This window comes from Rothia endophytica (genome assembly GCF_928381505.1).
Classification (GTDB): domain Bacteria; phylum Actinomycetota; class Actinomycetes; order Actinomycetales; family Micrococcaceae; genus Rothia; species Rothia endophytica_A.
This window is the reverse complement of sequence record NZ_CAKMSJ010000003.1, coordinates 1-57671: the sequence shown is the minus strand read 5'-3', so window position 1 is coordinate 57671 and position 57671 is coordinate 1. Positions and strand designations below refer to the sequence as shown.

Below are 57671 nucleotides of genomic sequence, written 5' to 3'. Positions count from 1 at the left end.
CTGATCGCTCACGAGCAGGGCAAGACCCTGCCCGACTGCCTGGTGCAAGCGGTTGCACATGGTTCGGCCGCAGCGTCCCTGCCGGGTACGCAGGTGCCCACCCTAGAATCCACCACTCCCGACGCGGTTACCCTGCGTCAGTTGGATTTCTAAACTATAAGTTTTAACCTATCAACCACTCACATGCCCTCAACCCGTGATAGGTGCCCGCAGCTGCGGGGAGCGGGAGGTCGGCGCTTTGAGTATCTTTAGACTCCCAAGGAGGAGCACATGTCTGCTCTTATCACCGCGGATCTCATCAGCCTGGATGAGAACCTAGGCGATTCCCGCTTTGATGTTATTAAGCATCTGACTCAGGCGGTTGTAAACGCTGGTCGGGCCACCGACTTTGAAACTCTCTACGCCGCGGCCCGTGCGCGTGAAGAAAAGACCGACACCGGTATTCCCGGCGGTATTGCGATTCCGCACTGCCGCAGTGAGTCCGTTACCGAACCGACCCTAGCTATGGCTCGCCCTGCACCCGGTGTTGACTTCGGTGCTAAGGACGGCGCGGCCGACCTGATTTTCTTCATTGCAGCTCCCGCTGATGGTGATGAGGCGCATCTGAAGATTCTTTCAAAGATGGCTCGCTCTCTCATGAAGAAGAGCTTTACGACCGCCCTGCGCGAAGCTAAGACTCGCGATGAGGTAGTTGTGCTGGTTGAAGAAGCACTGGGTCTGCGCGAGAAGGCTGAGCCTGCTGCTGCAGCTCCTGCCGCTTCAGTCGCAGCTCCTGCTGCCGGAGAGCCCGCCCGCAAGAAGATTGTGGCTGTGACCAACTGCCCCACCGGCATCGCTCACACCTACATGGCAGCTGACGGCCTCAAGTACGCTGCTGAAGAGATGGGTTACGACTTCAAGGTTGAGCCCCAGGGCTCATCCGGTGGCGAGAAGCTCACTCAGGCTGAAATTGATGAAGCCGATGCTGTGGTCTTCGCCGTTGCCCTGCCCGTGCGTGGACGCGAGCGTTTCGCCGGCAAACCCTACGTCGAGTCATCCGTCAAGCGCGGTATTGACGAGCCCAAGGTCATGATTGAAGAAGCCCTGCGCGAGGCAGAGAACCCCTCAGGTAAGCGAGTAGTTGCCGGCACTGCCGATGCAGAAGAGACCGCTTCAACTGACGGCTCCTGGGGCTCACGCATCTACAAGGCACTGATGACCGGTGTCTCCTACATGATTCCCTTCGTGGCAGCTGGCGGTATTATTCTTGCCATTGGCTTCATGCTTGAAGCAATCACTATGCCCAACCTGGGTGACGTCGATCCCGCCGCCATCCTTGAAGGTGCCTCACTGACCAACCTGGGCGATACCCCGCTCAGCCTCTACCTGGGTGCAGCCCTGCACACCATCGGTGGGTTCGGTCTGGGCGCTATGGTTCCCATCCTTGCTGCCTTCATTGCTTACGGTCTAGCATCCCGCCCCGGTATTGCTCCCGGCTTTATCGCCGGTTCAGTCGCTGTTCTGGTCGGTGGCGGCTTCCTGGGCGGCATCGTTGCCGGCCTGCTCGCCGGTCTGTGTGCCTACTGGCTCTCACTGCTCAAGCTGCCCCGCTGGTTGGCATCCATGATGCCCGTGGTGGTTACTCCTCTAGTGGCTACCCTCTTTGCCGGTGGCCTCATGTTCTTCCTGCTCGGCGGCCCCCTGGCCTGGGTTACCTCATCCCTGGAGAACTGGCTCAACGGCATGACCGGCACCTCAGCTATCGTCCTGGGCCTCATTCTGGGCGCCATGATGGGCTTTGACCTTGGCGGCCCCGTTAACAAGGCAGCCTACCTCTTTGCTACCGCAGGCCTTGCAGCCGGTACCCAGGCAAGCCAGGAAATCATGGCAGCAGTCATCATCTCAGGTATGGTGCCCCCGCTCGCTATGGCACTGGCAACCGCCCTGCGCCCCAAGCTCTTCACCGCCCCCGAACGCGAAAACGGTAAGGCAGCCTGGCTGCTGGGTGCATCCTTCATCTCAGAAGGCGCTATCCCCTTTGCTACCGCTGACCCGCTGCGCGTTATCCCCTCTTCTATGGTGGGTGCCGCGGTTGCCGGTGCTATCGCTATGGGCAGTGGCGTGGCTTCGCCCGCACCGCACGGTGGCGTCTGGATTATCGCCCTGGTTGACAACCCCGTAATGTTCCTTGTGGCAGCGCTTGCAGGTACGGTAGTGTCAGCTCTCATGTACATCATTCTGAAGTCTCTTTCATCAAAGAAGACCGAAGAAACCGTCGCCGCATAAACACACAATCATTCTCTTTTGAGGTCTAACAAAGGAAATCGTATGACCACCTATAACGGTGTTGGCGTTTACGCCGGACGCGTCATCGGCAAAGTTCTCCAGATGCCCGATCCCATCAAGGCACCTTCAACCTCTTTGAAGCTCTCAGCTGATGAGACTCCTGAGGCAGCAGCTGAGCGTATCAAGGCAGCAGCAGAAGCCGTTAAGAACGGTTTGTTGGAGCGTGCCGAGCACGCCGGCCGCGACGGCAAGGCAGTGCTCAAGTCAACCTCTCAGATGGCAACCGACCGCGCCCTGCTCAAGAGCGCTATCAAGCTCGTTGAGACCCAGAACAAGGCACCTGAGCTGGCAGTGTGGGAAGCCGCCTCCTCATTTGCAGATCAGATGGCAGCCCTGGGTGGCTACATGGCAGAGCGCGTCACCGATATTCATGACGTCCGCGCCCGCATCGTTGCTGAGCTGACCGGCCAGCAGGCACCCGGCATTCCGGTTTCTGCTGAGCCCTTCATCCTGGCAGCTATTGACCTGGCACCGGCCGACACCGCTACCCTGGACCCCAAGCAGGTTATCGCTCTGATTACCTCAGATGGCGGCCCCCAGGCACACACCGCTATTCTGGCGCGCGGCCTTGGTCTGCCCGCTATCGTTGCGGCTAAGGGCGTGACCGAGATTCCAGCTGGCACCGAGGTCTACATCGACTCCAATGAGGGTCTTGTCGAAACCGAGGTCACCGACGCGCACCGCGAGTTGGCTGAAAAGTATGCCAACCGCAAGGAACTGCCCGACTTCGACGGTCACGGTGTGATGGCTGACGGCAGCGCCGTTCACCTCTACGCCAACGTCGGCGACGGCAAGAGCGCAGAAAAGGCAGCCGGCCTTAAGGCAGAGGGCGTTGGCCTGCTGCGCACCGAGTTCGGCTTCCTGGGCCACGACACCGAACCTTCCGTCGAAACCCAGACCGCCAGCTACAAGGCAGTCTTTGACGCCTTCCCCGGCCAGCACATCGTCGTCCGCACCCTGGACGCCGGCGCAGATAAGCCCCTTCCCTTCCTCAACACCAAAGAAGAAGAGAACCCCGCTCTGGGCGTCCGCGGCTTCCGTACCGACTGGACCGTTCCCGGCGTCCTCACCCGCCAGCTTGAAGCCATCAAGGCAGCAGCTGACGATTCAGACGCTGACATCTGGGTCATGGCTCCCATGATCTCAACCACCAGCGAAGCGCGTAACTTCAAGAACATGCTGGACGAGGTAGGCCTGAAGCCTCGCGGCGTCATGGTCGAGACCCCCGCAGCAGCCGTCAACGCTGAAGCAATCCTGGGTGAAGTTGACTTCGTCTCCATCGGTACCAACGATCTCACCCAGTACACCATGGCAGCAGATCGCCTCCTGGGCGACCTGGCGCACTTGAACAACCCCTGGCAGCCCGCCGTGCTCAAGATGATCAAGCTGACCGTTGAAGGCGCTCAGCGCGCATCAACCACCGCTGGAACCAAGAAGTACGTCTCGGTCTGTGGTGAAGCTGCAGCTGATCCGGCCCTGGCAGTTGTTCTGGTCGGTCTGGGCGTTGACACCCTCTCCATGAACGCTGGCGCGATGGCCGCTGTATCAGCAGTCCTCAAGTCAGTAACCCGCGAGAAGGCCCAGCAGATTGCTGTCAAGGCACTGTCAGAGATTTCCTCTGCAGAAGCCAAGGCTGCAGCCCGCTCCGAACTGCCCATCCTTGATGAGCTAGGCCTCTAAGAGCTACTGCTTGCTCTTTGATAAATCACGCTGAAACAAGCGGTAAACACGCGAAAACGTGTTTACCCTGTTTTAGACTCAATAGTGGAGAACAATCCACCTTCTTTCCCGTCTAAGGAGAACACCATGGCAGAACGTATTGCCACCATTGCAAGCCGCGTAGGCCTGCACGCACGTCCCGCAGCAATCTTCGCTGAAGCAGCAGGCGACCTCCCCGTTGAGGTCACCATCGCAGCTGAGGGTGAACCCGCAGACGAGGCAATGGACGCAGCGTCAATCCTCTCACTGATGTCACTGGGCGCCAAGCACGGCGACAAGGTCGTTCTGCGTGCAGAGGGCGAAGGGGCTGAAGAAGCACTCGAAACCCTGGTTAAGATCCTTGAGACTGACCACGACGCCGAGTAGGTAGAGGTTTAGTCGCGCGTCGTCGTGGTCAGTAGCGGAGTTCGCTCTGCTCACCGCACCACATTCGTTAGCTCTTAAGTCACCGCGCACGGTGACCCGCTGACTCATCACGACGCCGAGTAAATAAGGATTGAGTCTTACATGGCTCCCACCGTTTAGCGCGGTGGGAGCTATTTTTATGCCCTTTCTGGCGGAGCCGAGCACCGGCCCGTCCAAGGATGCCGGGCGTGCCGGTGTATCTCACGTAGAGATGGGGTGCATAGGTGGGGGCTAAGTCGATAGACTGTAAAGCTGAAACCCAATTCACGCGCTACCGCGCACCACAGAAACAGAGGGACCTTGCGAGAATTCACAGCACGTTTCGCCACCGAAGCAGAAATCGCAGCCTGGGACGAGCACGTTACCGCTAGCCCCGGTGGCGGTAACCTGTTGCAGTCTGCCTCCTTTGCCTCCGTCAAAGCCAAGCACGGCTGGAAGCCGCTCTACCTCGTCCACGAAGGAACCACCGTCATCAACGGTGAGCCTGCCCCCTTCGCCAGCTACAACCTGGTGCTGGAGAAGGCTGTGCCCGCCCTGGGCAAGATCTGGTACATGATTAAGGGCCCCGGCGTGAACAGCGTTGAAGAGATCCCCGCAATCCTTGAAGCTAACGAAGAATTCATCAAGCGCGAAAAGCTGGGTGTTTTTGCCGTCAAAATCGAGCCAGACATCATCGCTAACGATGAAATCAACGCCTACCTGGCAAAGAGCGACCTGGTGAAGTCTTGGAACATCCAGCCCAACGACTCCACCGCAATCCTCGCCACTGACAAGAGTGAAGAAGATGTTCTTAAGTCCCTCTCATCCCGCGGACGAAACGCCGTGCGTCGCTCCCTACGCGAAGGATGCGAAGTCGAGCGCGTAGAGCTGACCGACGAGAACATGAAGAAGATGTACGCCCTCATGGACACCGTGGGGCAGGGTAACGCCAAGGTTCATCTGCGCTCCTACGATTACTACCGTGACTTCTGGACCAGCTTTGAAAAGGCCGGCCAGGGCCGTCTCTACTTCACTTACGAAGATGGCGAGCCCTCCGTAGGCGCCTATGTCATCAACTATGGCAACAAGGGCACCTACAAGGACGGTGGATCCAAGCCCCGCCGCAAGCAGTACGGTGACTCCCACCAGGTGCAGTGGACCGCTCTGACCGACCTCATGAAGGAACACGGCATCGTCAGCTACGACTTCTGCGGCACCCCGCCCAAGGATCAGCTGAAGAACAAGGAGCACCACCACTACGGTCTGGGCCTCTTCAAGACTTCCTTCACCAAGGACGTCATTGACTACGTTGGTGTCTGGGACCAGGTGATTTCACCGGTCAAGTACAAAGCCTGGAACACCTCGGTTGAGAAGGTTATGCGTCAGCTCTGGGTTCGCAAGACTGGTCAGCCTTTCTACTAAAGAGCGATTTAGCAGGGTTTGGGCTGAGCCAAGCTCGTAGCTCGCCTGCTGGCTCGGCATGAGCGACAATTTCCGCTAAGCGAATCAGCAATTATTGCGAATCAGCTGAGCCTGCGAAGCTGCATGAATTGCCCGTGCGAGCTTGGCTCAGCCCACTGTGACCCTCTACACACCTCTTTACCCCCTGCCACTGCGGCGGACCTGTAACCAGCGAATCAGCGCAGAGACGGAAGGAGTAACCTCACTGTGAACCCCACAAACACTGTTTTGCAGCAAAAGGCATACCCTTCTGCCTCTGCTTTTGATGTTAAAGCGGAGCCGGCTGCTCCCGAGGAGAGCGCTTTTGGCGCTACCGGGCTGCTGCCCCGCGTCCCACTGCAGGAGGAGCCCGCTGGTACTAGCCCTCAGGGGGGAGGTGCGGGCAACTGGGGCGGGGGAATCCCCGTGGTTTCCCTTTCTGAGGTGCGTGATCCTAAACTGCGCGATGCACTCACCCACCTGGCTCCACCGGCTACTGAGGCGGCGGCTCCTAGCGGGAGCCCTTTTTCCCCATCCCAGCCAGTAGGCCAACAGCCAGCGGCGCCTACCGCTGAGGCAGTGAAGAAGGCCCCCTCAGCTTTCGAAGTAGCTGCTCCAACCGAGCAGCAAACCCATGATTCAGCCTTTGGCCCGGCCACAACGCTGATCCCCGTGCAAAAACCGGCTGCTCAGCCTGATTCTTCTGAGGCAGAGGCACCGGCTTCTGCCACCGGGCTACAGCACGCGAGCTACCCATCGGTTGCGGGTACCGCCACCGGTCAGCTTCCCCTGACCGGCACCACACCTAAGCGTCCGAGCCGGGTGCGTTCTACGCTGAGATCTTTTGTCAGCACTGATCAGTCGCTCACTAAGCCCATGCGCGGGGTGGCACGCCTTGCCCAGCGTCCCTTCGCTCTGGCTACCACCGCTTCTCGTCGAGCTGAATTTGTGCGCGAAAAAGAAGAAGCCCGTGAGGTACTGAACTTTTCGCTGCGGTTGGCGGAAACCATGTTCCACTATGGCGCTGACACCATAGATGTCGACTCTGCGATAGTCGCTGTCTGTGCCGCCTATGGCCTGGACGATGTCGAAATCGATATCACCAACCAGTCGGTCATCATCAATTACGTCTCTGACATTGATGAAATTGATGATCAGACGCGGGCTTTGAGCCTTGACGACCTTGCTGAGGAACGGTCTGCGCCGAGTAAAGAGCGCTTCAGTCACACCGTGATGCGCGTAGTTCGCTCCTGGTCAGAGAACTATGCCTCCCTTGATGATATTTATAAACTGATTCACGATATAACTGCTGGTGGACTTCCTCGTCACAAGGCTGAACGTCGACTGCACTCTATCAATACAGCTAAAAAACCCTATTCACCGCTGGTTATTATGTTGGCGAATGTTGCAGCGGCTTTCAGCCTGGTTCTTGCCCTGGGCGGGTCCTGGGAAGCTGGCACCGTAGGTGGGCTGGTCTTTTTGGTCATTCACCTGGTGAGCAGCCTCATCTCTAAGCTAAAGATGCCAGGTTTCTTCAACATGGCAGTGGGCGCCGGCACGGTAACCTTTGCGTCCATCTATATTTCTGATGACACTTCGATTTTCTCCCAGCTAGGTTTTCACCTGAATGCCCCCCATATCGTGGCGGCAGGTCTCATCATGTTACTGCCTACGGCGCGTTTGGTCTCTACCGTGCAGGACGCCCTCAACGGCTTCCCGCTCACCGCTGCGGGTAAGTTTGTGTCGACTGGTATGAGCTTTTTGGGTATCGTGGTGGGCCTTGCTTCGGCGGTTGCGGTTCTCTCGGCTCTAGGGGTTGAGGAACTTGATATTTCTCAGACCCGGTTTGAACCAGCTCCAATCATGATTAGTTACGTCTTCTTCATGGTGGCGTCCCTGGCCTTTGCGGTGACCACACACGCTCGGTGGGATAACTTGCTCTGGGTTTTGGCTATAGCTACAGCCGGGTTCTGGATCTATCAGGGCTATAGTTACACCTTTGGCGCAGGCGCAGGGCGAGCTAATACGGCTATTGCTGCCCTAGTCATTGGCTTGTTGAGCACCTACCTCGCCTACCGTTTACATGCCCCAGCAGCTATATTCTATGTGCCTGCTCTTACCTTCCTTTTGCCGGGTCTGTCGGTCTTCCGAGGGCTCTACCTCTTCACGGTTGAAGCTAACTCCGATACCGGGCTACCTGGCATGGTGGCAGCCATTGCAATTATCTTGTCCATGGCATCGGGCGTGGTCTTGGGGAGTTACCTGATGCAGTACTTCATCCAGCAAAACCTCTCCAATGATGCTCTTGATACCAGTGAGAAACGTGATCGCTAGTTGGCCCACGAGAGGGTGCCCCCACAGGCTGTGACTGAGAATTCCCAGGCTCCGCGCTCCGAGCTACCGCAGGCGTCCTACCCCGCTACCACGGCACTCAGCGGCCCGACGCTACCAGCACGCCCCAACCCCGCCAGCAAGGCGCGTGCTGGTCTCAAAACCCTGGTGAGCTCGCAGCAGGCGATGACCGTGCCCATGCGCGGTGTTGCTCGCGTTGCGCAGAGGCAGTTCGCTCAAGCCGCTTTCAACCGTCAGCGACAGCGAATACAGCTTCAAGAAGAAACCCGCAGTGTGCTCAACTTCGCGTTACGTCTGGCAGAAACCATGTTTCGTTTTGGAGCAGACTCAGCTGACGTGGATGCCGCGGTGGTGGCGGTCTGCGGCACCTACGGCATTCACGATGTAGAAGTTGATATCTCCTATCAGTCCATCAGAATCAACTATGTTTCTGAGTTTGATGAGGCTGCTAGCCGTGGCGACTACCTGGCTACCGCCGGGTCGGGTGCCGAGAAGTTCAGCCACAACCTGGTGCGCGTTATCCGCTCTAGCGCCGAGAATTACGCTGCCTTGGAAGCTACCTATCGGCTGATTCACCGCATCACCGATGGTCAGGTAACCCGCACCCGCGCTGAACGTCAGCTCGCTGAGATTAGTGCGGTGAAAAAGCCTTACTCGCCGGCCGTGCTGCTGGTATGGAATCTTCTGATGGCCGTTGCTTTCACCCTGGGTGTGGGCGGCTCATGGAGAGCCGCTCTTGTCTCTTTTTTCGTTTTCATTGCCGTAAATTTTTCTATGGTCTGGGCAGGAAAGTTTGGTCTACCCAGCTTTTTCACCATGGCACTGGGATCAGGGGTGGTGACCTTTTTTGCCCTGTGGGTCAGTAGCACGGATTCCTGGTTCTTCCAGCAGGGATTTGTGGTGTCTGCGCCTCACATTGTGGCTGCCGGGCTCATGATGCTGTTGCCCACCTTCCGCCTGGTATCGGCTATGCAGGACGCCCTACACGGCTTCCCTTTGACGGCTGCCGGTAAGTTCGTGGTCACGGGTGCTAACTTCACCGGGATCATTGCCGGTATTGGTACCGCACTGACCCTGATTAATCTTTTTGACTATGCTTCCCTTGAGGTTGACCGAACGGTCTTCAACCCGCCGCCGCTCTGGCTGAACGTGGCCGGTATGGTGGTCGGTTCGGTGATGGTAGCAGCTGCTTGGCAGGGCAGGGGCGCCAACCTGTTACTGAGCGCGGTGGTCTCCTTGGCGGGGCAGGGCGCCTACTACGGTCTGGCTGTTGTTACCGGTGCCGAGGCAGGGCGCGTTAATGTACTGCTAGGGGCTCTTACAGTGGGGGCCTTGGGTGCCTTTCTAGGGCACCGGTTACATACCCCTGCGGCTATATATTACATCCCGGGCATGATGTTTATGTTGCCCGGTCTCACTATTTTCCGTTCTGCCTATACGCTACAAGCCGGTGAGAATATCACTACAGGCCTCCACGGCCTAGCTAACGCCAGCACTACGGTGCTGATGCTAGCTACTGGAATCGTATTTGGCACTTATCTGGTGGACTACCTCATTAGTCGTTTTGGGGCCTCGACCGCGCAGAAGAATCCTAATCAGGCACATTAGACAGATTCCAGTCCACAGGTTTAGCACCCTGTTCAACGAGTAAAGCGTTGACCTTGCTAAAAGGCTTAGAACCAAAGAACCCTCTGGATGCCGATAGAGGGGATGGATGCGGGGACTCAACGGTAGGGTAGCCGCCCAATAAGGGGACGCAGCGGCGGGCGTCCGCACCCCAGAGCAAACCAACCAGGGGAGTGCCCCGCTGGGCAAGTACCTCAATGGCGCGCGTGGTGATGGTTTCCCAGCCCAGATTGCGGTGAGAACCAGCGTTGCCCGCTCCCACAGAGAGCACCCTGTTGAGTAGCATGACGCCCTGGGCGCTCCAGGCTGAAAGATCCCCGTGTGCAGGCGGCGTTACGCCTAAATCACTGCTCAGTTCCTTGTAAATGTTCTGCAGGGAACGGGGGATGGGGCGTACATCAGGGTGCACTGAAAAGCTCAAGCCCATGGCGTGACCGGGGGTGGGGTAGGGGTCCTGCCCAATAATTAGAACCTTGACGTCAGCAAGGGGATAGGTGAAAGCCTTAAAAATATCGTCACCGGCGGGTAGCGTCTTCCTGCCCGCTGCGTGCTCTTCGCGCAGAAAGTTACCCATAGCCCTGATGTTGCTCTCCACCGGGGCTAGCGCCTCGGCCCAATCAGCAGCCATGATCTCGGTCAGCGGTTTAACAGGCATAGAGGCCCCCTTGGTCCGTTAGCGCAGGTTTAGGTGCCTTAAGATTAGTACAGTTATCCATCAGTCCCGAAAAGAAGGGCGCCGCGTGCCTGCTGCTCAGAACAACTCCGCCGGTCAGACTGACCCTCTCGACGAGTCTGTTGCCGATCAGGCAACGTCCCCTGACCCGCTCACGCCGTTAGAACGAGCTGTGATAGAGCTGGAGAAGCGGCGTTTCCGTTACCAGGGCAGCAAGGAACAGGCCATTCAGAAACGGCTGGGCCTCAGCCCCGTGGCCTACTACCAGCAACTCAACTCCATGCTTGATAACCCCAGAGTGGTGGCTGCAGAACCCCTGTTAATGAACCGTCTGCGCCGCCACCGAGATGCCCTGAGCTGACCTGCTGTACCCTAGAAACGTCAGGCCTAACCGCTGCTGCCCCGAAAGAGATGCTGTGTCCCACTACCCCCGCGATGAATTCGATGACATTGATGAAGCAACAGCACGCCGAGGTGCCTACCGGGCGCGTCCCAAAGTCAACGCCACCTCAGCTCGTGGGCTAGTGCTTATGGTGCTCAGCGGTGTCTTGGCGCTCCTTGTGGGTGGGTTCATGTACGTGTTTTCTCCCCGCACCGATTCACCGGAGGCTGCAGCGGAAGCCAGCGCCTCTGCCAGTGCCACTGCTTCACCCAGCGAAAAGGCTCCGCCTGCTCTTAACATCGAGGGCACCACCGTTGAAATCTATAATTCAAGTGCCCCCGCCGGGTCCGCTGCTGTAGCTGAGCGTCTTATTGAGAGCAAGGGGTACACTGTGCGTACCACCGGCAACTGGGCTGGCACTTACACCACCGAGTCGACGGTCAACTTTGCCACGGGCACGTCCAGTGAAGCCAACGACATAGCAGACACCCTCTCACTACCCTTCATCGTGCAGGACTACCAGGCCGAGAAGGGGCTGGTCTATGTGGTGCTGGGCGCTGATTTTGACCCCGCATCTTTTGAAGATGCTGCCGAGCCCGCTGAGGCTGCCGAGCCCACCGAACCGGCAGAGGAGCAGGGCGGGGACGAGGCTAGCCAAGCCCCCGAGGGCACACCGGCCGCTCCCAGCCAGGCAGATGGGCAGGGCCTCTATGTCCTTGACCCGTCCACCGGTACTTTCGTAGAAGCAAATGAATCGACTGCTAGCGGCTTAACCCGTTACAGCTATGACCCAACGACCGGCACCTACCAGGAATACAACCCTCAGCAGGGGCATACCCCTAACAGTGCACCGGTCATCACATACTCTTATCAGCCCGACACGGGCACCTTCGTTCAAGACCCCGCAGGAACTTACATCTTCGACGCGGCTACGGGCACTTACGTCCACCGCTAAAGTTTGTGCGCTGTCGGCGATTAAACAGGGGCCGGTCGTAGTAGGGGTTTGCACACCTTTCGCACTAGTGCCAAGATTGTATTTAGCACTCGACGGCTCTGACTGCTAAATCATGTGCTAGATTCAGTCAGCTGTTCTTCGGGTAAAACTCTGAAGCGTACCTTGGGTGAGGTGCACCGGCCGGTTCACACCGTGCCGCACCGTCCGTCGCGGGCACTAGAGAGTACGCGCTCAAACCAATGTTCCAGGAGGAGCGAAGCTACATGGCAAAGCTGATTGCTTTTGATGAAGAAGCACGCCGCGGTCTTGAAAAGGGTCTGAATACCCTGGCAGACGCAGTGAAGGTAACCCTCGGCCCCCGTGGCCGCAACGTCGTGCTTGAAAAGGCATGGGGTGCCCCCACTATCACCAACGACGGTGTATCCATCGCCAAGGAAATCGAACTCGAGGACCCCTACGAGAAGATTGGCGCTGAGCTGGTCAAGGAGGTCGCAAAGAAGACCGACGACATTGCAGGCGACGGTACCACCACTGCAACCGTTCTGGCCCAGGCTCTGGTGCGCGAAGGTCTGCGCAACGTTGCAGCTGGCGCTGACCCCCTCTCCCTCAAGCGCGGCATTGAAAAGGCTGTAGAAGCTGTTACCGCCGAGCTGCTGGAGTCAGCTAAGGAAGTTGAAACCGAAGAAGAGATCGCTGCAACCGCGTCCATCTCAGCCGGTGACCCTGAAATCGGCAAGCTCATTGCACAGGCAATGGAGAAGGTCGGCAAGGAAGGCGTTATCACCGTTGAAGAGTCCAACACCTTTGGTCTCTCCCTCGAATTGACCGAAGGTATGCGCTTTGACAAGGGCTTCCTCTCCGGTTACTTCGTGACCGACGCTGATCGCCAGGAAGCCGTCCTGGAGGATCCCTACATCCTGATCGTCAGCTCCAAGATTTCAAACGTCAAGGATCTCGTCCCTGTACTCGAGAAGGTTATGCAGGCTGGCAAGCCCCTGCTGATTGTTGCTGAGGACGTCGAGGGTGAAGCCCTGGCTCTGCTAGTGCTCAACAAGATGCGCGGCTCCATCAAGTCCGTTGCTGTTAAGGCACCCGGCTTCGGTGACCGCCGTAAGGCACAGCTGGCTGACATTGCCATCCTGACCGGCGGCCAGGTTATCACCGAAGAGGTTGGTCTTTCCCTGGACCAGGCAACCATCGACCTGCTGGGTACCGCCCGCAAGGTAGTTGTCACCAAGGACGAAACCACCATCATCGAGGGTGCAGGCGACGCAGAGGCTATCGAAGGCCGCGTAGCTCAGATCCGCGGCGAAATCGCTAACTCAGATTCAGACTACGACCGCGAGAAGCTGCAGGAGCGCCTGGCTAAGCTTGCCGGCGGTGTTGCAGTGCTCAAGGCAGGTGCAGCAACCGAGGTTGAACTCAAGGAACGCAAGCACCGCATCGAGGACGCCGTGCGTAACGCTAAGGCAGCCGTTGAAGAAGGCATCGTTGCCGGTGGCGGCGTTGCCCTCATTCAGGCTGGCACCAAGGCTTTCGAGAAGCTGGAACTGACCGGCGACGAAGCAACCGGTGCGAACATCGTCCGCGTAGCTATCGATGCGCCCCTGAAGCAGATCGCCTTCAACGCTGGCATGGAGCCCGGCGTCGTTGTTGATAAGGTCCGCAACCTGCCCGCAGGTACTGGCCTGAACGCCGCAACCGGTGAGTACGAAGACCTTATGGCAGCAGGCATCAATGACCCCGTGAAGGTTACTCGTTCAGCTCTGCAGAACGCAGCTTCCATTGCAGGTCTCTTCCTGACCACCGAAGCCGTTGTTGCTGACAAGCCTGAGCCTGCTGGTGCAGCTCCCGCCCCCGACATGGGTGGCATGGGCGGCATGATGTAAGACCGGTTCACCGGTTTTCCAGCCTCAGGCTCTAACCCCGCCCCGGTACCGTTTTGGTACCGGGGCGGGGTTTTTATTAGAGATACCTTATCCGCATTTATTGTCTGAAAACCCTTGTTCACTGAGGCCGTACAAGAGTATGCTTTAAGTCACTTAAGAGATTGTTCTAAGTACTCAGTATCAATGGCGACAACTGAAAGCTGTGAGACATATGTTCACTATCGTAGACCTAGTCCTATACGCAATTATTGTTGCTTTGCTAGCTATGCTGCTGGTGGCCTACGCAGCGGACGGTTGGTCAAAGCTTGAGAAGAAGAGCACCGAGGCTCTTCAGCAAGATATTGCCTTTGGCCCGGGCCACTAAAAGCCTTCTGGTGATTGTGTTTTTCTAAGGTTGGCGCCCCCATACGGGGGCGCCAACCTTTTTCTACCCACGGCTTGAGCGGCGGGTAGACTGGTGGGGCTATGAACTGCGATTACTTTGATGCCGGCACCTGCCGCTCCTGCACCCTCCTTGAAACTCCCTACTCTGTGCAGCTTGCTCAGAAACAGGAAGAAGCGCGCAGCCTGTTCGCACCTTTTGGCGGGGTGCAGTGGCTCCAGCCGCTGGCTAGCAATGAAGAAAGTTTCCGCAACAAAGCAAAAATTGTGGTCGGAGGTAACGCCGATCAGCCTACCCTGGGCATCATTGACCGGGCGGGGCAGGGCGTTGATTTGCGGCACTGTAACCTCTATGACCCTGCCATCACAGCCGCCTTACCTGTTCTGGATGAGCTCATTCGCGCGGCGTCCCTCACCCCCTACGACATACCCAAGCGCAAGGGGGAGCTCAAGAATATTCTGGTGACGGTGTCAGCTAACGGTGAGCTGATGATTCGGTTTGTGTTGCGCTCTAAGAAGCTGATTGTGCCTATCCGTTCACGCCTGCACTGGTTGCAGGAGCGCTTGCCTAATGTTGCCGTGGTAAGTGTCAACCTTCTCCGCGAGCACGTTGCTCTGGTGGAGGGCCCCGAAGAAATTATTCTCTCTGAACGCACTACCTTGCCCATGCAGGTTAATGACTTGACCCTGCATTTGCGGCCCCAAAGCTTCTTTCAAACGAACACCGAGATAGCCGCTGGGCTCTACCGACAGGGGCAGGAATGGGTACGTCAGGCATCCCCGGCTAGCCTTTGGGATCTCTACTGCGGAGTGGGTGGCTTCGCCCTGCACGCAGCGCAGGTGCTACCTGCATCGTCAGAAGTTACGGGTATTGAGCTGAGTAGCGAGGCGATCGAGTCTGCCCGCCGCACCGTGGCAGAGTACGGGCTGACCAATCTGGAATTTTTTGCTGGGGACGCCACCGAGTTCGCCCTGCAACAGGGTACTGTGCCCGAGATGTTAGTGGTTAATCCACCGCGCCGCGGCATTGGGAATGAGCTAGCTACTTGGATTGAGGAATCAGGGATTGATCAGGTTATATACTCCAGCTGTAATGCTAAATCGTTGGCAAAAGACCTGGAATCTATGCCCTCTCTAAAGCCTGTGACCGCCCGCCTGGTGGATATGTTCCCCCATACCACCCACTACGAGACGATCGTGCTACTTCAGCGAAACTAGTGGGAGGAACTGAAGCTCTCTCACGGAAAATAGTAGAGAGCGCCTCGGTGGAGGTCTCCAGGATGGCTAGGCTGTCTTTATTCAGCCCTGAAAGCCCAGTTTGCCCCGCCCCAGTTTTGGAGTACCGTAAATAGGTGTTGCTCCCGACCCTAGCGAAAGAACAGACTATGACCGCACCCGCCTTGCTCGCGCCCTTCACCCTGGCGCGCGGCCGCAGCGTGCTGAGTGCTTCAGGGGCGATGACCCCGGTCAGCGAAAGTTCAGCGCTTGAGGTGGCAGCACAGAAAAAATCATGTGTAGTGGGCCTTATACCCTTCTCTCCAGAAGAACCCGCCTACCTCGCCGTCCCCGACTCTCTGGTGCCTACAGAGACCACAAACCTCACGACTTATCAGCAGCCGGAACCGGCACGGGTCAGCGGACTGGATAACCCCGGCTACCGGCAGGCTGTTGCCCAGGCTGTTGAGTCAATGAACCGCGGTGACTACGACAAGGTCGTGCTGGCCCGCCTCCTTACCGCTGACTACAGCAGTGACCTAAACCTACCCGGTTTGCTAGAAACCCTGCGCGCCCAGCAACAGCGCGCCACTGTCTTTAGCGTGAAACTCCTCGGCGAGGAATACTTGATGGGCGCGTCACCTGAACTGGTCTTCAAATCGGGCGCAGACGGCTTTAACACCGGCCCTCTGGCCGGATCTGCCTCCCGTACTGCTCCCATCGGTAGCACCGAGGACGCCCAAATCGGTGAGGCTCTCATGCGATCTGCCAAGGATCGCGCAGAACACGCCACCGTAGTCCAAGACATCAAACAGCGCCTTTCTCCGCTGACTTTAGATATGAACATCCCCGCCACTCCCAGCCTTAAAATGACCCCTCAGCTATGGCACCTGGGGACCGATATCGCTGGAACCCTCAAGCCGGGTCTAAGTTCACTGGACGGCGCTCGCGCCATCCACCCCACACCGGCAATTTGCGGTACCCCCACAGAGCTAGCTCGCCGCGTCATCGAAGAGCTAGAACCCTTCGATCGCGGTTTCTTTGGCGGGCTGGTGGGCTATATGGATGCTGAGGGCAACGGGGAATGGCACCTGGTATTGAGATGCGCCCGGGTGAGCGCTCGCCGCGCTACCTTATTCGCCGGCGCAGGCATCGTTAAGGACTCTGCCCCGGTGAACGAACATGCAGAAACTGCCAGCAAATTCGATACCTTTGCCCGAGCTCTGGGCTGGGACACCGCCAGCTGGGCTGAAAAAACATCCCTGCTAGCAGGGGGAGGTGCCCTCAATGACGCATGAAATAGTAGCCGCAGCCGATGGGTCAGCGCTGGGTAACCCAGGCCCAGCAGGCTGGGCTTGGTATATCGATGCTGACACGTGGGCAGCCGGCGGCTGGGAGCACGGCACCAACAATATGGGTGAGCTCAAAGCGGTGCTGGATCTCTTTGAAGCAACAGCTCATGTACCCGAGCGCCCTCTCAAAGTACTGTGCGATAGTCAGTACGTCATCAACTCCCTGACGAAGTGGATGCCCGGTTGGAAGAAGAAGGGCTGGAAGAAGTCTGACGGTAAGCCGGTGCTTAACGTCGACGTCATGAAAGAGCTGGACGCTGCCCTAGAAGGGCGCACGTATACCTTTGAGTGGGTCAAGGGACATTCCGGGCATCCCCTCAACGAGGCTGCCGACTCCCTGGCTAACGCAGCAGCTCAGGCCTTTTCAAAGGGGCAAGCCCCCAAGACTGGTCCTGGATTTGGCAAGACTAAGAACCTGACCGCCCCTCATGCTTCTAGCGGCGAAAGTGCAGCAACAGCAAAGCTAGAAAAACCTGTAACAGATGGCGTAGAGCTGGACGCCGACCTGCAACTGGCTGCGGTCCGGCAACTCGAACATCAGCTAGCATCGCCCTCAACCTACGGTTCGCGCAGTTTACTCAGCGGTTTGCTGAGTGAAGACCTTACCTGGGTGACCCCTGCCGGTCGTGTTCTAGACCGAACAACCGTCCTAGAGCACCGCGAACGTGCCTTTGCCTTGACAGGGCAGGGAACACCTGTTAAAGCTACGTTGCTGGGTGAGGGGGCGGCACTGCTGGTCAGGCGGGTTGAAACTGCTCGCGGTACTGTGCTGCGTTCTAGTGTCTGGCATGTGAACAAAGCTGGTCACTGGAAGCTGCGCTATCGGCAGGAAACCGCCGCCTCATCAGCTACTAGCCCACAAACATAGAGGCATTGGCCATTTCTGTTTCTGAGTAGTTAACACCGGCACGTGCGAGAGCCTCGTTAATCTGGGCAATCGACTCCTCTACCTGCCGCTGAGTATTACGCCAGTTGGTCAGCACACCCTGAAAGTTGGTGGAGGCTGAGCCGGTCCAGGAGCCCTGCAGGTCCTGCAGGGAGGCGGTCAGACCGTTGACCTCAGAAATAATGGTGTCCACCTGTGCGCGTGCCTGAGCTGATTTGGTTGAGATGAGATCTGCATCGACGTTGAACTGTGCCACGGGAATCTCCCTAAGAATAGTAGTAACTCATCAGAGCTGCTTGCTCTGTGCCTCCAACCTTAGGGCGGCAGGGGGCTACAGTGCGGTGCACTGGCAGACTGTGGATACAGTACCGCCCCCGCACTAGCGTGAATACGGGGGCGATGCTGGTTTAAAGGGAATTTTGGTGAACCGGTGAGCAATATGAAGACGTCTAGCGCCCCTATCCACAGGGTTGATTCCCGGTTAGACCGTGGGCATGCCTGCTGTTGTAGGCCTGCTCTGCACCTGGTCTCTGTAGACGGGCAACTGGATAACGAAGGTGGCTCCGCCGCCTTCGGTCTGCTGAACCTCTACCGTGCCGTCATGCTGACCCACGATGGCAGCAACAATAGCGAGCCCCAAACCGGTGCCACCGGTCTCTCTGGTGCGGGAGGTATCGGCTCGGTAGAACCGCTCGAACACCCGCTGGGCGTCCTCACCTTCAATGCCGGGGCCATGATCACGCACTTCAAGGGTAGACAGTAAGGTCGTCCCATCAGGGGCGGTTTCTGTGCCCACAGCAAGTTCTATGGGTGTCCCCTCGGGGGTATAGCGCAGGGCATTGGTCATGAGGTTAGCCAGAACCTGGCGCAGACGCTGCTCATCGCCGCATACAGGGGCAGAAACAGCCTCAGCCCCCTCTAGACCGATGACATCGATATCGCGGTCTGGCGCAGTGGCGAAAGCATCGTTAGCGGCGTCCTGGGCTAGACTCAGCAGATCAATGCGCGCATTCTCAGCGACTCTCCGCTCGTCCAACCGTGCCAGGGTGAGCAGGTCCTCAACCAACTGCCCCATACGCTTAGACTCAGATTCGATACGGCTCATCGCCATACCGATCGCTTCATTATTGGGAAGGCCCCCCATGCGGTAGAGCTCTGAATAGCCACGAATAGAGACCAGGGGCGTGCGGAGCTCATGGGAAGCATCGCCCACAAAACGCCGCATCTTCACCTCGGAACGTTTCTGCGCGTCAAAAGCCTCTTCAATATGAGAAAGCATGGTGTTGAGCGAGGTGGTCAGGTGCCCCAGTTCGTTATAGGGGCTGTAGTTCTCGATGCGCTGAGAGAGGTCTCCGGCAGCGATTTGAGCGGCGGTTTGCTCTACACGGGCTAGAGGCTCAAAGGCTCTGGTAACAATCACCCAGGTGAGCGCTATAGACGCCAGTAGTAGGGCCCCGCCAAAGAAAACGGTCAGTAACCCCACAATGGCTACCGTCTCGTTGATTTGGGTGAGCGGAGCAGCAATCACTAGAGTTTGCTCGGTTTCCTCTACTGGAAAGGCAATGAGACGCCATTCGCTAGGGCCGTTGGACGAGCGGACCGTCAAGGCGGTCTGGTCGTAGCGTTTTACTACATCTGCTGTTAGCCCTGAAATAACGGGTGAGGACGAACCTTCAGCTAGCGTTGCCACCGGGCGTATGGTGTTGCCCTGATCATCGAGCAGATAAGCCTCATAGGGAATAAAAGTGCCCTGGGTGCGAGAAATCTGCTGATCAGAGTACACAGCGGTTACCAGATAGCTGTAGCTGGCAGTGATTTCATCATCCAGCTGATCCAGCATCTGGGCACGGATAGAGGAGATTGCCACCAGAGACATGACCGAAATAGCCAAAGCAATCAGCATGGACGTTAAAAGAACCAACTGGGTGCGCAAGGACAGCGAACCCAGTCGGGATAGTGAGAGACGAGATTTCAACCCGCAATCACCCTTCGTTTAGTTTTTGCTCGTGCGCAAGAGGTAACCTACGCCGCGTTTGGTATGAATCAGCGGGGGTAGGTCATGATCGTTATCAATCTTGCGGCGCAGGTAAGAGATATAGGACTCCACAATTGAAGCGTCGCCGTTGAAGTCGTATTCCCATACGTGGTCAAGGATCTGAGCTTTGGACAGAACCCTGTTGGGGTTGAGCATCAGGTAGCGCAGTAGCTTGAACTCGGTGGGGGAGAGGTCGATTTCGCGGTCACCGCGGAAAACTTCGTGGGCATCGTCATCGAGCACCAGGTCATCAACGCGCAGGCGTGAATCTTCTTCGACATGGGGCTGGGTGCGGCGCAGCACGGCGCGGATACGAGCCACCACTTCATCAAGACTAAAGGGCTTGGTGACGTAGTCGTCACCACCCACGGTGAGACCGGTGACCTTGTCTTCGGTGTCGTCTTTAGCCGTCAGGAAAAGAACCGGGAAGAGCCGCCCCGAGCTGCGCAACTTGCGGGTGACAGTGAAGCCGTCCATGTCGGGCAACATGACGTCAAGTACGGCTAGGTCGGGGGCTTCAGTCTCGGCTTTATCGAGGGCTTCGCGGCCGTTCGTTGCGGTGACAACCTCAAAGCCTGCAAAGCGCAGGGAGGTAGCGAGGAGCTCAAGGATGTTGGGCTCATCGTCAACAACAAGGAGTTTAGCTTCAGGTTCTTTAGTGTTCACCCTTCCATTGTGCCCCTCTTCTCTGGGTGTTAGCTGGGCACTATCTGGTGCATCCCTGATGTGAGCTGCAGGAGTGAGTTCAGCCCATATTTCTAATAGCTAGGACGCCCGGCGGCGCAAAACGGCGAGGAGGAGGACCACCATGAGGCAGATAAAAGCCGTGGGGAGCAGGAGCATAGGGAGCACGCTGAGAATCTGCGGGGCGCTGTTGTGGTCCCATTTCATAAGGAGCATGGTTACACCGCTGATGGTACCGACCACGGTGAAGACCCCGGCTACGATGCTCAGGGCGCGAATGAGGGAGCTGTAGGGGAGCTCGGAAGTTTCAGAAGATGACATAGCTCTAAGGTATCAAAACAGGGCAAGGGTGCAGGTGCGAGAGTCAAAAATCTGAGCTAGCTCTCCTGCCGGGTAGGTAATCGGAGGCCAAAGCCTGTTTAATAGGGGTATGACTGAACAGGTAAAAGAAGAACTCTCCGCCCCCGGTGCCACAGCGCCAGTGACCGAGGTTTTAGATACCACGGCACCAGCTGCCTCGGGGGAGCAACGCAGCGAGCCACGGCTCGGGGAGCGTGCACGCCGCCGTCGTACCGCCAAAGTCGATACTATCTTGGCTGAAGCCAAGGACGTGGCGCTGGCAGGTCTTGCGGATATCGCACCTGAGAGCGCTATGGGGCCGGTGCATCACCTGCGTGGTGAAGAGGAGCGACTGACCACCCACCTGTTTGAATGTACCCTGCCCGGTTACCGCGGCTGGTTCTGGTTTGCTACTCTCTCTCGTGCGCCCCGTTCTAAGGTGGTTACGGTATGCGAAATTGGCTTGCTGCCCGGTGATGACGCTCTGCTGGCTCCTGCCTGGGTGCCCTGGGCAGATCGCGTTTTGCCTGAGGATCACGAAAGTCCTGAGGGTTACGAGGGCTACAGCGATTTTGAGGGTGTAGATCGACAACAAGCTCAGGAAGCTGACGCATAAGGCGGGCTAGCCTCTGGTGCAGTGCTGCACATCGTTCTAGGATGAAAAGAAGATGAACTAGAGCTGAATGAGCTACGCAACCTAAGAGAGCGCCCTTTTCGTGAGAGTAGAACGCAGCGGCCCACGCGCCGTCACCGATAAACCCAAGACCTTTCGGTCACTGTGGATCTTCAATTATCGTCTCTGGTTTATCGGCGCTCTGGTCTCAAATATTGGCACCTGGATGCAGCGCACCGCCCAGGACTGGTTGGTTTTCAATGATCTTTCTGATCACGATTCCACCCAAATGGGTATCGTCATTGCCCTACAGTTCGCCCCGCCCCTTTTTCTTGCCCCTTACGCGGGTGTGCTGGCTGACCGAGGGGACCGGCGTAAAATTCTTCTCTGGACGCAGAGCATCATGGCCCTGCTGGCTGTGGGCCTGGGTGCCCTGGTACTTTCTGAACACGTAGCGATCTGGCATGTTTACCTCTTTGCCCTTGCCCTGGGTGTCGTGGGTGCCCTCGACTCGCCGGTCCGTTCCACTTTTGTCTCTGAGCTGGTTTCTGACAGGGATTTGCCCAACGCGGTGGCGCTCAACTCTATGTCCTTTAACACCGCCCGCATGATAGGCCCAGCAGTGGCAGGCCTACTGGTGGTTCTGGTGGGCACCGGCCCGGTCTTCCTACTCAACACCCTAACCTTTATCGCCATGATTGCAGCTATCTGCACTATTCGCGAGAAGGAGCTACGCCAGCTGCCCCGCTCATCCAAAGCCAACAGCCGTATGCGCGATGGGCTGAGCTACCTCAAGCACCGGCCAGACATCATCATTGTGATGGTTTCTGCCTTCCTGATTGGCACCTTCGGCCTGAACACCGCACTCAACATTGCTGCCATGGCCACCACCGAATTTGGGCAGGGAGCCGGTGAATTCGGCGTCCTGAACTCGGTAGTCGCCATCGGCTCAGTAGCCGGCACCCTGCTGGCAGCCCGGCGGGACGTCCCGCGCATGCGCTTCATGTTCGCCTCCTGCTTCGGCTTTGGCATTACCACTGCGCTAGCAGCCCTAGCACCCAATATCTGGTTCTTTGCTCTTGCGCTGATTCCTTTGGGTTTGATGGCGCTGACCATTATCACCTCGGCCAATGCCTACGTACAGGTCACCACAGAGCCAGAGATGAGAGGCCGCGTTATGAGCATTTATATGGCCGTCTTCATCGGTGGCACACCTATTGGCTCGCCTCTGGTCGGCATGGTCAATGATGTCTTTGGCGCCCGTTGGGGGTTGGGTGTGGCCTCTGCTGCAGGCTTTGCTGCCACACTGCTGGGGCTCATTTGGATTATGAAGTACAAGCACCTGCACTTCGCCTATGACCGCGATTCACGCACCAAACTGGTGCTCCGCCCTCGCCAGCCTGAACCCGAAGAGCTAGAGGCCGTGGACGAAGCCCCGCCGGTCACCGCTGCTATCGATATTCAGCAGCCGCGCTAGAACTTCTGAGCCTGCAGACCATAAAAGGACGCCCCGCCGAACTTGAGTTCAGCGGGGCGTCCCTTCTAGGTGTTAGCTATTGAGTGTTACATGTTTTCAACGATGTAGTCGATGCAGCCCAGCAGAGCAGTGACGTCCTCGGGGTCAATGGCGGTGAAGGTGGCGATTCGTAGCTGGTTACGACCCAGCTTACGGTAGGGCTCGGTGTCCACGATGCCGTTGGCGCGCAGCGCCTTGGCCACGACTGCGGCGTCCACTGAGTCAGCGAAGTCAATGGTGGCAATAACGTTGGAGCGCTCATCAGGGTTAGCCACAAAGGGGGTGGCGTAGTCTGAGGCCTCAGCCCAGCTATAGATACGGCCTGCTGAGTCAGCAGTACGGGCGGCGGCAAAGGTAAGGCCCCCCTGCTCATTCATCCACTTGATCTGCTCGTTGAGCATAATCATGGTGGCTAAAGCGGGGGTGTTGTAGGTCTGGTTAAGGCGGGAGTTATCAATCGCTGTGACCAGGTTGAGGGAGTCAGGTACCCAGCGGTCCGAGGCTGCAATACGCTGGGCACGGTCGATAGCGGCCGGCGACCAGAGGCCCAGCCAGAGCCCGCCGTCTGAGGCAAAATTTTTCTGCGGTGAGAAGTAGTAGACATCAGATTCAGCAACGTTCACATCCAGGCCACCGGCGGCACTGGTTGCGTCAATCAGAACTAGGGCGTCATCGGCAATACCAGCAGGACGCTTAACGGGGGCAAAAACACCGGTGGAGGTTTCATTGTGGGGCCAGGCGTAGACATCTACGCCGTCCTCGGCGGACGCTACCGGGCGGGTGCCGGGTTCAGAGGAGATGACGGTGGACGTCTCTAGAAAGGGGGCAGCCTTGGTGGCTGAAGCGAACTTGGAGCCGAATTCACCGAAGGTGAGGTGCTGTGCCTTCTTCTCTACTAAGCCGAAGGTAGCGGCGTCCCAGAAGGAGGTCGCTCCGCCGTTACCGAGAACGACCTCGTAACCCTCGGGCGCGCTGTAGAACTGAGCTATCCCCTCACGAATCTCACCCACCAGGTTCTTGACCGGCGCCTGACGGTGAGAAGTACCCATGAGGTGGGTGGCAGCGTCCATAACTGCCTGCACCTGTTGTGGGCGCACCTTGGAGGGTCCAGCGCCAAACCTGCCGTCAGCGGGCAGAAGGTCGGTGGGGATGGTGGGGAAATCGGTCACAGTAACTCCTAGTATCAGGCAGGCGCAGCAAGCGGCGGGCGTGAAAAGGATGAGGGAATGCCGCTAGCGCCCACAGTTTCTATTGTGGCAGGTAGACCGGCTCTAGGGGTGCTGCTGAGGCTCGGTTGCCGATAGATGACACTGAGCAGGTTACATAGTGAGACAGCTATGTTCGCGGGTAGGAAGCTGACGGAAGGAAAATTTCAGCTCCTAAAGAGCCGGACGCCTTTTTAAGCGGAAAAAGAATACAATTAGGTCAGAATTAAAGAAAGCACCTAACGGTTGCAGCTAGACCCCGAGCAGAGAAGAGACGCGAGAAGTCAATGACAGACTTGATTGATACTACTGAAATGTACCTTCGTACTGTACTTGAGCTCGAAGAAGAGGGTATTACTCCTATGCGCGCTCGTATCGCCGAGCGTCTGGATCACTCTGGTCCTACCGTTTCACAGACCGTTGCCCGCATGGAGCGCCACGGCTTGCTTACCGTTGAAGATGACCGCTCCCTCAGCCTCACCGATGACGGGCGCAATAAGGCGGTCGAGGTGATGCGCAAGCACCGCCTGGCTGAGCGCCTACTCTCTGACATCATCGGTCTTGACCTGGAATACATCCACGAAGAAGCTTGCCGCTGGGAGCACGTGATGAGCGAGCGGGTTGAACGCCGCTTGTTAGAACTGCTCAATAACCCCAAGTTCTCCCCCTACGGCAATGCCATTCCGGGGCTGGAACAGTTGGGTGCTGAGAGCGAGCAGAATGATGGACGCACCGTAACCATGTCTATCGCGGGCAAGGACTCTAGTGAGGACGACAGGTTCACCATCTCTCGACTGCCCGAATTCCTGCAGACCGACATTGACCTGTTGAAGATGCTGGGGGACGCTGGCATCATCTACGGGGCAACCGTGTCAATTCTGGGCAACCGTGACGGCTCGGTGCTGGTACACGCTGATGGGGAGGAACAATCGCTCACTCTTAATGCCGAAGTGGCTGAGTCGATTGTTGTGAAGCGATAACAAACTGATAACACTGCAAGGGCACCGGTCATCGCCGGTGCCCTTCTTTGTTACCTCTTCGTTATCAATACACCTCATGCTGTGCCGTGAATTGGCCAAGTGACAGGCTTCTCATTAAGGGCGGCAGGCCAGGTGTTGACCCATGCAGGTGAGTCGAGACCATAATCTTAAGTGTCTTAGTAGACTCGCAAAGCCCCTTGTCATAGCTATTTTTTAAACTCTCGCAATGTTTGCTGGGAGGCTGCTTGGCGTCCCCCAAAAGATAACCCTGCTTGCTTAAAAGCCACGCCCACCGATTTTTCGTGACCAAAACGTGACAATTGTAGTTGCGGTGTGTAATGTTCTATTCCGTGCCAACTACTGGTCGTACGGCACCCATCGACGCAGCATCCGCCTAGTCCTGCCACCGCGTCGGAGGAAATACAAATAAATCATATGGCAGGAGCGGGGGACCCACCTTACCGGGCTCACTCAAAGAGAGAGTCCTTGGGGTTAAGCCACCTATAAGAAGTGGCCGAGCGACCTTCATGCTCGAACCCGACAGCTCACCTCGTGAGGCAATGGAGAAAGAACATCATGACTAAGTCAAACATCGTACGTAACGCAGGTATCGTAGCAGCCTCAGGTGCCCTTCTGGCAGCTTCCGTTGCTCCTGCTAACGCTTTTGCTGCAGCTGAAGTTTCAGCTCCCTCCTACTCAGCTCCTTCACTGGCTGACTACTCAGCACCCACCACCTCATGGGGCTACTACCAGGGCTCAACCACTGTTGAAAGCACTTCATCCGTCAGCACCCAGTCAACCGACTCCGCAGAGATTCCCGCTGACGTCTCCGGTGCTCGTGCAACCATTCTCGCAGCAGCTCAGGACGGCATCGGCGGCGCTTACGTTTGGGGCGGCAAAGGCTACAAGGCTTGGGACTGCTCAGGCTTCGTTTCCTACGTCTTCGCTCAGGCCGGTATCTCACTAACTCCCTACACCTTCACGATGGCAGAGAAAGAACTGGTTCCCACCTCAAACCCCCAGCCCGGTGACATCGTCTTCACCAACAATTACAACCACGTAGGCATCTACGTTGGTAACGGCCAGATGATCAACGCGCTGAACCCCTCACAGGGCACCATGCAGACCGCAGTCGATGGTGGCGGCATGATGCCCGTTGACGGTTACTACACCGTTGCAGGTCTCTAAACCTCACTTTTTAGGGTTGTGCTAGCTCGCTAGTATTAAATGGGTGTTGCCTGGTCGGCTCGTAACACTCAAGAACTAACCCGCAGACTTCCTCACCACACACAAGGTAGAGGCACCGCAAACTCTAGTTTGCAGATGCGCACCAGACGACCAGCTGGGGCGCATTTTTTATACCCTCTAAGAAACTGTGGGCGATGTTTAGCTCAGCGGTGAAGTAGTTTATGGCGCTACGCGGACGCCGGTAGGATAGAGGGCATGGCACCACAGTTTGAATCACCCACCAGCTCATCAGATCAAGAGTTCACCTACATGGCGGTTGGCATGGTTGCCGGGGCGGTTCCCGGCATTATTGCCGGGCTACTGGTGGCGCTTTTTGTGGGTCACGCGGCTATGTGGGTTTCTATCACTGGCGGTATCGGCATCATTCTGGGTCTTGTTGTCTCTCGGGTGCTTTACTCTCGCCGGAAAGCTCGCAAGGGCGTGCAGAGTAAGTAAGCTCTTTCAGCTCTGCCGCTATATTCTCCCGCGCTTTTGCCTCCCAGGCTCTACGGCCTAGCCGGGTTGTAAAAATGCTGGGTCGTTCTAGTAGCCCTTGCAAGACGTGTGCGCGGCCATGCCTGAAGTCATCATCGCTCACGTGTGAATATTCCTGCCGCACACCTGTAGCGTAACGCCGGTAACGAGCCGTCTCCGCTGCCAGAATCGCAAGGTCAGCATCGAAGAAAATCTGCCAGTGTTCCTGACTGATACCTGCCCTCTGCAAAACTTCATGAGCCTGCGGGGGCTGGTGCGCCGCAGTTGCTTCAATGAGGCGGGCTACTGCTTCTATCTCTCCTTCGCCTGCTACCTGGTGGCGGGCTAGTCGGTGGCGGGCGAAAGTCACCGATGCCTCTTCGTCTGCCCCCGGTTTCCCTTCGTAGATCACATCGTGCAGCCATATTGCCAGAAGGACGGCGCGGGGTAGCTCGTCGTCGCCTGCCAGGTAGGCTGCATGGCCCAGCATTTCTAACAGGTGAGCGCTGTTATGGTAAGCCCGGTGGGGCTCTTGCCAACAATCAAGTATGTCTTCGCCCAGCTTTTCAGCACCCGGTGCAAGTGTCTCCCAGCGAGCCAGTAGGCCCTTTCTGATTTTTTCGGGGCGTTCCTTGAGTGGCACTCTTAGTCCGCTGGCTTGCATCCTACGGGTCAGCTCGCTGCCGCTGACCGGCTGCGCACCAGCGTCGATGAGTTGCGGGCAGAGGTGGGCTGGCACATCGTAGTGATCCCGGTCGAAGGCGCGTTCACTGATTCCCTGAGCACGGGCAAAGGAATGTAGCTCCTGCAGGCTGCTATCAGAAATGAGGTGGGAGAAAACAGTGCCGTGGGCTGGCCAGCGGGCAGGGTCAACGAGAAGGGCCATGGTTTTAGTGTAAACTTGGGAAGGTTCTGGCACTAAAAGTTCTAGAGCTAACCTTCAAATACTTGCCCTCGTAGCTCAGATGAGGTTTGCGGGAGCGAGCGCGCGAGCTCGCAAGAGCAAACCGAATAGCTGGCGATGAGCGCTGCGAATTCCTTCTTATCCCCTGTTGCTACGGGGATTGAGGGGACTAACTATAAATAAATACTTGCCCTCGTAGCTCAGGGGATAGAGCACCGCTCTCCTAAAGCGGGTGTCGTACGTTCGAATCGTATCGGGGGCACACAATAAGGATGAACCCAGCAGCTGTTTTGTGCGGTTGCTGGGTTTTTCTATGCGATAGGGGGATAGAGCACCAGCCTCGTGGCCTCGGCTGTTTCCGGGGCATTTTTATTTCCTCGCGCGCTCGGAAAATGCCCCTCCAACTCCTAAAGCGGGTGTCGTACGTTCGAATCGTATCGGGGGCACATAAGAGAAGACCCGGTAGTCGCTAGCGCGATTACAGGGTCTTTTTATATTCTCCATATTCCGAGTAGCCTGTGGGTGGCTACTGGTCGGGTAGTTCCCCGCGTGAGAATGCGTCCACTTTGCCGCGCACCAGTCGCACCGCCATGATAGCTAGTTGGGCTAAGCAGAGAACCAACAGCCCCCAGCGCGCCGCTACCAACAGAGCGGCAAGCCCTGCCGTGCCGCCCAGGGGGTCAGCCAGTGCAGTGTCTATAGCGAAACCACCGGCAATGAAAACCACGGCGTAGGCCACTGGAAGGGTCAGCATGAGCCTGCCCATCAGCAGTTCAAACTTTGATGCCCGCACCATATTCCACCAGGTAAACGCAAAAATTAGAGGAAGGATAAGGCCGGTGGAACGGTGTAGAACCTGGTACTCTCGCAGGCCATCTACTCCCAGGCCGGTGGCAACGCGTTGAAGGTGATCAGCGCTAAACCAGGTCATAAGTTCAGGGGCGGTGGCGCCTGCCACGTTGCTCACCCCTGGCAGCAGCATCAGATGATAATAGAGCCCAAAGAGCAGGGTAATCACAAAAGCGACCCCCAAAAAGATGTAGGAGCTACCGGCTTCTGGGGTCGCAACAAGCTCCCCGCGTGAATAGTCGGTGATGACGCGCGGGCCCGGCTGCGCCTGAGCTTCCTGTTTGGGTGCGGGGGCTACCTGCGCTGCTGCTTGCTCGCCGTAGAGGCGTTTCTTCTGACCTTTTGAGAGACCCATAGACTCCATTATGGTGCATGCTGCCCTTACCTCTGAGCAGAATGGGCTGACCTTAGAAAGTTTGTTCGCATAAAATGAGTGGTTGACGGTTAATTCGAGGAGGCACCATGTTTGACGATGATTTTATGCCCGAGCTACCTAAGAAAACAGGTTCGGGGCAGGACGCCGGGCAAACGGATGCTGGGCAACTGGATAGCGCTACACCCATGGAGGGCGCAGACCAGCATGAGCCTCCTTTTGACCTTTTCTTTGATGATTTCCCAGATTGCTCAGCAAATGAGGAACCTGCCTATGAGCCGGACCAAGAACCAGCGCCGGTCTTGGAGGTACCCGCTGACCTTGCCGAGTTAGACTTCCTGCCGCCGTCCTACCAAATGGGTGGCTTTATGCCCGATTATGCCCAGCCTGAGCCCGTGCGTGCTGACCCGTCTGCCCTGGTGCAGGGGCTGAATGAGAACCAGGCAGAAGCTGTAGTGCATGCCGGGAGCCCCTTGCTGATTGTCGCCGGTGCGGGTTCGGGTAAAACCCGGGTGCTCACTCACCGTATTGCCTACCTGCTCGCAACAGGCAGAGCCCACCAGGGGCAGATTCTTGCCATCACCTTCACCAATAAGGCGGCAGCTGAGATGCGCGAACGCATTACCGCCCTGGTGGGGTCACGAGCCCAAAGCATGTGGATCTCAACCTTTCACAGCTTCTGTGTGCGCGTGCTGCGCCGCGAAGCTAAAGCGCTGGGGCTCAAATCGACCTTCTCAATTTATGACTCTGCTGATTCCCAGCGTCTGCTGACCCTCATCATCAAGCAGATGAACCTGGACACCAAGAAATTCACCGCTAAGGCGGTGGGCAACCGTATCTCCAACCTCAAAAATGAACTCGTAGATGCCAAGACTTTCGCAGCCGAAACCAGTGCTACTGACCCCTGGGAAGGCACGATTTCCAAGGTCTACACGGCCTACACCGAGCGCCTGCGGGCCGCTAATTCCCTCGACTTCGATGACCTCATCTTTGAAACCGTCAACCTGCTGCGCCAGCACCCCCAGGTGGCTGACTACTACCGGCGCCGCTTCCGCCACATCCTAGTCGACGAATACCAGGACACCAACCACGCCCAGTACGCCCTGGTGCGTGCCCTGGTCGGTGGGGCGTCCGCCCAGCATCCAGAGCAGGGCCCCTACCCCGACGCCTACCCGCCGGCTGAACTGACCGTGGTGGGCGACTCCGACCAGTCCATCTATGCCTTCCGCGGCGCTGATATTCGCAATATCACCGACTTCGAAGAAGACTACCCGGCTGCCCGCACCATCCTGCTGGAACAAAACTACCGTTCCACCCAGAACATCCTTTCAGCAGCTAACGCTGTGATTGAACGCAATAAGGGACGCCGCCCCAAGAAGCTTTGGACAGCTAGCGGTGACGGCGCCAAAATTACTGGTTACGTGGCTGAGTCTGAACATGCCGAAGCTCGCTACATCGCCCAGGAGATTGACCGCCTGCGTGATGACCACGAAGTCGCGCCCGGCGATGTCGCCGTCTTCTACCGCACCAACGCCCAGTCCCGAACCCTGGAAGAAATGCTCATGCGCGTGGGCTTGCCCTACCGGGTAGTCGGCGGCACCCGCTTCTACGAACGCAAGGAAATCAAGGACGCCCTGGCTTACCTGCGCGTGCTGGTCAACCCTGATGACGACATCAACGTCCGCCGTATTCTCAACGAACCCAAGCGCGGCATAGGTGCCAAGTCTGAGAGCGTAGTCGCTGACTTCGCCCGTATTGAACGTATATCCTTCATGGCAGCCCTGCGCCGTGCTGCTGATGCTCCCGGGCTGGGCGCTGCCGCCGTCAAAAAGATGGCAGACTTCGCCCGCCTCATTGATGACCTCGCCCAAATCGCAGCCACCGAACCGGCAGCCACCTGCCTTGAGGCCGTGCTAGAGCAAACCGGCTACCTGGCAGCCCTGCGCGAATCAAAGGACATCCAAGACGAATCGCGCGTAGAGAACCTCTCAGAGCTGGTAGACGCCGTGCGTGAGTTCGAAATCGACCATCCCGGTGCCACCCTAGAAGAGTTCCTAGAACACGTTGCACTGGTGGCTGATGCCGACCAAGTCCCCAATAAGCCCAAGCACGACCAGGAGGGCGGCCCGTCCGCCGCTCAAATCGCTGCTGAAGTGGCTGAAGCGCGCTCGCAGGGCGTGGTCACCCTCATGACCCTACACACCGCCAAGGGCCTGGAGTTCCCTGTGGTCTTTCTGACCGGTATGGAACACGGCCTTTTCCCGCACCAGCGTGCTCTTACCGATGAGGGCGAGATGAGCGAGGAACGCCGCCTTGCCTACGTTGGGCTCACCCGCGCTATGGAACGGCTCTACCTGACCCGTGCCGAGAACCGCTCCATGTGGGGCAAGGGGCAGTACAATCCACCTTCACCCTTCCTCGAGGAAATACCTGAAGAGCTTATCGACTGGAAACGGAAAGGCAACAGTTTTGCCGGGGGAACGGGTAGCTATGGGGGCTACGGCTCTTATGGAGGGTCAACCTACACCTCCCGCTTTGACACACCGGGCTATCAAAGCCGCCCCGCCTCCTCCCCTTCTGTTGCTGAAATCAATGGGTCAGCTAGCTACGGCTATGCTGCGGCAGCCAAAAATGTTTCCCGCGTGCAGCAGAACAAGGAAATCCCTGCCCTTTCGGTAGGGGACCGGGTTGAGCACAAAACCTTTGGTGAAGGCAGGGTTCTAGCCGTGGAAGGGGCTGGCGATAAGACCGTGGCGAAGGTGCGCTTCGCTCGGGAAGAAAAACGACTTCTCCTGCGCTATGCACCCCTGACAAAAATTTCCGACTAAGATAAAACTGTCTTGCTCACAATGAGCTCTCAGTAGTTCTTGCATCTACAAAGGAATACCGCGAATGGATCACGACAGTACCGTCCCCTCAATTGCCGAGGAATTTGTTGAAGCTATGGATGGGGTTACCGACACCCGCGTGCAGCTCCAGGAAATCTCGGATCTTTCGCTCTTCCGCATCGAAATCGACCCTGACTCGGACGCCGCCCAGCGCCTTCAATCAGTCTTGGGAGTTAAGCTACCGCGTCAACGTGGGCAGGTTACTGGTGACTCTCAGGCACTGCAATTGTTGTACGGCACCCGCCAGGTGGTCGCCTGCATGTACGTCAAAGAGGGCGTTTTTCTGGTAGTCACCCGCGTGGACCCCGTCAAACTGGGCAGGGCTCTGAACGCTGCTCTAGGCAAGGACGAAGGGTTAATCCTAGATGTTTCAGCTAACAGGACCGTCATCAACCTCAGCGGCGTCGCCGCAGCCGACGTTATTGACGAGGTAGTGCACTTTGACTTCCCACCGGATACCTTTGTTGCCGGTAGTGCTCTGAGCTGCACGGTAGCTGAGGCTTGGGTCATGCTGTGGAGAATTGACGAGTTGGAATACCTGCTGGTGCCTCGCGTCTCTGATACTGCCCCCTTCCTGGTCACCTTGATTGACGCCTGTGAGTCGGTAAAGTAAGTTTCCTGCCTTCTTGGCGGGATGAGGCGTCATAAGTTGATATCTAGTTCGCACCGCTTTACAGGATGCGCTAAAGTGACTGTTGAGAAGCTGTAGTGTGCCCTAGCTCTCGCTCAGGCAGATGCTGTACCACTATGCTTCACACCCGTAAAAGCGGGGTAGCCCATGCGCTGCCCAGCATGACTTCGACGAAGAAGGAATACCTGTGGACCTGTTTGAATACCAGGCACGCGATCTCTTTGAGAAGCACGGCGTGCCCGTGCTTCAGGGCATCGTAGCGACCACCCCCGAAGAAGCAAAAGCAGCAGCTGAAAAAATTGGCGGAGTTACCGTTGTCAAGGCCCAGGTTAAGGTGGGCGGCCGCGGTAAGGCTGGCGGCGTAAAGGTTGCCAAGACTGCCGATGAGGCTTACGAATACGCACAGCAGATTCTGGGCATGGACATCAAGGGTCACACCGTTCACCGTGTGATGATCGCTCAGGGTGCAGACATTGCCGAGGAATACTACTTTTCCCTGCTGCTGGACCGCGCTAACCGCAGCTACCTTGCTATGTGCTCGGTTGAGGGTGGCATGGACATTGAGACCCTGGCTGTAGAGCGCCCCGATGCGCTGGCCAAGGTTGAGGTGAACCCCATCGACGGTATCGATGCCAAGAAAGCAGCTGAAATTGTTGAGGCAGCCGGCTTCGCTGAAGACGTCCGCGAGGACGTTGCAGCGGTGCTGGTCAAGCTGGGTGAGGTCTACAAGAAGGAAGACGCCACCCTCGTTGAGGTCAACCCGCTGGTTAAGACCGGCGACGGCAAGATTCTCGCACTGGACGGCAAGGTCTCACTGGATGACAACGCTGAGTTCCGTCAGGCTGACCACGAGGCTCTGGTTGATAAGAGCGCAGAGAACCCCCTTGAAGCTAAGGCTAAGGAAAACGACCTCAACTACGTCAAGCTCGATGGCCAGGTAGGCATCATCGGTAACGGCGCTGGTCTTGTGATGTCTACCCTGGACGTCGTTGCCTACGCCGGTGAAAACCACGGTAACGTCAAGCCCGCTAACTTCCTGGATATCGGTGGCGGCGCCTCGGCTGAGGTTATGGCAGCTGGCCTGGACATCATCCTCAACGATGAGCAGGTTAAATCTGTTTTCGTGAACGTCTTTGGCGGTATTACCTCCTGCGATGCGGTGGCAAACGGTATTGTCAAGGCTCTTGAGATTCTGGGCGATAAGGCAACCAAGCCCCTGGTTGTACGTCTGGACGGCAACAACGTGGACGAGGGCCGCGCTATTCTGCGCGAGGCTGCTCACCCGCTGGTCCACCTGGCTGAGACCATGGATTCGGGCGCTGACAAGGCCGCCGAACTCGCTAACGCTTAAATTCTCCGCTTAGATTTTTTAGAAGGTTTTTAGATATGTCTATCTTTTTGAACAAGGACTCCAAGGTCATCGTTCAGGGCATCACCGGCGGCGAAGGCACCAAGCACACCGCTCGCATGCTCGCAGCTGGCACCCAGATTGTAGGCGGCGTCAACGCTCGCAAGGCCGGCACCACCGTCGCTCACAAGGATGCTAACGGGCAGGACGTTGAGCTCAACGTCTACGGCACCGTAGCTGAAGCTGTAGAGGCAACCGGCGCTGATGTCTCCATCGTCTTCGTGCCCCCGGCATTCACCAAGGACGCCGTGATTGAAGCGATTGACGCTGAGGTTCCCCTGGTTGTTGTTATCACCGAGGGCATCCCCGTTGGTGACACCGCCGAGTTCTGGGCCTACGCCAAGAGCAAGGTAGATGCTGACGGTAAGCCCGTTACCCGCATCATCGGCCCCAACTGCCCCGGTATCATCACCCCCGGTGAGTCACTGGTCGGTATTACCCCCGCCAACATCACCGGCAAGGGCAAGATCGGTCTGGTTTCTAAGTCAGGTACCCTGACCTACCAGATGATGTTCGAACTGCGCGATATTGGCTTCACCACCGCTATCGGTATTGGCGGTGACCCCATTATCGGCACCACCCACATCGATGCTCTGGAAGCTTTCGAAGCTGACCCCGAGACCGAAGCTATCGTCATGATCGGTGAAATTGGTGGTGACGCTGAAGAGCGTGCTGCTGACTTCATCAAGGCAAACGTCACCAAGCCCGTTGTTGGCTACGTTGCTGGCTTCACCGCTCCCGAAGGTAAGACCATGGGCCACGCAGGCGCTATCGTCTCCGGCTCGTCAGGTACCGCTCAGGCGAAGAAGGAAGCCCTGGAAGCAGCTGGTGTGAAGGTGGGTAAGACTCCTTCTGAGGCTGCTGCCCTGATGCGGGAGATTTTCGCTAACAAGTAGGCACGGAATTCTTATCAGTAAGACGCCGGTACTCACACATTGTGTGAGTACCGGCGTCTTGCAATAACTCTGGTCTTTTATCAAGCGCAAACTGCAGAGAGCTTAGGAAGAAATCTTAACTTTTGTGTTTCTGAGGTTTCTTAGACCGGTCTCAAGGGTGCCGTCACTGCGGGTTGTGAGAACGCAGCGCCTCAACCCATCACCCTCATCATCGAGAGGGTAAGCCTGTAAAACATTCCCCCACGCAGTTTGAGGTGCATTCGTATATTCTTCAGCTCGTTCCTTGCACCTCATATCACCTGAATTGCTGACCGGTTGTTGGTAGGTGATTTCACCAGCATGACGCTGCGAACAATCAACAATTTTCGGGCTTGCCTGCTCACCTACATAACAGGCACGTAGCGGGTCAGCGACTACGTTAGATTCTGCCCATACCCCCTGGATGCTTGAAGTCCTCGCTGGAACTTTAGCAACACAGCTACCGTCATGTTCCGAAACGAATACCGACGGCCCAAAGAAATCAAAGTCCGGGTTTCCGGAAACATAGCCGTAGAGAGCAGAAACATCGCAACTAGCCGGGTCCGTGCCGATGACTTCTTGATTATGTTCGGTGTCGCAGGGCACAACCTTCCCTGACGATAGGCAGGTGCCTATTCCTATCTGGGGTGCTAAAGCTTCCGAGGTGCTAGCGTCGGACGCCGCGGGCAACTGCTGAGAGCCTCCTGACGGGGAGCTGTAGATGTTGTTGATTTCTGTTTTATCGCCGACGACAAGATCCCCATGAAGGCCGAAAAGTGAGCCGATGGGAGTATAAGATACTGCGGCATAACTAATACCCAAGAATGTAACAACAGCGCCTGACCGCCGTACCCACTTCCACTGGGGTGTTAAGAGCGCTTTTAACCTGCCCGGTGGTTTCTCTTGAGCTTTAGGATGATCCTCAGTCATAAGTTAGCCGGTACCGCTAATCGAGCTCGACTTTGTAAATAACCGGGCTGATGGAGCTAGATGAACAGCTTTCGCCTGCTGCCTTGGGGATGTACACCTGAATGATAATGACGTTCCTACCGGTGACAGGCACATCGATGGTGCGGTATTCATCGAAGGCTACGGTGCTGATCTCACCAATTTGTTTGGTTCCATCGGTAATTCTTACCGCCATGTTCTGATCAAGGGCAGCTGAATCATTCTCTTGACCTACCTCAAACTTCAGTGAGTCAAACTTGTGTCCCAGGTTTAGCCTAAGCGCTTGGGTAGAATTTTCGTTCAGGTTATCCATGCCAGCGCTTTGAGGGGTCTCTATGCAGTAATTTAGTTCGGTACCAATCCCCGTGATATCTGACTTTTCAGCAATCTGAAAAACGCCATCTCGCCAATCTGAACTGGCGGCGGCAAAGTCATTTAACACCAGGTAAGTGTTAGCGCGCTCTGTTGAAAGGTGCGGTGAACGTTCGCTGGGTTCAGCGGACGCAGTCGCTAGGGAAGCAGTAGCTAGTGGGGAAGAGGCACTAGGGGTTGGCTCAGCCGGTGTTGCTGAAATGGTGGTCGGAGTAGTTTCTGGCGCTGGGGTGGTTGCTGCTGCCTGAGTTTCTTCGGTCGTTGACTCATCAGGGGAATCTGAGGCGGTGCAACCGGTGAAAACTAGCGCAAGCGCTGCTAGGAGAGTAAATGATTTGATGCGCATGTGTGTGGGTCTAACTCTGACAAACCTTAAGAAAAGTGACTCTGACTACAGGTAACTTTACATGAGCGACTTGGTTCGCGCCAGAACTGAAGCATAGGCAACGCCCAATTTCGGTGTGGTGTTCAGATGGGCACTAGTGCAAAATCAAAAGGCCTGGTTAGATAAACCAGGCCCTCGGACGTCAGCAATAAGCGCATATGGCTAGAATCTGATGTAATCTCCGGTGATGGAGCTTAGGTTCTCAAACGGGATGCCGCGAGAAGTCATGGCACCATTTTCCAGAGTGTAGCTAGAGAAATAGCCTGCACAGATGGGAACTCTTTGTCCAGAACTGACGCATGAAGAGTTGCCTGATGAAACTGCAGTGATTAACGAACCCGGTAGCGGCACCTGGGTGCCTTGAGCGCGAACCTCATAGCCACTGTGGTTGCCGGTAAAGGTGAACTTAAAAATATCAAACTGACTGCTTGATAACTGTTCCCCGTTGAAGCCTCCAACAGTGCCACTATAGAGACCATCAGCACGCCAGGTTTGTGATGATTCACCGATTAGAACCATTTCACCTGTTGTGATGAGACCCGTCGGCACCACAAAAAAATATTCAAGCTTATCGATAGTTGCCGTGGTGGGTTCTCCGTCAGGCACATAGTAAATAGTGAAACCCGAGAATCTGCCATCTCTGTAGAGGTTGTTACTCGTGAACTGAATTTCTGTTCGGCACCGGCCGTTGATGGTATCCGTTCTTCCTCCTGAATAATTAAAGCTTGTATCACCGTAGAGGCCGTCTAGAGATGGGTTTCGCTGAGAGGCAGCGTAGGCGGGCACAGCTGCGGTGGCGAGGACGGCGGGGGCGGCCCAGGCGGCTCCTTTGGCGAGCTGGCGCCGGGTGGGGGAAGCGGTCAAAGGGGGTCCTAACGGTGCGGTATCAATCGAGGGCAGATAATTTGTCTGAAAATAACATACCTGTCCGATGTTAGTGCCCAATTAGACAGGTGTTCCATAAGAAATACACGGGTGTGACCAGCTTCTCGGGGGCTTTCTTGAGGAGAATTGGCCTCGAGCCTGACTGTTTTCTGTGGGCATATACTAGCTGTTTGTGCAGGTCAGACAGGGGCTAGTTTCACCTAAGTTTAGTTTTAGTTTTGCCATTCTACCCAGTGGGGCAGGGGTCATTTTATTATGAAGTCCTCATAATAACCTTGCGGTGGTGGATTGTCGCCGGTACAGTAGTGAACAAAGGGCGACCCAGCATAGGGCTCCCGCCCTTCTCCCTCATAGAAAGGTGTTGTTATGACTAAGCACGCATCATTCACTGTTCCCGGTCTGACCGAAGAATCAGGCCACCACGTTGCCGAGGCTTTGCAGCTTCGCCTGCACGCCCTCAATGATTTACATTTGACCCTCAAGCACGCCCACTGGAATGTTGTGGGCGCCACCTTCATTAGTGTGCACGAAATGCTAGACCCCCAGGTTGACCTGGTGCGCGGCTTCGTTGATGAACTTGCTGAGCGTATGGCAACCATGGGCGTCTCGCCCAATGGCCTGCCCGGTGACCTAGTAGCCAAGCGCACCTGGGAAGATTACAGCGTCGACCGCGCTGACGCCCAGGCTCACCTGCGCGCCCTCGATGAGGTCTACAACGGCGTCATTGAAGACCACCGTGCAGCCATCGCTAAGGTGGGAGATGTTGACCCCATCACCGAAGACTTACTGATCGGTCAGACTGCTGAGCTCGAAAAATTCCAGTGGTTCATGCGTTCACATCTCGATGACGGCCAGGGCAACATCAAGTAGGTTCTTGGCTCACTGTGCACGTAGACATGGTAAAAAATCAGCCTCTTCCCACACGGGAAGAGGCTGATTTTTTATTCGGATTAGAGGTTTAGTCTTCGTCAACCAGCGCGCGAATCTTAGCCAGAGAGAGCTCCGAGTGCTTCATGCGAGCGTGACCTAGGTTCTTGGGCACAGAGATGAGACCCGGCACCACAACTACCTTCATGCCTGCATCCACTGCACTTTGTGTGCCTGAATCTGAATCCTCAATTGCTACGCAGTTGGCGGGGTTAACGCCCAAATTTTTGGCAGCCAGCAGGTAGGGCTCGGGGTTGGGCTTGGCCTGGGTGACGTGCTCATCGCTCACAATGGTGGCAAACAGGCCCTCGGGCCCTAGGTCTGCTGTGCGCTGGGCGACGGCGGTGGTGGCGTTGGTGACGATCCCGGCAGGTACACCAGCTGCAGCAACTTCGTCCAAGAGTTCGGGGATGCCCTCAAGTAGGGTAATGGTTGCTTCAGACAGCAGAACACCCATTTTCTCTTTAAGGCTTGCATAGAGTTCGTCTGCCGGAGCGTCAATGCCGAGCGCATGCATTCGTTCAAAAGTTACGGTGGCGGGGCGCCCCAGGCATGCCAGCGAATCTTCCTCGGTCCAGGTCTTGCCATAGTCTGCTGCGAGAGCCGTTTTGGCCTCAGCCCACAGGGGCTCGGTATCAACCAGGGTTCCGTCATGGTCAAAGAAAATCGCTTCAAGTCTGCTCATACCCTCCACCCTACCGGTCGATGAGCGGGTACGTGCATAAAATGGGGGAGTGAGCTTACCGCAAAATTTTTCTGAAAATGGCACTGTAACCCCTGGCAGCTCTACTCTGAGCCGGCAGGGGTCCACTCTGACCCGGCTCAGTCTCTACCTAATGGCGCCCCTGGGGGTGGCGGCAGCTCTGTGGATCACCGCAGGTAGGTCACTGTTTGGTGCAGGCGGGTCTCTGGTGCCTGTCTTCGCTGTCAGCTTCGGTCCCGCCCTAGCGGCACTTTACCTGCTGGCTGCCTACTACGCCTGGCGGGAGGTTAAGCTGCAGCGAGCAGGGGTATCCACAGGTCTGCCGCTGGTTACAGCCCTGGTGCAGTTGACCGGTTGGTTGCTTGCTGCCGTCTTTGGGCTGCTGGTTCCTGACCGCGTCGATGGTGCGACCGTCTCGGCAGCGTCCGCTCTTTTAGGTCACGATTTCGTGGGTCTTTCTGCGGGGTTCGGTAATACCACCGGCATCCTGACTTTTGCTTTCGCCGTAGCTGTGCTGCTGCTGACCCTTGCCACCTGGCGCAAAGCTAAAGAAGCCGCCCGCGGGATCGATGATGATGTGCGAGAGCAGCTTGAGCGCCAAGAGTCGATGTACGACTTCTTGGACTAGGGGCTTAGAGGCCCACCGCGTCCAACCAGCCGTTGAGCACCTGGGCGGACGCTGCCGTCAAATCCTCTGCGTACTGGGACGCTTCGCGCCTGAAGACCGCGATGTCCTGGCCCGAGTCAACGATGTCAGCGGTGTAGGCAATGAGCCACTGCTCAACCTTACGGGGGTCAACTTCTAGGTGAAACTGTAGGGCTAGGGCGAAAGGCTTCCCCTCTTCGTCCTCAAGAGTGAAAGCTTGGTTCTCAAAATCAGAGGTGGTTGCCAGTGTTTCTCTGCCGGCAGGAATGCTGAACTGATCCCCGTGCCAGTGCAGAACGGGCGTGTTGCCCAGGGGAGCTAGCACGGAGTTTTTACCAGCTTCGGTGAGCTCTACCGGGGAGTAGCCCAGTTCTAGAACGCCGGAGGCACTGACCTCGGCTCCAGCTGCCACGGCGATTTGCTGGGCACCTAGGCAGATACCCATAACGGGTTTTTGGGACTCTAGGCGGTTCTTGATGAGCTCAACCTCTTCAAAGAGGAAGGGGTAGCTCTGGGCGTCGTTCACACTAATCGGGGCACCCAAAACAATCAAGAGATCGGCCTCTTGCACCTCAGGCATATTGAGAGGATCAATGCCAGCATCGCGGTATTCAACGGTGAAACCACGGTCTTCGAGGAGCTGCTCGTAGATACCGAGATCTTCGAATGCTACATGGCGGATGGCAAATGCGGTGCGAGTCATGGATCCTCTTTGGGTAATGGTGTTAGTGCTGCCATGTCAGTCTACTGAGATGTGCCAGGGGTTACTAGTTGAAACTCGTGGGGTGAGATGCCTCCAAAAATTTCTGAACGATGCTAGCGCAAATAAGTTGAGTGGAGTAGACTCAACTTATAGAAAAGGGCGTGGTTAGGTCGGTCCCACCGGTGGTAGCGGGCGTCCATCACCCATCTTAAATATCAACCTGCTCATAGAAAGAAGACCAAATGAACACTCAACTCACCACCAAGAGCCAAGAAGCGCTCTCGGCAGCCAATATGAATGCCCAAACTGCGGGCAACCCCAATCTAGACACCGCCCACCTGCTGAAAGCCCTTATGGATCAGCGTGACGGCGTGGCGGTGGCTGTGCTCAAAACAGCCGGGCTGGACATTGACGCCATCTCGGTCGCGGCATCCTCCCTCATTAAGAAATTGCCCAAGGCGGCCGGCTCATCGGTTGCCCAGGCCCAACCTTCCCGTGCCCTGCTCACCGCCCTACAAACTGCGCAAAACAAAGCAGCAGAGCTGGGTGATACCTATATTTCCACCGAAGTCTTCCTGCTGGCCCTAGCCGCTGGGAATGACGAAACCGCTCGCGCCCTCGAAGCAGAAGGTGCGACCGCTAACCATCTAGAAACCACCATCAAAGAAATGAGAGGGGAGCGAACCGTGAACACTCCTGACCCCGAGGGTACCTTTGATGCCCTGACTAAGTACGGCACCGACCTGACCGCCGTAGCCCGCGAAGGCAAGCTGGACCCGGTCATTGGTCGTGACAGTGAAATCCGCCGGGTGGTGCAGGTACTCTCCCGCCGAACCAAGAACAACCCCGTGCTCATCGGTGAGCCCGGCGTCGGTAAAACCGCTGTGGTTGAGGGCCTGGCTCAGCGCATGGTCTCCGGGGACGTCCCCGAATCGCTGCGCGGCAAAACCCTCATCTCCCTGGACCTGGGGGCCATGGTGGCGGGCGCCAAGTACCGCGGTGAATTTGAAGAACGCCTCAAGGCAGTGCTTGAAGAAATCAAGGCTTCAGAAGGGCAGATCGTTACCTTCATCGACGAAATCCACACCGTAGTTGGTGCAGGTGCCACCGAAGGCTCCATGGACGCCGGCAACATGCTCAAGCCCATGCTGGCCCGCGGCGAACTGCGTCTGATTGGTGCCACCACCCTGGATGAATACCGCGAGAACATCGAAAAGGACGCCGCTCTGGAGCGCCGCTTCCAGCAGGTCTACGTGGGCGAACCCAGTGTGGATGACACCATCGGTATTCTGCGCGGCCTCAAGGAACGCTACGAAGCGCACCACAAGGTTGCCATCGCCGACTCGGCGCTGGTTGCCGCAGCCAGCCTGTCCAACCGTTACATTCCTAGCCGCCAGCTCCCCGATAAGGCGATTGACCTGATCGACGAGGCAGCCAGCCGCCTGCGTATGGAGATTGACTCGGCTCCCGAGGAAATCGACCAGTTGCGCCGCGCTGTTGACCGCCTAACCATGGAAGAGCTGGCGCTGGCCAACGAAACTGACCCCGCCTCCGTTGAACGCCTAGAAGCCCTGCGCGCTGACATGGCGGATAAGAAGGAAACCCTGGACGCCCTCAACGCCCGTTGGGAAGCTGAGAAAGCCGGGCTCAACCGGGTGGGTGACCTCAAAACCCAGATTGACGAGCTACGTTCCAAGGCAGAAGTAGCCCAGCGCGAAGGCAACCTGGGGGAGGCATCCCGTATTCTCTACGGCGAAATCCCCTCCCTGGAAGCTGAGCTGGTTGCTGCCCAGCAGGCAGAGAACACCTCTGCAAACGCAGAAGCAATGGTGTCTGAGGAAGTCACCGCTGATGACATCGCAGAGGTTATCTCAGCCTGGACCGGTATCCCCGCTGGCCGCATGCTGACCGGCGAAACCGAGAAGCTGCTCAACATGGAGGGCGAACTGGGCAAGCGTCTTATCGGCCAGTCCAAGGCAGTATCCGCTGTTGCGGACGCCGTGCGCCGCTCCCGCGCCGGCATCTCCGACCCTGACCGACCCATCGGCTCCTTCCTCTTCTTGGGCCCCACCGGCGTCGGTAAGACCGAGCTTGCCAAAGCGCTGGCGGAATTCCAGTTCGATGACGAGCGCGCCCTGGTGCGCATCGACATGAGCGAATACTCAGAGAAGCACGCAGTCTCACGCCTGGTTGGTGCCCCTCCCGGCTACGTCGGCTACGAAGAGGGTGGCCAGCTCACCGAAGCTGTGCGCCGGCGCCCCTACTCCGTGGTCCTGCTGGATGAGGTGGAAAAGGCTCACCCCGAGGTCTTCGACATCCTGCTGCAGGTGCTGGACGATGGCCGCCTCACCGACGGACAGGGCCGTACCGTGGATTTCCGCAACGTCATCCTGATTCTGACCTCCAACCTGGGATCCCAGTTCCTGATTGACCAGGGGTTGGACGAGGACGCCCGCCGCTCCGCGGTCATGGGAGTAGTGAATGCCAGCTTCAAGCCAGAGTTCCTCAACCGCCTGGACGAGGTCATCATGTTCGATGCCCTCTCAGCCGATGAACTGGGTTCCATCGTTGGCCTGCAAATCGCAGCTATGGGCAAGCGCCTGGAAGACCGCCGCCTCACCCTGGACGTCTCCCCAGCAGCCATCGAATGGCTGGGGCTGGCTGGCTACGACCCCGCCTACGGCGCCCGCCCGCTACGCCGCCTAGTGCAGCGAGAAATCGGTGACCGCCTGGCCAAGGGAATCCTGGCTGGTGCTATCAAGGACGGTGACACCGTGCGGGTGGACGTCAACCCGGACGTCGCCACTGAGGGTCTAACGGTTACTGCCGCATAGGACACGTTCTGTAGAAGTAAATGGGTGCGCCTGAAGCCGACTGGCTTGGGGCTGGCATGAATCACGACGAGCCTACAGGCGAGGAGTGAGAGGGTCAGTCGGCTTCAGGCGCACCCATTTGCTTCGTTCCGGCGCGAGCCTGTTCCTGCATCCATCGCTCAGTAAGATAGAGCCATGGCCATTGATACCCGATTCGCAGGTGCTGCTGAGAGCATCAGCGCTAATGCTGACATTGCCGCAACCCATCGCGCCGCCCTGCGCTCCATTGAGCGGGTGGTGAACGAAACCGCTGAACCAACCGACCCAGCTACCGCCGCCGCGGGTGTCCGTGCCCTGTTGGATGCGGGTGATGTTCTGGTGTTGACCGGTGCGGGTATCTCAACCGGCTCGGGCATACCGGACTACCGCGGCCCGGCGGGCTCTCTCAAAAACCATCGGCCCATGACCTATCAGGAATTCAAGTACGATGCGGTTGCCCGGCAACGCTACTGGGCGCGGTCCTTTGTGGGCTGGCGGCAGATGAGCCGCGCCCGCCCCAATACAGCCCACTACCTTCTTGCGGATCTTCAAGCCCAGGGAAAGCTGGCTGGCATCATTACCCAGAACGTCGACGGTCTGCATTCAGCAGCCGGTGCTCGGGATGTGGTGACCCTGCACGGGGATTTATCCACCATTGAGTGCCTGGATTGCGCAGCGCACGAGAATCGTGAATCGCTGGATGCTCGTATCGACGCCGCCAACCCCGGTTATCTTGCCCGTCTAACTGGTGCCGACCTGCAGGTCAACCCTGACGGTGACGTTGACCTAGCCGATCGTTTCATTCGCGATTTCAGCATGGTGCCCTGCCTTGCCTGCGGTTCAACCAAGCTCAAACCGGCGGTGGTTTACTTTGGCGAAGCTGTACCTTCGGAGCGCAAGCAGGCGGTGCGAGAGCTGGGGGAGCGCGCGTCCTCACTACTGGTGCTGGGATCATCTCTGGCCGTCATGAGTAGCTACAAAATTGCTCTGGACACAGTGAGGGCAGGCAAGCCTCTGGCTGTCATCAATCAGGGCCCAGGCAGGGCAGATGCTAGGGCTACTTACCTATGGAGGGCTGATGTAGCGGATGCTCTCTACACTCTGGCAAGGCAGTAAAACGACCGTTCTCTATACTTGTGACTACATTCTTACGTCTCACCGGCAGAGCGGGAGGAAAATGGTCGCAAAAACCTGTACCCTTATATACAGAAAAGACTGAAGGTTTTTCTGGTACTCTTGTGCGCGCATGAGCAGGTAACCAGATACGAGCGATAAAGAGGGGGTCTCGCCATGGGGCGCGGCCGTCAAAAGGCTAAAGCAACACGTCAGGCTCGGGAGATGAAGTACTTCAGCCCCGAGACCGATTACACTGCACTTGAGAAAGAACTCAGCAAAAGCACGGGTTCTAGCAACCGATCATCTGCCTATCCGCGGCGGGATGACGAAGAAGACTATTCGCAGTACGCAGATAAATATTCTGACGACTACGACGGTAGATAACCCGCGCCCAACGCGGGTTCTTCCCGTCATATTAGGCACCTGCCGCACCAAGCGGCTAGGTGCCTTTTCTTTGACCTACCTCAAAAAAGGGCCAGATTCTTTAGAAGAGATCACCATGCTCATGGTCTCTTCTAAAAAATCTGGCCCCTTTGCTGCGCCCTTACGGATTTAGGCGTAGTTGCCCAGCAGCACTGCCGCGCCGCCGTCCACACCTTTAGCGCCCTGAACGTAGTCGGAGTTGCCCTGGTGGTCACCGTTATCTGCCTCTACGGTTCCCAGAACCCAGCTGGGAAGCCCGCGCTTGTTGAGACGCTCCACGGCAGCATCGGCCACGCTGGGGTCAACTACAGCGATCATGCCGACACCTAGGTTGAGAGTGCGCTCCAAGTCAGCCTGGGGTACAGAACCCAGCTCGCTGATGAGGCGGAAGATAGCCGGGATTTCCCAGCTGGAACGGTCCACCAGGCCCACGGTCCCGCGGGGCAGCACACGTGCCAGGTTAGCGGCCAGTCCGCCACCGGTGACGTGAGAGAAACCGCGAATACCGCTACCGGTCTGCCCGTCTTCACCGTTGACGGGGAAAGCCTCAATCAGGTCCAGGCAATCCGCGGTGTAGATGCGGGTGGGCTCCAGCAATTCTTCACCCAGAGTGCGGCCCAGCTCGTCCACCTGACGTTCTAGACCCCAGCCAGCAACGTTAATGACCTTGCGCACCAGGGAGTAACCGTTGGAATGGATACCTGAGGACGCCATAGCAATCAGCACATCACCCTCGCGTACCCGATTCGGGCCCAAAAGCTCATCTGCCTCAACAATGCCGGTGGCCGCCCCTGCAACGTCGTACTCATCTTCAGCCAGTAGCCCGGGGTGCTCAGCGGTTTCGCCACCCACCAGGGCGGTACCAGCCAGGGAACAGCCCTCAGCGATACCGCGCACGATATCAGCCACGCGCTCGGGTACCACCTTGCCGGTGGCGATGTAGTCGGTCATGAAGAGGGGACGGGCACCGGTGACCACGATGTCATCGACCACCATACCCACCAGGTCATGACCAATGGTGTGGTGAACATCCAGAGCCTGCGCAATCGCTACCTTGGTGCCCACACCGTCGGTGGAGGTCGCCAGGTAGGGCTTGCGATAATCTTTCAGAACAGAGAGGTCAAAGAGGCCAGCAAAGCCGCCGACCCCGCCCACCACACCGGCGCCGTGGGTCGCCTTCACCGCGTCTTTCATCAGCTCGACGGCGCGGTCACCTGCCTCAACGTCCACACCTGCTGAAGCGTAGGTTACTGCCTTATTTGCGGTCATTATGAGCCCTTCTTGGTGGTGGGTGAAACTTTGTCTTCGGGGAGGACGAGCGCCTCGAGATCGGCGTCCGGGCCAGGTTCGCACCCGGTCTTGGTGACGGGCTGCTGCTCGGTGCTCTGGGCAGGAGTGGAGAACTTCTGCTCTAGAGCCTCGGTGCCTGGGCGGGTATCAATAGAAACCGCTGTGGCATGCTCTGGTCTATGTGCGACCTCTCGCTCAACCGTTACTTCAGCGGCGGTACCGGCTAGGGGGCCGCCGTTCTTATCGGTATCGAAAATCGCTTTGCCCCGGCGCTCTTCAGCAGGCAGGGGGATGGGGTAATTGCCCGTGAAACAGGCGGTGCAGAGGCGTTCGCGGGGCTGCTCGGTAGCGGCAATCATGCCTTCTTCAGAGATGTACCCCAGAGAATCTGCACCCAGTGACTTACCAATCTCTTCAACGGTTAGGCCATTAGCTACCAGCTCAGAGCGGGAAGCAAAATCAATACCGTAAAAGCAGGGCCACTTAACAGGTGGGGATGAGATACGCACATGCACCTCTTTGGCTCCGGCCTCTCGCAGCATACGGACCAGGGCGCGCTGGGTATTACCGCGCACGATGGAGTCATCAATAACCACCAGGCGCTTACCCTCCACGACGCTGCGCAGGGGGTTGAGCTTGAGCCTAATGCCCAGCTGGCGGATGGTCTGGGAAGGCTGAATAAAGGTTCTGCCCACGTAGGCATTCTTGACGAGGCCGTTGCCAAAGGGAATGCCGGATTCCTCAGCGTAGCCAATGGCAGCAGGAGTGCCGGATTCGGGGGTGGGCATCACGAGGTCGGCTTCAACCTGATGTTCGCGCGCCAGTTGGCGCCCCATCTCAACTCGGGATTCGTAAACGCTCCGCCCACTGATAGTGGTGTCGGGGCGGGCCAAGTACACATACTCGAAGACACACCCCGCCGGCTTAGCCTCAGCGAAACGCTGGGAGCGTAGGCCGTCGGCATCGATCGTGATGAATTCGCCGGGTTCAACCTCACGCACGAGAGAAGCACCAACGATATCCAGAGCAGCGGTTTCAGAGGCTATGACCCAACCGCGTTCAAGCCTGCCCAAGACTAGTGGACGCACACCCTGGGGGTCACGCGCCGCATAGAGGGTGTTCTCATCCATGAAAACCAGGCAGAAGGCGCCAGAGAGGGTCGGAAGTAGATCAAGAGCTGCCTCTTCGAGGCTCTCAAAATGATGATCTTTCAGCAGAGCGGTGACCAATGCCGTGTCGGTTGTATTGCCCTGCGCTAGCTCTCCGCGCTCAGGTCGTTTACCCTCATTCTTCTGCAGCAGACGATCATAGAGGTCTGCTGAGTTGACCAGGTTACCGTTATGCGCCAGCGCTAGTGTGCCGTGGGGGGTGTCGCCCAGGGTAGGCTGCGCGTTCTGCCAGATATTGCCGCCGGTGGTTGAGTAGCGGCAGTGCCCAATGGCCATATGGCCGGGCATGGAGTTCAGCGTGGTTTCATCAAACACCTGAGAAACCAGCCCGATATCTTTATAGACGCTAAGGTGCTTGCCATCGCTAGTTGCGATACCGGCAGACTCCTGGCCGCGATGCTGTAAGGCGTAAAGACCGTAATAGGTAAGTTTTGCGACGTCTTCACCGGGAGCCCACACGCCAAAGACACCGCATTCGTCTTTGGGGCCGTGGTCTAGGGGATCGAGATCGTGGGTGAGTTTTCCATCGGAACGAGCCAAAGCGCGATTTTCCATCTCTTCTCGTGTGGTGGTTAGCCTCGTCACTGCCGTGTGGGGTGGGGCACGTGAGCGAGCGAACAAACTTAGTTTACCCGCTGTAAAGAGCTTAAAGAAGAAAAGCCCACCAGCGGCGTGTACATTCGCGCTGATGGGCCATTAATCCTAGACAGTATCTGAGGTGGCACTGTAAATCTTGGGCCGCTTAGAGGAGCGGCGATCCAGCAACAGCGCCAACACAATGAACAGTGCGGTGCAGACAGTGCCAAAGATGACAGCCATAACCCCGTACACCGCACCAAAGGTGTAGTTCTCGTTTTCAGGCCCTAGAAGAGTAACCACAAACGCAACGATTAAGCCAAAAACCAGCCCGGTAATTGCAAAAGCAGGGATGGACGGCGCGCGGCGCACGGTCAGCTGCGCGCGTTCTGGTGCAGTAGCAGGGTCAAAATGCTGGCCCAGGGAATACTGGGTCTCTTCGGTCTTCTCAGAAGGGGTGCTCATGGGGCTTAAGCTTACCCGGTTTAGAGCGTGCCTGGGGGAGCCGCCTACCTAGCGCTTGACTGATGCACCTGACAGGGCTTCGGCGAGAGCACGCCCCACCCAGCGTGTGGCTCATGGGTTGAATCTCTAGAAAAGCGGCAGGTAGTCGCTTAAATCTGAGCGCAACCCAGACGCTGAGATGAGTGCAGCCTTCTCACTCCAGGTGGCAAAGCCCAGGGCAACCTGGCACCAGGTCAGCGCGTCTGCCTCCACTACGTTGGGCGGAGTGCCACGGGTATGTCGAGGGCCCGCCACACACTGCGTCACGCCGAAGGGCGGCACCCGCACTTCCACCGAGTTGCCGGGAGCCAGGGTTGCCAGTTCCTCCAGCAGATAGCGGACGCCGGTTGCCCGGACGGTGCGGGGGAGAGTCGCGAAATCTGTGGCTGGGTCAGCTGAACCCAGGGCTTGTTGGATGCCAGCAAGAGCCGCCGCCCCGGCGTCCTCAGATACCTTACGCCGTATCGCCATTAAAGCAGCTCCTCAAAAGCCGCTCCCGGTTCGATAGCGCCCACAGGGGCGCCGCCACCGGTGATGGGGAAGGTGGTTGCTGTTACCGCGCGGTCAGCTGCATCAGCTTCAACTAAACCGGCTGCCTGTAGAGCGCGTACCGCTACCAGAGACGTTGCCCGGTTGGAGCCATCTAGCATTTTGACGGCTACGGCTGCTCCACCTTGCAGGCCAATGGCCAGAACTCCCTCGGCGCCACGCTTTACCACGGCGTCCAGAGTCTCAGAAAGTACGGTATCGCTGGAACCCACCCCGTGTACGTACTCTGGGTAGTCAATCATGGCAGTAGCAACGGTAGCTGCCCGGGCATCCGCCTTAATGTTGTAAGCGGCAGCGCCCAGAGTTGAATAAGCGCGGGCCAGGCCCGTCAGCGATGTTGCAGCTAGAGCGGCGCCGCAGCCATCAACGGAAACGTGCTGGGGAGGCTCCCCGGTGTAGTCCTCAATAGTCTGCAAAACCAACTGCTGCAGGGGGTGCTGGGGTTCAAGGTAGGTGGCGGTGTCCCAGCCTGATTTCACGCAGCCCCAGAGAAAAGCGGCGTGCTTACCCGAACAGTTAAAAGCCAGTTTCTGCTTGCCGTGACCTGCCTGCACGAGGGCATGATAGCTGGGCTCATCGGCGGGCCAGGCTGCCGGGCACTGCAAGTCATCAGCGGTTAAACCAGCTTCAGCAAGGACGGCCTGCGCCACCTTCATATGTTCAAAGGAACCGGTATGGGAGCCAGAGGCTAGAGCGATTTGCGCTCCCTGCAACTCAGCCCCCGCGTTCATCGAGGCAATGGTTTGCAGGGGCTTGAGAGCTGAACGGGCGTAAATTAACTCATCGGGTGTTCCAGCGGAGAAAGCGACCTGGCCGGCGGCGTCCAACACCACCACCGAACCTACGTGGCGGGATTCGGTGAAGCCCCCGCGGGTGACGACGGCGAGTTCGGCTGCTTGGTCAGCGGTAAAAGTCTGCATGGGTCAAGTCTACTGACGGCTGCTTATATTCCGCCCTCCGCACTTAGGAACTTTTCGCCCGAAAAGGGTTAATAAGGGGTAATTTTTAACCCCTTTTGGGCGAAAAGTCTGCAGGAATTTTTATCCTGCCAAGTGATGCGCGTGAAGGCCACCTGGGGAAAAGTCCGGCAGGTGTACACAGTTACCCTTCACCGGTGAAAATGCTTGCTTTCCTCTGGCACCCTGGGCGTATGAACGCAAAACGACGGGAAGTCGATATACCCAACATCTACACGACAAAAGCTGCTCGGCGCAACGGTCTCACCCGGGAACAGTGGTCCAAAAATAAGCGCTACCGGGTTCAGAGCGGTATCTATGCAAAGAGTGGCTACCGGCCGAGCCTTACCGAGTACCTCATGCTATCGGCGCAGAGCATGCCGGGGGCTGTGCTGGCTGGTGTCTCTGCTGCTCACCTACATGGCATGCGCTTGCCCTGGGCCATGCAGGAGGACCTGCACACCTATATTATTTGCCCCGCTAATAAAACCGGTTACCGGAGGCAGGGCGTAACCCGGCTTGAGATTCCCATAGAACCGAGCGAAGTGACCAAGCACAAGGGCGTTTACGTCACCACTCGTCAGCGAACCTTCTTTGATCTTGCACGGCACCTCAGTGAAGAAGAACTAATTGCGGTAGCCGATGGTCTACTGGTGGAACACCCCCATCGTTTTATGAAACCGCAGGTTAAGCGTGAAGACCTAGAAACTATGCTCGCTGAAAAGAAGGGTAGGTGGGGTGTACAAAAATGCCGTGCTGCCCTGAGCCGGGCCGTCAGCGGCTCAGATTCAGTGAAAGAAACCGAACTGCGCCTGCTGCTGGAAGATCACGGTGTGGGAGGTCTTGTCTGTAACGTCCCGGTCTATAACGAGGTGGGCTACGTCGTTTTTGAGCCCGACCTATCTTTACCGGCACTCAGAATTAGCATTCAGTACGACGGCGCCCACCACGGAGATTCTGCCCAATACCAGCGGGATATAGACCGGCAACACCGAACTGAAGCTGCCGGGTGGATCGAAGTGCGTATTGCCCGGCGGGACCTGACGGAGAGCGTCCTCCACGAAGATAGGGTTATCCCTCGTGCGGCGGCAAAGGTGCTCGGCGCGATTTCCGCCCGCAAAAAGTTTTCGCCCGAAAGGGGTTAAAAACTGGCTGTTTTTAACCCCTTTCGGGCGAAAAGTTCTACCGAATACCTAAACCGTTTTGGTCATTTCAGCTTCGAGCTTGGTGCCCTCAACATCCAGATCAGGCAGCACCTTATCGAGCCAGCTGGGGATCCACCAGACTCGCTCACCCAGAAGGTACATGAGCGCGGGAATCAGCGTCATACGGACCAAGAAGGCGTCAAAGAGGACGCCGGCGGCGAGGATGAAGCCGATAGAAGCAATCATGGGGTCACCCGAGAAGACGAAGCCAATAAAGACACCGGCCATAATGAGGGCCGCTGCGGTGACCACTTTGGCTCCATGCTGGTAGCCAATAATGACAGCCTTTTGAGCTCCACGCCCCTGGCTATGAGCCTCTCTCATGCCGGAGACCAGGAAGAGCTGGTAGTCCATAGCTAGGCCGAAGAGAATGCCGACGGCAAGGATAGGCAGGAAGGAGAGGATGGGCCCGGGGGTAGCAACCCCGAAGAGCTCACTAGCCCAGCCCCACTGGAACACCGCCACGGTGGAACCCATCGCCGCCAACAGCGAGAAGAGGAAACCAATGGTTGCGGTGACCGGCACCAGAATGGAGCGGAAGACCAGAACGAGCACCAGAAGCGAGAGACCAATGACGATACCCACGTAGATGGGAAGCACCTTGTAAAGGTTCTCTGAGATATCGATGTTCATAGCGGTCTGGCCGGTGACACCGAAGTTTATCTGCCCGCGGTCGGTATCCACGGTGAGCGCTCGCAGCTCGTGCACGAGAGCGGTGGTTGACTCTGAGTTGGGACCCTCGGCGGGAACGACCTGATAGAGCAGGGCTGAATGATCTTCGGCGACAAGTGCGGGGATTACACTGACGACGTGGTCCTGTTCCAAGATATCCTGACCGATGTCAACCTGAAGCGCTGCGGCTTCGTCCTCAGAGGTGCCTTCGGGCAGACGCGCAGCCGCAATCACGGTGCCGTTGCGCCCCTCGCCGAAGGTATCAGCAATGAGGTTGTAGCTGATGTTAGCTGCCGAGTCAGTGGGCTGGGATGAGCCATCAGGTAGCCCTAAACGCATGTCCGCTACTGGTAGCGAGAGAGAGCCCAAAGCCAAAACCACCGCAGCGATGGTGAGCAGGGGTTTCTTGAGGGCCACCGCAATCCAGCCGGTTTTCTTCTCTTCGTGAGCTTGGGCGGCTGCGTGCGCTTCTGCACGCACACTAGCTGCTGCGGTATCAGAGGGATCTTCGGACGCAGCCTGTTCAGCGCGCTTCTGGAGATGGGCGCGGTGCTTCTTGCTGATGAGGCGCCACCCAATCAGGGAGAGCAACGCGGGGGAGAAGGTGACCGATACGGCTACCGCCATGAAAACAGCGAAGGCAGCAGCGTTACCCATGGTGGAGAGGAAGGGGATGCCCACCACGTTGAGACCCAACAGGGCAATCATCACGGTGATGCCGGCAAAGACCACCGCACCACCGGCGGTGCCCGTTGCCAGCGCAATGGAGGGCCGGATGTCCATTCCCTGCGCCAGGTTGTTGCGGTGGCGGTTGAGGATGAAGAGGGTGTAATCGATGCCGACAGCCAGGCCCAGCATGGTACCCAGGGTGGGGGTAGTGCTGGTCATATCGATGACGCCCGAGAGTGCGAGGGTGCCTAACGCGGAGGCGCCTACACCAATGAGAGCCATGAGAATGGGCAGACCAGCCGCTACCAGGGTGCCCAGCATGACAAAGAGAATGATGAAAGCAATGGCCACGCCGATGAGTTCAGCGGTCATGTTCATGTGGGTCTCGACGCCCTGCATGGTCTGGTCAAAGGTCACCTTCAACCCGGCGTCCTCAACGGCGCTGATTTCACTGCGCACCGTCTCAAGATCTTCGGACGAAAGAGCTGTGAGCTCGTTGGTAAAGGTAACACCGGCGATGGCTGTTGAGCCGTCTTCAGAAATGGACGCCGCGTCGGAGGTCATGTCTAACAGAGCTGCATTTCGTTCCAGCTCCGTGGTGCCGCTTTCAAGGTCAGTGCGGCCCTGATCTAGCTGAGCTTGCGCATCATCCAGTGCCTGGATACCGGCTTCAGCTTCGGCACGGTTGCGATTAATCTCGGCCTGAGCTCCTTCTAGGGGAGCGCGCTGCTGGTCGAGTGCACCCTGCTGGGCATCGATTTCACCGAAAGCCTCAGCGGGAGCACCAGATGCTTCAAGGCCGGCGCGTGCCTCATCGAGCTGACGCTGGGCATCTTCTAGCTGAGCCTTGCCGGCGTCCAGGTCTGTTTGAGCTGCGTCAAGGGCTGCGAGGCCCTCTTCTGCCGCAGCGCGGTTGCGGTCAATCTCCGCTTGCCCGGCTTCCAGTTCACCGGTGCCGCTTTCCAGCTGGGAGCGGCCCTCCTCAAGCTGAGCCTTCCCTTCGGCAATTTCAGCTGCCACCTCAAAGGGATTGGTAACACTATCAACGGCTTCCAGCTCTCCAACTCGGGTAAGCGCACTCGCCAGAGCAGCCTTCTGGTCCTCGGTGAACTCGCCGCCGCCCTGGGTCTGCACAATTGCGGACCCGGTAGCGGCGTTAGTGTTCATATCAAAGGTTTCAGCCAGCTCTTCTTGAACCAGCTGTGCTTCGGTGCCTGGAATCGTGATTTCGTTACTCATCTCGCCCTTAAAGGCGGCGTAAGACCCACCGATTCCGGCAAGAATGAGAGCCCAAACGCCAATAACGGCCCAGGCGCGGCGGGCGGCAAAACTACCCAGCCTGTAGAGGAGTTGTGACATGCTTGTTGGTTAGCTTCCTGTGATGAAAAGTGGATGTTCTATATAAGGGCGTCTGAGGTAGCTAGTAAACCGGGGTTCCACTAGCTACCTGATCGATATTGCGGTGAATATAGGGCACGATGCGCGCCATTTCTAAATCTTTGGCTTCTGCTGAAAGAAAGGCGGGGTTGTGCTCAGATTCTTGAGCGAAAGCTACGAAAGCCATGAGAACACCCATTAATAGATTGACGGTGTAGAGGCCATTAGCAAGGCTCTGCTGAACCGTGAGCTGGGGGTAGGTGTGGTCAATGCTGCTGCAGAAGTGATCGCAGATGGTACCTAAAGTCAGCATGATTTCTTGCGTCATGCCTTCGAACTCTTCATAGGACAGAGCCGCTGCCAGCACAATAAATTTCTTAAGGTGTTCTTGCACCTGGGGGCTGTCCACCGCTGCGTGGAAGTGGTACGTGATAGCGGCAGGTATCTGTGAGGTTGCAAGGCCTTCGGGGAAGGGAGGGCTGGCAATAATGGGTTCTAGATGCTGAGCAATACGAAAGAGGAGGGCATCATCAATTTTCTTGAAGTGGTTAAAGATAGTGCGCTCTGAAACATCAGTTGCCTCGACCAGGGCACTGGTAGTGAGCCCGCTACGTCCCTTGCGCAAAACCAGCTGTTCGGCTGCTTCAGCAATTTTTTGTTTGGACGCGGTGGAGCGGGCACGGCGCTTGTCGATGGGGACCGAGTGTTTGAGCATATTTATACAGTAACTGCAATAATGCAGTTACTGCAAATAAATACCGTGTGGGTTTGGGCATAAGAAAAGCGGCCACCGTTGAAACGGTGGCCGCCCGAAAGCGTCAAAGCTAGGGTAGAACGCCTGCTAGCTTATGCCTCGAAGCGTGATGCTGCCTCGGGGAGCTCTTCGGTGTCGATGTCATCATCACCGGTGAGGAACTTGTAGCTCACACCTGCGATGAGGGCACCCACGATAGGAGCAACAATGAAGAGCCAGACCTGTGAGAGGTGGTCGCCACCCGCGAAGAAAGCAACAGCCAGTGAACGGGCGGGGTTAACCGAGGTGTTGGTAACGGGGATGGAAATCAGGTGAATGAGGGTGAGGGTCAGGCCGATTGCAAGGGGAGCGAAGCCCTGGGGTGCGTTCTTTGAAGTAACACCCAGGATGACCCAGAGGAAGACAGCGGTAAGGATCGCTTCAATCAGAAAAGCTGAGAGCATGGAGTAGCCGGAGGGGGAGAACTCGCCGTAACCGTTAGAGGCAAAGCCTGACTCGGTAGCTGAGAAACCGTCTACGCCTGAAGCAATAGCGTACAGAGCTACTGCAGCTACGGTACCGCCCACGATCTGGGTGATGATGTAGGGCAGGACGGCAGCGGTTTCAACCTTGCGAGCAGCCCAGACACCCAGGGTGACAGCGGGGTTGAAGTGGCCGCCGGACAGGTGGCCCAGTGCGTAAGCACCGGTGACAACGGTAAGACCGAAAGCGAGAGCTACACCTGCGTAGCCAATGCCTACAGGGAAGTTGTCAGAGGTTACAGCGGTTGCTGCGAAGATGGCTGAGCCACAGCCGCCGAAGACGAGCCAGAAAGTTCCTAGGAATTCAGCCCAGAGGCGCTTGGGCATTGGGTAGGTCATAGTGATCCCCTAAAAAATAAAGGTGCGAGGTAAAAATGCGAATGCCGTAGTCATACAGCAGAAGTTACACTACCCGAGGGGGCTGCTTGGCCCGAAACATATCCGTTATCTTTCGCGTCACTCCTGCTGGATAAACTGGTCAGGTTGGCCCAATCGGGTAGCCTAAGGATATGAAGGTTTTGGTACTTGGCCCCGGCGGGCGAGAACACGCAATTATCCGAGCTTTGCGGAGAGATCCATCTGTAACCGAAGTGCATTCTGCACCGGGTAATGCGGGTATAGCCGCTGATGCCCCGGTCCATGCCATTGACGCCAACAACCCCCTTGAGGTCGTTGAATTGTCTCAGGAACTTGCCGTTGACCTGGTGGTCGTTGGCCCCGAGGCCCCTCTGGTCGCCGGTGTATCCGACGCCCTGCGCGATGCTGGCTTCCCGGTCTTTGGCCCCTCTAAGCCTGCTGCCTTACTTGAAGGCTCCAAAGCTTTTGCCAAAGAGGTCATGGCTGCTGCCGGCGTCCCTACCGCTCTGGCTCGTGTGGCTGGTACCACAGAAGAAGCTGAAAGTGCGCTTGCTGCTTTTGGCGCGCCCTATGTGGTCAAAGATGACGGGCTGGCCGCTGGTAAGGGCGTAGTAGTCACCGAGGACTACGACGCCGCGCTGGCCCACGCCGAAACATGTTTCGCCGCCGATGGCACCGTTGTCATCGAGGAATATCTGGATGGCCCCGAAGTTTCCCTTTTTGTGCTTTCTGATGGCACTAACTGTGTACCGCTCTCGCCTGCCCAAGACTTCAAGCGTATTTTTGATGAGGATCGGGGCCCCAACACCGGTGGCATGGGTGCCTATACTCCCTTGCTTTGGCTACCTGAAGGCTTCGTTGAAGAAGTCATACAGAGGGTAGCTGCCCCCACTATCGCTGAGATGGCGCACCGAGGCACCCCTTTCGTCGGTGTACTCTACTGCGGGTTAGCTGCGACCTCCCGCGGCATCCGTGTCATCGAGTTCAACGCCCGTTTTGGTGACCCTGAAACCCAGGCAGTGCTGGCCCGCCTCAAAACCCCCCTGGGAGGGTTGCTCATGGCAGCAGCCAAGGGCGAGCTACCCGCAGACTTAGAACTAGACTGGGACCCCCGCACCGCCGTTGACGTCGTCATGGCAGCGGAAAACTACCCCGACACTCCCCGTAGGGGCGATGTCATCACCGGCATCGAAGCAGCTAACGCTCTTGAAAGCGTGCACGTAGACCACGCCGGTACCGTGGCTACCGACCGCGGCATCGAAACAGCCGGCGGCCGTGTACTAGCCGTAGTAGCTCTAGGCGAAGACCTGGCGGACGCCCGTGAACGAGCCTATTCTGGCGTTGCTGCGATTAGCTGGGATGGCGCGCAGAACCGCTCAGACATTGCTCTAGCTGCTGCTGAGAACCGCATTACCATTCCCACCCCTCTCTAAATAGGTTTATGACTGCTCACCCTCTGTACGGGTGGGCAGTCACAGTTTTATCATTAGCTCACACCTCACCCTGCATCACACACCAGGAGAACCACAATGACCAACACCCCGGTTGATATTCCCGGCTGGAAGCACGTTTATTCCGGTAAAGTCCGAGACCTCTACATTCCCCTAGAAGATACACAGGACGCGGTAGGAGTGAACCTCAGCGACGATGCTGAACTTCGCGCCGGTTGCGTCATGGTTGTTGCTACTGACCGTATTAGCGCCTTTGACCAAGTGCTCCCCACTGAAATCCCTGATAAAGGCAAGATCCTTACCCAGATGTCCCTCTGGTGGTTCGAGCAGCTCACCGGTGTTCCCAATCACGTGCTCTCCACCGATGTGCCTGAAGTTGTTGCAGGGCGAGCCATGATCTGTAAATCCCTGAATATGTTCCCCGTGGAATGTATTGTGCGTGGCTACCTGACCGGCTCAGGCCTGGCCTGCTACCAAAAGACCGGCATGGTCAATGAACACAAGCTGCCGGCCGGCCTCGTAGACGGCTCCCGCCTTGAGAACGCCCTCTTCACCCCTACCGGTAAAGCAGAAGTAGGCGAGCACGACGAGCCCATCACCATCGAGGAGCTCAACGAAGAAGTGGGCGAAGCAATCGCAGACCGCCTCGAGGAACTCACCCTCTACGTTTACCAAACCGCAGAGAAGATTGCCCGCGAACGCGGCATTATTCTCGCCGACACCAAAATTGAGTTCGGCACCGACTCCTACCGCGGTGAAATTACCCTGGGTGACGAGGTGCTCACCCCCGACTCCTCCCGCTTCTGGGACGCCGAGGACTACGAGCCAGGACGCCCCCAGGCGTCCTTCGATAAGCAGTACGTGCGTGACTGGCTCAAGAGCGAGGCTTCTGGCTGGGACGGCACCGGCCCTGTGCCGGAACTACCCGCCGAAGTGGTAGAGAAGACCCGGGCCCGCTACGTGGAAGCCTTTGAACGCCTGACCGGGCAGACTTTTAAGGCTTAAGCGCCAAAGAGGCGGGGGGACCCACCCAAAAAAAACC

At 57.4% G+C, this 57671-nt stretch carries 52 protein-coding genes, 1 tRNA gene and 1 riboswitch (1 of these 54 running past the window's edge); of the genes, 32 read left to right on the top strand and 21 right to left on the bottom strand.

All coding sequences use genetic code 11. The annotated features are described in order from the left end of the window. The 7 genes from L6990_RS04145 to L6990_RS04115 form a co-directional block, all read left to right on the top strand. Positions 1-153 carry the final stretch of a 1-phosphofructokinase family hexose kinase gene (locus L6990_RS04145; RefSeq protein WP_237202814.1) on the top strand. 810 nt of this gene lie to the left of the window's left edge, so 153 of the gene's 963 nt are visible here — the last part of the coding sequence; its start codon lies beyond the left edge, outside the window; the stop codon is at positions 151-153. Between the two features lie 117 nt (positions 154-270). Continuing rightward, on the top strand, positions 271-2265 hold the full coding sequence (locus tag L6990_RS04140; RefSeq protein WP_237202813.1) for a PTS fructose transporter subunit IIABC: 1995 nt from the start codon (positions 271-273) through the stop codon (positions 2263-2265). Positions 2266-2307: 42 nt separating this feature from the next. Then, complete coding sequence (ptsP, locus tag L6990_RS04135) at positions 2308-4005, top strand: phosphoenolpyruvate--protein phosphotransferase (protein WP_237202812.1); 1698 nt, start codon at positions 2308-2310, stop codon at positions 4003-4005. A gap of 126 nt (positions 4006-4131) precedes the next feature. Then, a complete protein-coding gene (locus L6990_RS04130) occupies positions 4132-4410 on the top strand; it encodes an HPr family phosphocarrier protein (protein ID WP_237202811.1) in 279 nt (92 codons plus the stop codon). Positions 4411-4749: 339 nt separating this feature from the next. Next, positions 4750-5850 (top strand): lipid II:glycine glycyltransferase FemX, encoded by a 1101-nt coding sequence (locus L6990_RS04125; protein WP_237202810.1) that lies wholly within the window; start codon positions 4750-4752, stop codon positions 5848-5850. A 246-nt stretch (positions 5851-6096) separates the two neighbouring features. Beyond that, complete coding sequence (locus L6990_RS04120) at positions 6097-8202, top strand: threonine/serine exporter family protein (protein WP_237202809.1); 2106 nt, start codon at positions 6097-6099, stop codon at positions 8200-8202. 30 nt (positions 8203-8232) lie between these two features. Next, positions 8233-9828 (top strand): threonine/serine ThrE exporter family protein, encoded by a 1596-nt coding sequence (locus L6990_RS04115; protein ID WP_237202808.1) that lies wholly within the window; start codon positions 8233-8235, stop codon positions 9826-9828. On the opposite strand, the gene L6990_RS04110 is transcribed toward L6990_RS04115, so the two are convergent. Further along, complete coding sequence (locus L6990_RS04110) at positions 9812-10501, bottom strand: uracil-DNA glycosylase (RefSeq protein ID WP_237202807.1); 690 nt, start codon at positions 10499-10501, stop codon at positions 9812-9814. The two genes, L6990_RS04115 and L6990_RS04110, sit on opposite strands and share 17 nt — an antisense overlap. Before the next feature lie 85 nt (positions 10502-10586). Between L6990_RS04110 and L6990_RS04105 the strand changes: the two genes are divergently transcribed. The 7 genes from L6990_RS04105 to L6990_RS04075 all read left to right on the top strand — a co-directional run bounded on the left by L6990_RS04105 (position 10587) and on the right by L6990_RS04075 (position 17561). Continuing rightward, positions 10587-10880 (top strand): DUF3263 domain-containing protein, encoded by a 294-nt coding sequence (locus L6990_RS04105; protein ID WP_237202806.1) that lies wholly within the window; start codon positions 10587-10589, stop codon positions 10878-10880. 55 nt (positions 10881-10935) lie between these two features. Beyond that, entirely contained in the window at positions 10936-11856 is a 921-nt protein-coding gene (locus L6990_RS04100) for a LytR C-terminal domain-containing protein (RefSeq protein WP_237202805.1), read from the top strand. Positions 11857-12119: 263 nt separating this feature from the next. Beyond that, positions 12120-13745: a chaperonin GroEL gene (gene groL / locus L6990_RS04095; protein WP_237202804.1), complete on the top strand. Its 1626-nt coding sequence runs from the start codon at positions 12120-12122 to the stop codon at positions 13743-13745. 211 nt (positions 13746-13956) lie between these two features. Then, positions 13957-14109: a hypothetical protein gene (locus L6990_RS04090; protein WP_237202803.1), complete on the top strand. Its 153-nt coding sequence runs from the start codon at positions 13957-13959 to the stop codon at positions 14107-14109. 101 nt (positions 14110-14210) lie between these two features. Beyond that, positions 14211-15344 carry a 23S rRNA (uracil(747)-C(5))-methyltransferase RlmC gene (gene rlmC / locus L6990_RS04085; protein WP_237202802.1) on the top strand — a complete coding sequence of 378 codons (1134 nt, stop codon included), beginning with the start codon at positions 14211-14213 and terminating at the stop codon, positions 15342-15344. Positions 15345-15511: 167 nt separating this feature from the next. After that, positions 15512-16639, top strand: a complete 1128-nt coding sequence (locus L6990_RS04080; protein WP_237202801.1) for an isochorismate synthase — start codon at positions 15512-15514, stop codon at positions 16637-16639. Further along, a complete protein-coding gene (locus L6990_RS04075; protein ID WP_237202800.1) occupies positions 16629-17561 on the top strand; it encodes an RNase H family protein in 933 nt (310 codons plus the stop codon). Before L6990_RS04080 ends, L6990_RS04075 begins: the two co-directional genes overlap by 11 nt. On the opposite strand, the gene L6990_RS04070 is transcribed toward L6990_RS04075, so the two are convergent. From L6990_RS04070 to L6990_RS04055, 4 genes are all read right to left on the bottom strand, one after another. Next, positions 17545-17835 carry a WXG100 family type VII secretion target gene (locus L6990_RS04070; protein ID WP_237202799.1) on the bottom strand — a complete coding sequence of 97 codons (291 nt, stop codon included), beginning with the start codon at positions 17833-17835 and terminating at the stop codon, positions 17545-17547. The genes L6990_RS04075 and L6990_RS04070 overlap by 17 nt on opposite strands. Positions 17836-18060: 225 nt before the next feature. Then, positions 18061-19554, bottom strand: a complete 1494-nt coding sequence (locus tag L6990_RS04065; RefSeq protein ID WP_440480482.1) for an ATP-binding protein — start codon at positions 19552-19554, stop codon at positions 18061-18063. 18 nt (positions 19555-19572) lie between these two features. After that, positions 19573-20280 carry a response regulator transcription factor gene (locus L6990_RS04060; protein ID WP_237202798.1) on the bottom strand — a complete coding sequence of 236 codons (708 nt, stop codon included), beginning with the start codon at positions 20278-20280 and terminating at the stop codon, positions 19573-19575. 99 nt (positions 20281-20379) lie between these two features. Then, complete coding sequence (locus L6990_RS04055; RefSeq protein WP_237202797.1) at positions 20380-20619, bottom strand: hypothetical protein; 240 nt, start codon at positions 20617-20619, stop codon at positions 20380-20382. Positions 20620-20728: 109 nt separating this feature from the next. On the opposite strand from L6990_RS04055, the gene L6990_RS04050 reads away from it, so the two are divergent. Next, complete coding sequence (locus L6990_RS04050; RefSeq protein WP_237202796.1) at positions 20729-21253, top strand: DUF3027 domain-containing protein; 525 nt, start codon at positions 20729-20731, stop codon at positions 21251-21253. 100 nt (positions 21254-21353) lie between these two features. Further along, a complete protein-coding gene (locus L6990_RS04045; RefSeq protein WP_237202795.1) occupies positions 21354-22727 on the top strand; it encodes an MFS transporter in 1374 nt (457 codons plus the stop codon). Positions 22728-22813: 86 nt separating this feature from the next. Here the strand turns inward: L6990_RS04045 and serC are convergent, their stop codons facing one another. Beyond that, positions 22814-23935: a phosphoserine transaminase gene (gene serC, locus L6990_RS04040; protein ID WP_237202794.1), complete on the bottom strand. Its 1122-nt coding sequence runs from the start codon at positions 23933-23935 to the stop codon at positions 22814-22816. Between the two features lie 323 nt (positions 23936-24258). On the opposite strand from serC, the gene L6990_RS04035 reads away from it, so the two are divergent. The 3 genes from L6990_RS04035 (at position 24259) to L6990_RS04025 (ending at position 26634) form a co-directional block, all read left to right on the top strand. Beyond that, on the top strand, positions 24259-24951 hold the full coding sequence (locus tag L6990_RS04035) for a metal-dependent transcriptional regulator (RefSeq protein WP_237202793.1): 693 nt from the start codon (positions 24259-24261) through the stop codon (positions 24949-24951). Positions 24952-25368: 417 nt separating this feature from the next. Further along, a riboswitch (cyclic di-AMP (ydaO/yuaA leader) is annotated at positions 25369-25522 on the top strand. Between the two features lie 5 nt (positions 25523-25527). Beyond that, positions 25528-26139, top strand: a complete 612-nt coding sequence (locus tag L6990_RS04030; RefSeq protein WP_237202792.1) for a C40 family peptidase — start codon at positions 25528-25530, stop codon at positions 26137-26139. Between the two features lie 255 nt (positions 26140-26394). After that, the gene (locus L6990_RS04025) at positions 26395-26634 is read left to right on the top strand and encodes a hypothetical protein (protein ID WP_237202791.1); all 240 of its coding nucleotides are present in this window, start codon (positions 26395-26397) and stop codon (positions 26632-26634) included. Here L6990_RS04025 and L6990_RS04020 read toward each other — a convergent pair. Further along, the gene (locus L6990_RS04020) at positions 26561-27538 is read right to left on the bottom strand and encodes a DUF4031 domain-containing protein (RefSeq protein ID WP_237202790.1); all 978 of its coding nucleotides are present in this window, start codon (positions 27536-27538) and stop codon (positions 26561-26563) included. The genes L6990_RS04025 and L6990_RS04020 overlap by 74 nt on opposite strands. Before the next feature lie 207 nt (positions 27539-27745). Here L6990_RS04020 and L6990_RS04015 point away from each other — a divergent pair. Continuing rightward, positions 27746-27818: transfer RNA gene (locus L6990_RS04015), tRNA-Arg, on the top strand. Positions 27819-28082: 264 nt separating this feature from the next. Here the strand turns inward: L6990_RS04015 and L6990_RS04010 are convergent. Further along, complete coding sequence (locus L6990_RS04010) at positions 28083-28760, bottom strand: hypothetical protein (RefSeq protein WP_237202789.1); 678 nt, start codon at positions 28758-28760, stop codon at positions 28083-28085. Between the two features lie 107 nt (positions 28761-28867). Between L6990_RS04010 and pcrA the strand changes: the two genes are divergently transcribed. The 4 genes from pcrA (at position 28868) to sucD (ending at position 34601) form a co-directional block, all read left to right on the top strand. After that, the gene (pcrA, locus tag L6990_RS04005; RefSeq protein WP_440480481.1) at positions 28868-31606 is read left to right on the top strand and encodes a DNA helicase PcrA; all 2739 of its coding nucleotides are present in this window, start codon (positions 28868-28870) and stop codon (positions 31604-31606) included. A gap of 64 nt (positions 31607-31670) precedes the next feature. Next, a complete protein-coding gene (locus L6990_RS04000; protein WP_237202788.1) occupies positions 31671-32279 on the top strand; it encodes a sarcosine oxidase subunit gamma family protein in 609 nt (202 codons plus the stop codon). A 205-nt stretch (positions 32280-32484) separates the two neighbouring features. Beyond that, positions 32485-33648, top strand: a complete 1164-nt coding sequence (gene sucC, locus L6990_RS03995) for an ADP-forming succinate--CoA ligase subunit beta (RefSeq protein ID WP_237202787.1) — start codon at positions 32485-32487, stop codon at positions 33646-33648. A 35-nt stretch (positions 33649-33683) separates the two neighbouring features. Continuing rightward, the gene (gene sucD, locus L6990_RS03990) at positions 33684-34601 is read left to right on the top strand and encodes a succinate--CoA ligase subunit alpha (protein ID WP_237202786.1); all 918 of its coding nucleotides are present in this window, start codon (positions 33684-33686) and stop codon (positions 34599-34601) included. 102 nt (positions 34602-34703) lie between these two features. On the opposite strand, the gene L6990_RS03985 is transcribed toward sucD, so the two are convergent. The 3 genes from L6990_RS03985 to L6990_RS03975 all read right to left on the bottom strand — a co-directional run bounded on the left by L6990_RS03985 (position 34704) and on the right by L6990_RS03975 (position 37269). Continuing rightward, positions 34704-35549 carry a hypothetical protein gene (locus L6990_RS03985; RefSeq protein ID WP_237202785.1) on the bottom strand — a complete coding sequence of 282 codons (846 nt, stop codon included), beginning with the start codon at positions 35547-35549 and terminating at the stop codon, positions 34704-34706. Positions 35550-35565: 16 nt separating this feature from the next. Then, positions 35566-36285 carry a hypothetical protein gene (locus L6990_RS03980; protein ID WP_237202784.1) on the bottom strand — a complete coding sequence of 240 codons (720 nt, stop codon included), beginning with the start codon at positions 36283-36285 and terminating at the stop codon, positions 35566-35568. Positions 36286-36486: 201 nt separating this feature from the next. Then, positions 36487-37269 (bottom strand): hypothetical protein, encoded by a 783-nt coding sequence (locus tag L6990_RS03975; protein WP_237202783.1) that lies wholly within the window; start codon positions 37267-37269, stop codon positions 36487-36489. A 306-nt stretch (positions 37270-37575) separates the two neighbouring features. On the opposite strand from L6990_RS03975, the gene L6990_RS03970 reads away from it, so the two are divergent. After that, positions 37576-38079 (top strand): Dps family protein, encoded by a 504-nt coding sequence (locus L6990_RS03970; RefSeq protein ID WP_237202782.1) that lies wholly within the window; start codon positions 37576-37578, stop codon positions 38077-38079. An 88-nt stretch (positions 38080-38167) separates the two neighbouring features. Here the strand turns inward: L6990_RS03970 and L6990_RS03965 are convergent, their stop codons facing one another. Next, positions 38168-38821 (bottom strand): HAD family hydrolase, encoded by a 654-nt coding sequence (locus L6990_RS03965; protein ID WP_237202781.1) that lies wholly within the window; start codon positions 38819-38821, stop codon positions 38168-38170. A 49-nt stretch (positions 38822-38870) separates the two neighbouring features. On the opposite strand from L6990_RS03965, the gene L6990_RS03960 reads away from it, so the two are divergent. After that, positions 38871-39467, top strand: coding sequence for a hypothetical protein (locus L6990_RS03960; protein ID WP_237202780.1), 597 nt, complete (start codon positions 38871-38873; stop codon positions 39465-39467). Positions 39468-39471: 4 nt separating this feature from the next. Here L6990_RS03960 and L6990_RS03955 read toward each other — a convergent pair whose 3' ends face one another. After that, on the bottom strand, positions 39472-40188 hold the full coding sequence (locus L6990_RS03955) for a glutamine amidotransferase (RefSeq protein ID WP_237202779.1): 717 nt from the start codon (positions 40186-40188) through the stop codon (positions 39472-39474). Positions 40189-40430: 242 nt separating this feature from the next. On the opposite strand from L6990_RS03955, the gene clpB reads away from it, so the two are divergent. The 3 genes from clpB (at position 40431) to L6990_RS03940 (ending at position 44540) form a co-directional block, all read left to right on the top strand. Further along, complete coding sequence (clpB, locus tag L6990_RS03950) at positions 40431-43022, top strand: ATP-dependent chaperone ClpB (RefSeq protein ID WP_237202778.1); 2592 nt, start codon at positions 40431-40433, stop codon at positions 43020-43022. 174 nt (positions 43023-43196) lie between these two features. Continuing rightward, a complete protein-coding gene (locus L6990_RS03945; RefSeq protein WP_237202777.1) occupies positions 43197-44156 on the top strand; it encodes a Sir2 family NAD-dependent protein deacetylase in 960 nt (319 codons plus the stop codon). A gap of 174 nt (positions 44157-44330) precedes the next feature. Further along, positions 44331-44540, top strand: coding sequence for a DUF3073 domain-containing protein (locus L6990_RS03940; RefSeq protein ID WP_237202776.1), 210 nt, complete (start codon positions 44331-44333; stop codon positions 44538-44540). Between the two features lie 168 nt (positions 44541-44708). Here L6990_RS03940 and purM read toward each other — a convergent pair whose 3' ends face one another. The 5 genes from purM to L6990_RS03915 form a co-directional block, all read right to left on the bottom strand. Beyond that, complete coding sequence (gene purM, locus L6990_RS03935; RefSeq protein ID WP_237202775.1) at positions 44709-45848, bottom strand: phosphoribosylformylglycinamidine cyclo-ligase; 1140 nt, start codon at positions 45846-45848, stop codon at positions 44709-44711. Beyond that, a complete protein-coding gene (gene purF / locus L6990_RS03930; RefSeq protein ID WP_237203098.1) occupies positions 45848-47578 on the bottom strand; it encodes an amidophosphoribosyltransferase in 1731 nt (576 codons plus the stop codon). The genes purM and purF overlap by 1 nt, the downstream gene beginning before the upstream one ends. A gap of 162 nt (positions 47579-47740) precedes the next feature. Further along, the gene (locus L6990_RS03925; protein WP_237202774.1) at positions 47741-48079 is read right to left on the bottom strand and encodes a hypothetical protein; all 339 of its coding nucleotides are present in this window, start codon (positions 48077-48079) and stop codon (positions 47741-47743) included. A gap of 126 nt (positions 48080-48205) precedes the next feature. Continuing rightward, on the bottom strand, positions 48206-48589 hold the full coding sequence (locus L6990_RS03920; protein ID WP_237202773.1) for a sterol carrier family protein: 384 nt from the start codon (positions 48587-48589) through the stop codon (positions 48206-48208). Then, the gene (locus L6990_RS03915) at positions 48589-49587 is read right to left on the bottom strand and encodes an asparaginase (RefSeq protein WP_237202772.1); all 999 of its coding nucleotides are present in this window, start codon (positions 49585-49587) and stop codon (positions 48589-48591) included. The genes L6990_RS03920 and L6990_RS03915 overlap by 1 nt, the downstream gene beginning before the upstream one ends. Positions 49588-49817: 230 nt before the next feature. Between L6990_RS03915 and L6990_RS03910 the strand changes: the two genes are divergently transcribed. Then, positions 49818-50768: a hypothetical protein gene (locus L6990_RS03910; RefSeq protein ID WP_237202771.1), complete on the top strand. Its 951-nt coding sequence runs from the start codon at positions 49818-49820 to the stop codon at positions 50766-50768. Positions 50769-50816: 48 nt separating this feature from the next. Here L6990_RS03910 and L6990_RS03905 read toward each other — a convergent pair whose 3' ends face one another. The 3 genes from L6990_RS03905 to aqpZ all read right to left on the bottom strand — a co-directional run bounded on the left by L6990_RS03905 (position 50817) and on the right by aqpZ (position 55160). Beyond that, the gene (locus L6990_RS03905) at positions 50817-53528 is read right to left on the bottom strand and encodes an MMPL family transporter (RefSeq protein WP_237202770.1); all 2712 of its coding nucleotides are present in this window, start codon (positions 53526-53528) and stop codon (positions 50817-50819) included. 61 nt (positions 53529-53589) lie between these two features. Continuing rightward, the gene (locus tag L6990_RS03900; protein WP_237202769.1) at positions 53590-54261 is read right to left on the bottom strand and encodes a TetR/AcrR family transcriptional regulator; all 672 of its coding nucleotides are present in this window, start codon (positions 54259-54261) and stop codon (positions 53590-53592) included. 131 nt (positions 54262-54392) lie between these two features. Then, positions 54393-55160 (bottom strand): aquaporin Z, encoded by a 768-nt coding sequence (gene aqpZ / locus L6990_RS03895; RefSeq protein ID WP_272879262.1) that lies wholly within the window; start codon positions 55158-55160, stop codon positions 54393-54395. 170 nt (positions 55161-55330) lie between these two features. Between aqpZ and purD the strand changes: the two genes are divergently transcribed. Together purD and L6990_RS03885 are read left to right on the top strand one after the other, a co-directional pair. Continuing rightward, positions 55331-56611: a phosphoribosylamine--glycine ligase gene (purD, locus tag L6990_RS03890; protein WP_237202768.1), complete on the top strand. Its 1281-nt coding sequence runs from the start codon at positions 55331-55333 to the stop codon at positions 56609-56611. Between the two features lie 96 nt (positions 56612-56707). After that, positions 56708-57634: a phosphoribosylaminoimidazolesuccinocarboxamide synthase gene (locus tag L6990_RS03885; protein ID WP_237202767.1), complete on the top strand. Its 927-nt coding sequence runs from the start codon at positions 56708-56710 to the stop codon at positions 57632-57634. Positions 57635-57671 lie beyond the last annotated feature (37 nt).

Excerpts from the sequence above, each read along its gene's own strand:
- L6990_RS04025 (WP_237202791.1), top strand. The coding sequence starts at position 26,395 with ATGGCACCACAGTTTGAATCACCCACCAGCTCATCAGATCAAGAGTTC.
- purD (WP_237202768.1), top strand. The coding sequence starts at position 55,331 with ATGAAGGTTTTGGTACTTGGCCCCGGCGGGCGAGAACACGCAATTATC.
- L6990_RS04050 (WP_237202796.1), top strand. The coding sequence starts at position 20,729 with ATGACTGAACAGGTAAAAGAAGAACTCTCCGCCCCCGGTGCCACAGCG.
- ptsP (WP_237202812.1), top strand. The coding sequence starts at position 2,308 with ATGACCACCTATAACGGTGTTGGCGTTTACGCCGGACGCGTCATCGGC.
- sucD (WP_237202786.1), top strand. The coding sequence starts at position 33,684 with ATGTCTATCTTTTTGAACAAGGACTCCAAGGTCATCGTTCAGGGCATC.
- L6990_RS04140 (WP_237202813.1), top strand. The coding sequence starts at position 271 with ATGTCTGCTCTTATCACCGCGGATCTCATCAGCCTGGATGAGAACCTA.
- L6990_RS03925 (WP_237202774.1), bottom strand. The coding sequence starts at position 48,079 with ATGAGCACCCCTTCTGAGAAGACCGAAGAGACCCAGTATTCCCTGGGC.
- L6990_RS04035 (WP_237202793.1), top strand. The coding sequence starts at position 24,259 with ATGACAGACTTGATTGATACTACTGAAATGTACCTTCGTACTGTACTT.
- purM (WP_237202775.1), bottom strand. The coding sequence starts at position 45,848 with ATGACCGCAAATAAGGCAGTAACCTACGCTTCAGCAGGTGTGGACGTT.
- L6990_RS03920 (WP_237202773.1), bottom strand. The coding sequence starts at position 48,589 with ATGGCGATACGGCGTAAGGTATCTGAGGACGCCGGGGCGGCGGCTCTT.
- L6990_RS03905 (WP_237202770.1), bottom strand. The coding sequence starts at position 53,528 with ATGTCACAACTCCTCTACAGGCTGGGTAGTTTTGCCGCCCGCCGCGCC.
- groL (WP_237202804.1), top strand. The coding sequence starts at position 12,120 with ATGGCAAAGCTGATTGCTTTTGATGAAGAAGCACGCCGCGGTCTTGAA.
- L6990_RS04080 (WP_237202801.1), top strand. The coding sequence starts at position 15,512 with ATGACCGCACCCGCCTTGCTCGCGCCCTTCACCCTGGCGCGCGGCCGC.
- L6990_RS04000 (WP_237202788.1), top strand. The coding sequence starts at position 31,671 with ATGGATCACGACAGTACCGTCCCCTCAATTGCCGAGGAATTTGTTGAA.
- L6990_RS03955 (WP_237202779.1), bottom strand. The coding sequence starts at position 40,188 with ATGACTCGCACCGCATTTGCCATCCGCCATGTAGCATTCGAAGATCTC.
- L6990_RS04010 (WP_237202789.1), bottom strand. The coding sequence starts at position 28,760 with ATGGGTCTCTCAAAAGGTCAGAAGAAACGCCTCTACGGCGAGCAAGCA.
- L6990_RS03945 (WP_237202777.1), top strand. The coding sequence starts at position 43,197 with ATGGCCATTGATACCCGATTCGCAGGTGCTGCTGAGAGCATCAGCGCT.
- L6990_RS03965 (WP_237202781.1), bottom strand. The coding sequence starts at position 38,821 with ATGAGCAGACTTGAAGCGATTTTCTTTGACCATGACGGAACCCTGGTT.
- L6990_RS04020 (WP_237202790.1), bottom strand. The coding sequence starts at position 27,538 with ATGGCCCTTCTCGTTGACCCTGCCCGCTGGCCAGCCCACGGCACTGTT.
- rlmC (WP_237202802.1), top strand. The coding sequence starts at position 14,211 with ATGAACTGCGATTACTTTGATGCCGGCACCTGCCGCTCCTGCACCCTC.
- L6990_RS03970 (WP_237202782.1), top strand. The coding sequence starts at position 37,576 with ATGACTAAGCACGCATCATTCACTGTTCCCGGTCTGACCGAAGAATCA.
- L6990_RS04110 (WP_237202807.1), bottom strand. The coding sequence starts at position 10,501 with ATGCCTGTTAAACCGCTGACCGAGATCATGGCTGCTGATTGGGCCGAG.
- L6990_RS03940 (WP_237202776.1), top strand. The coding sequence starts at position 44,331 with ATGGGGCGCGGCCGTCAAAAGGCTAAAGCAACACGTCAGGCTCGGGAG.
- L6990_RS03980 (WP_237202784.1), bottom strand. The coding sequence starts at position 36,285 with ATGCGCATCAAATCATTTACTCTCCTAGCAGCGCTTGCGCTAGTTTTC.
- L6990_RS03915 (WP_237202772.1), bottom strand. The coding sequence starts at position 49,587 with ATGCAGACTTTTACCGCTGACCAAGCAGCCGAACTCGCCGTCGTCACC.
- L6990_RS04090 (WP_237202803.1), top strand. The coding sequence starts at position 13,957 with ATGTTCACTATCGTAGACCTAGTCCTATACGCAATTATTGTTGCTTTG.
- L6990_RS03985 (WP_237202785.1), bottom strand. The coding sequence starts at position 35,549 with ATGACTGAGGATCATCCTAAAGCTCAAGAGAAACCACCGGGCAGGTTA.
- L6990_RS03910 (WP_237202771.1), top strand. The coding sequence starts at position 49,818 with ATGAACGCAAAACGACGGGAAGTCGATATACCCAACATCTACACGACA.
- L6990_RS04030 (WP_237202792.1), top strand. The coding sequence starts at position 25,528 with ATGACTAAGTCAAACATCGTACGTAACGCAGGTATCGTAGCAGCCTCA.
- L6990_RS03900 (WP_237202769.1), bottom strand. The coding sequence starts at position 54,261 with ATGCTCAAACACTCGGTCCCCATCGACAAGCGCCGTGCCCGCTCCACC.
- L6990_RS04130 (WP_237202811.1), top strand. The coding sequence starts at position 4,132 with ATGGCAGAACGTATTGCCACCATTGCAAGCCGCGTAGGCCTGCACGCA.
- L6990_RS04075 (WP_237202800.1), top strand. The coding sequence starts at position 16,629 with ATGACGCATGAAATAGTAGCCGCAGCCGATGGGTCAGCGCTGGGTAAC.
- clpB (WP_237202778.1), top strand. The coding sequence starts at position 40,431 with ATGAACACTCAACTCACCACCAAGAGCCAAGAAGCGCTCTCGGCAGCC.
- aqpZ (WP_272879262.1), bottom strand. The coding sequence starts at position 55,160 with ATGACCTACCCAATGCCCAAGCGCCTCTGGGCTGAATTCCTAGGAACT.
- L6990_RS03885 (WP_237202767.1), top strand. The coding sequence starts at position 56,708 with ATGACCAACACCCCGGTTGATATTCCCGGCTGGAAGCACGTTTATTCC.
- L6990_RS04055 (WP_237202797.1), bottom strand. The coding sequence starts at position 20,619 with ATGTCATCTTCTGAAACTTCCGAGCTCCCCTACAGCTCCCTCATTCGC.
- pcrA (WP_440480481.1), top strand. The coding sequence starts at position 28,868 with ATGTTTGACGATGATTTTATGCCCGAGCTACCTAAGAAAACAGGTTCG.